The organism is Novosphingobium sp. RL4, from assembly GCF_035658495.1.
GTDB lineage: Bacteria > Pseudomonadota > Alphaproteobacteria > Sphingomonadales > Sphingomonadaceae > Novosphingobium.
The window spans coordinates 2,217,823-2,272,814 of the sequence record NZ_CP141944.1 but is presented as its reverse complement, the minus strand read 5'-3'; the positions used below and the strand labels follow the sequence as shown (position 1 = coordinate 2,272,814).

Genomic DNA, 54,992 nt, shown 5'->3' with positions numbered 1-54,992 from the left:
GAGCCGCCACCGCTGCCTGATAGGCGGCGCCGGCCACCGCCGCCGCTCCGCCCGATTGCTGGACGGCTTCCTGGGAGACGACATCCCGGAGTTGGCTGTGCCGCCGCGCCGTCGCCTGACGAACGAGCATATCCTGACGCTTGGCTTCGACGTCGGCCTCTGCCAACGCCACTGCGAGCTGGAGCCGCTCAGGGGCAATCACGTAGAGGATATCGCCCTGATGAACATACTGATTATCAACAACCGGTACGGCGCTGACGGTGCCGGAGACTTCCGGTGCGATCTGCACGACATCCGCGCTCACTCGCCCGTCGCGGGTCCACGGCGTCCGTTCGTAGCGGCTCCACGCCTCCAGCGCGATGAGAGTGGCGCAAGCAACGAGGCAAAGGGTCAGGGCATAGCGGCTGAGCAGGGATAGAACAGGCTTCAACGTAATAGTCCGATCGATGGCAGGTGCTGCACGAGCAGACCGTAAATGATGGCGAAGGTGGCGAGCTCGACGAGCGGCCGGTAAGCGAACGCGCGGTAAATGCCCGCGACGGACAGGAGGCGGATCACCGCGATGGTGGCGACAAGCGCGACGAACGCGAGCACCAGCAGACCGGGGATGAGGACGCCGCCAAGATTGAGATCAACGATCATGAGCGTTGTCCCCCGTCCGCGGTTTCACTGGAACCGAGCGCGAATCGAAGGTCGATGAGCAGGTCGAGCATCCGCAAGCGGTTCTTGATCGAGCTGCCCGCTATAATCTCGGTCAGCGTCTCGATGCGCTGATCAAAGTCGATGTAATCTACCGGTCTCGTTAGGCCACTGGCGCTGAAGCGCGCAGCGATCGCGGAAAGAAGTTCGCTCACTTTGTCGCCAACTTCGCCCTTGATCTGCGGGATCGACTTGCGAAGCTGACCAACGGCGTGACCGATACGAAGATGGTGCAGGGTATCATCGAGAACGTCCAAATAGTCTTTCCTGGACACTCGCAATCTTGGTAGGAGCAGCGCTGTCCGATCAATCATGAGGCTCGTCCAGTGCGCTTCGTTGGGCGCTCCACCGAGCGCTCGTCGGCTAACGTCCCTCCGACTTAAGTGAAGCAGCCGGTTGATTACCGCATCGACGGGTACGGTCTGGAACAGGGACATGCTCACCACCCCGAATCCGACTGCCATAAAGAGCGCGATGACGGAGTTGAGGGATGCGGCGAAGTCGCCGGTGTAGTTGGTGCCCAGACCCGAGAGGATCGGAATGGTGAGGGTGATGCCGAGCGCCATGAACGTCGTCGGGAGACGTGCTTGCAGGGAACCGGCGAACAGGAACGCCGGGGCGAGTACTGCGACAAGGACGGCGAAGTCCGTGACCTGGGGGAGGATGACGAAGCTGTAGACGAGGCTGATCACCACCCCATAGATCGAGCCGACCATATACTTGAGGACGTTAGGCGCTGGCGCGTCGACATTCCCGAACAGCGTGCAGCATACGCCGAGAATTGAAATGGCCGTCCCGCCCTCCGGCCAGGCCGACCAGATCCAGAAGGCGCAGCCGATGAGGATGCCAATGATGGCACCCATGGCGGCCCGACCCGCCATCCAGGGATCTCGGTGATAGACGTAGCCCTTCGCACGCAGCGGCCCATGGAGTGACGCCGTCTCGCGCGAGTGGTCGGCAGTCGCGATGTTCAGCCCAAGCTTATCGCAGTCCTGGACCAGGCCGATCATCTCGGCCAGGTGGCCGGTGAGATTGACGGCAAGCCTGTCGCCAGGCGTCGCGGCGTCCGCGCCGAGACGTTTCTGGATCAATCGCGCGCGGGCAATCAGATGGGTCGCGGCGCCCTCCCGTTCGGCCGCCTCGGCAGTTCCGATCCAGCTCTCGACATCACCGAGCAAGGCGATCAGTTCATCGGGCGCGTTGTCGTCGCTAGTGACAAGGGAGTGAATCCGGTCCTCGATCTCGGTCGCGAGCGGAAGCAGTCGGGCGAGCCGGTCATGGAGCAATTGGAGCTTCTTGGCGTCCGGCGTTACGGGGGCGGCGTCATACGGCAGGTGGATGCCGAGCCCCTGCAGCGCGAGGAGGTCGACTGCGAGCTGGTTGCGGTCGCGACGGTTTTCTCCCGGCGTTCCGTTCAGCGCGTCGCCCGCCAGCCGACGGGCATCCCGTAGGGTTGCCGACAGCTTGCCGATGAACTGGCCGGTCATCCGCTTGGGCAGGATGTAACGATGCACCAACACGGCGCAAAGAATCCCGATGGAAATCTCCTGGACTCGCACCGAGGCCGTATCGAAGACGGCGCCTGGATCAAGCACGCTGGGGAAGCCGATCAGGCTCGCGGTGTAGCCTGCAAGAACGAAGGCATAAGCGCGCGGCGTGCGATCAAGCAGCGAGAGAAAGAGGCAAAGACCGATCCAGCAGGCAAGAACTGCGCTGCATACGATCGGATCGTTCACGAAATTCGGAACAATCGCCACCGTCGCCACCGCGCCAGCAATTGTCCCGGCGAAGCGATAGACACCGCGGCTGAGCGACGCACCGACCGAGGTTTGCGAGACTATATAGACGGTGACGATGGCCCAGAAAGGCTTGGGCAACCCGATACGCAGCGCAATGTAATAGGCCAGCATCGCCGCGGCGAAACTCTTCACCGAGAACAGCACGGCATCCGCATCCACCTTCGTAGTGGAGGCTCGCAAGAAATGCGAAACCGCACCCGCCATTACAGTGCCGGCTCTCTCTATTGATCTGTTCGCAGACGGTACGATGCTCATGCGCGTCATTATCACTGAGTTGCCAAATCAAATAAATTCGGTATTCTGTCAAAAAATATCTAAAAGTTGCCAATCTATGGTTTTCTCACGATCAGCCGTCTCTGTTTTCGACCCCGACCTCACGGATCGGCTGGCAGTTGCGCGGCAACTCGACTTCGCGGATCACGAGGCGGAAGTGCCGATGCACGCGCATCGCAAAGGCCAGTTGATCATAGCGCTGCATGGGGCAGTCACCTGCTCTGCAGACAACGAGATATGGATCGTGCCGCCCAACTGCGGGGTCTGGATTCCGGGCGGGGTGCCGCACAGCGCCCGAGCGACAGCGAATGCCCGGCTCAACTACCTCTTTGTGGAGCCAGGGGCAGCGAAGCTACCCAAGGATTGTTGTACTCTGTCGATCTCCCCGATGATCCGGGAAATGGTCGATCGGCTGGCTCACGAGCCTGCCGACTATCCTCCGGGTGGCCATGCGGCCCGGCTTGCGAGGGTGGCCCTCGACGAACTGGTCGAAATGCCGCGTGAGCGCTTCAACTTACCTATCTCCAGTAATCCGAAGATCCGTGCGATAGCGGATGCCCTGACGATCGAACCTTCCGACCGCAGTACGTCAGCCGAATGGGCGAAACGCGTCGCGATGAGCGAGAGATCGCTGGCCCGTTTGATGATCCGGGAGACAGGCCTGACGTTCGGACGCTGGCGGCAACAGTTGCACCTTGTCGTTGCCCTTCGAGAACTGGCCAGCGGTGCGGCGGTGCAGACCGTGGCGGCCGAGCTGGGCTACGATTCGGTCAACGCCTTCATCACGATGTTCAAGAAGGCTCTAGGGAGCACGCCGGCACAATATTTCACGCAACGTAGGACGCTACTGCCTCCGGTCCCAAAACAAGTACCGCATGATTGATAATTTTCGGATTCTCGATCGATGTTCCTATAGTATCGTTTGCGCCGCACTTGGATATGAATTGAGGATTTCTTTCCAAGTTGCACTCAAGAAAGCTCGGCATTTACAGCCGCCAAGCATGTTGATTCCGTGATTTGCATTTTGCCAGCCGCAAAATTTAAAGACCCGATCCCCTCTGCCGCACCATCTGCCACGACACCGATCCGCCCTGCACGATATCCGTAACCTCCCCCCCCCAGGCTGACCGTCGATTACTGGCAGCCACGGAACCAGCGTGAACTCGCGGCTCTTCTCGACGATGGCGAACTTGCCGCTGGTGAGCTGGACGGTCCCGGTAAAGGTGCCATTGATCGTCTCGCCGTCCCCAGCCGCGCGAAACGGCATCCGCTTCGTGGTCGCGAGTTCGGCCCCGGCGCGGCGACCTCGCGCGCCTCGCGTTCGTCGATTTCCTTGCGGAGCAAGTGGTCCAAAGAGTTTACCGCCAAGGACGTGCGGCGAGAGGCCTACCTTTTGTCGGTCAGTGTCACTGTCCTGACCAGATTCCGGAAGCTAAGCATCAAACCGGGAGATTTGTTGCAAGATTTAAAACTGCGGGGACTAGCGACTGGTCTTCTTGGCGAGGTCGAGGAAATCGCGGAGTGCTGGGGCGCGGTTGTTTGGCGACCATACAGCCGAGAAGACGACAGAACCCGGCTTATCGAGAATGGGCCGGAACACCACGCCCGGAAACCGGATTTGCGACGTAGTCTCTGTGGCCAGCGTCAAACCGTAACTCTGCTCCACCATCGATATCAGCGTCAGCCGATCCACATTGAAGCGCTGAATCAATGGTCGCGGCCAACACTCGGCGAGGCGAAGCAAGATAAGGTCATGGAGCTGCGGACCTGTCCCATTGTGCCGGACCAGAAAGGTTTCGGCCGAAAGGTCGGCCCAGGTGACGCCTTCGCGATCGGCAAGCGGATGCGTTGCTGGCAAGGCGATCATCAGTTGCTCGGTCCAGATTGGCTTGGAATGACAATCGGGAATGTCCGGTGCGCCCAGCACGAAGGCGACGTCCAGATGCCCGTCACGCACCTGCTTCACCGCGTCGCCGGCCCTGCACTCGGCGATGTCGATATCGACGTCTGGGTGCATCTTCCGGTAGCGTGTCAGGAGACCGGCAAGGAAGCCGTTGGAGATCAGGGCATATGCGCTGATGCGGAGATGTCCCTGCTCGCCGCGCGCGAGCAAGCCGGCGGTCTTTACCGCATGATCGAGATGATCGATGCCGACCGCCACCTGTTCGACGAAATGACGGCCTGCCTCGGTCAGCCGCACGCCGCGCGGAAGGCGCTCGAACAGCAGGATACCAAGATCCTGCTCCAGCAATTTGACGCGCGTGCTGACGCTGGACTGGCTCACGCCGAGAGCATTGGCGGCGTGACGAAAGTTCAGGTACTCCGCCACGGCCAGCGTCTGCATCAGTGACGCCAGTGGAATGCGCGAACCCAGAGGCGAGCGTGCGCCATCTCGTCGTGACGGCCTCTCATCGTTGGCTTTAAGGGAGGATAGCCGCCGCATCGCCTATACTTTTCGCTCCGCTTCGCGATCCGGCGATATCCCCGTGCGCCCGCTCAATCGCGTCTGCCATTCCGCTGGAGGAGCAGCACCATAATCCCGACGATTGCGGCTACCGCCCCGAGGGGCGCTGTTGCCGTCAGCCCCAGACTTCCGATCATGCCACCGCCCAGGATCGAGCCGAGCGCGATGCCGGAATTGAACCCGGCAATGTTGAGGCCGGCAGCGGCGGCGAGCGCATGAGGGACGTGCCGTTCCGCGATGCCGATCACCCGCGCCTGCATGGCAGGAACCGCCGCATAGGTCAGCGCGCCAAGAGCCGCGATCAGCACCGCCATGATGGGAATGGAGCGAATGGCAGGCCACATTGCGCCGAGCACGAGAGCCAGGCCGATCAGGACGATCATCACCGCCTTGTCGGGTCCAAGCCGGTCGGTCATGCGCCCGCCCACGACATTGCCGATCGCTGCGGCAACGCCATAGACCAGCATCATCGCGGCGACGAGAGGCGCATTCATGCCCGTTACCTCGATCAGCAACGGCGAGATGTAGGAAAACAGGGTGAATGATCCCGTGTAGGCCAACACTGTGATCAAGGCAGCGCCAAGAAGCCTGCGATCGAATAGCGCGACCAGATTATGGAAGGCGTCCTTTGCCACACCGCCATCCCTGCCGTTTGGCATCAGAAAGGCCAGCCCGAGGAAGCCGATAGCCCCACAGGCGGCGACGCCCATGAAGATCGCCTGCCAGGTCCAGATGCCGCCGAGGAATGTCCCGATCGGCACGCCGAAGGCGAGCGCCAGCGTGAGGCCGCCAAAGACGACGGCAACGGCGCTTCCGGCGCGCTCCGGCGCCACCAGCCGGGTCGCGGCGCTGGAGGCGACAGCAAGGAAGACGCCATGCCCGAGGCCCGATCCGAACCGGGCTGCGAGCAGCGAGGTCAGATCGCCGGACAGACCCACAACGAAATTGCCGACGGTGAACACCGCCATGGCCGCCAGCAGCAGATGCTTGCGGCTCCAGGCGGCGGCCAATGCGGTAAGGATGGGTGCCCCGATGGTAGCGCCGAGCGCGTAGGCGGCGACGGCGCCGCCGACCTGATCGACGCCGACATGGAGATCGTTCGCGATGGCCGACACGAGGCCGATGGTGACGAACTCGGTAAATCCCAGCGCAAATGCCGAGAGCGCGAAGACATAGATGACGAGCGGAATGCTCCGCGCCTGCGGCGTGGTCATGGAGAGCGTCTTTCTTTGATTGGTTGCTGCGTCCCGGCTCAATCGGCTGAGGCAAGCGCCAGTGCTTCGAGGGTCAGTTTGGCGGTCAGCGCCGAGGATGCCGGGTTCTGGCCCGTCACGAGCCGGCCATCGGCAATGGCGAACGGCTGGAAATCAGCGATGCTCTCGTAGCGGCCGCCTAACGCGCGCAGGCGGGTTTCCAGCAGGAACGGGACGGCCTCGGCGAGCCCTACAGCTCGCTCCTCGCTGTCGGTGAAGCCGGTGACGCGCCGACCTTTCACCAGCGGCGCACCCGTTTCGTCTTTGACGTTCACAAGGCCAGCCGGACCGTGGCAGACGGCGGCGATCACCTTGCCCTGCGCCCATACCGCATCGAGAAGTGCAGCGAGCGCCGTGCTTTGCGGCAAGTCCCACATCGTTCCATGCCCTCCGGGCAGAAACACCGCGTCATAGGTGGATACGTCGATGTCCTCGACGGCCGTGGTCGCTGTGAGCGCGTCGGACGCCTCTCCGTCACCCAGGAAGCGATCCACGCTATCCTCGTTCTCGCCTCTGGCTTTTACCGATCGGGGATCGATCGGCGCCGGGCCACCTTTAATGGAGGCCAGCGTTATCGACGCGCCGGCATCGACGAAGGCGTAGTAAGGTGTCGCCAGTTCCTCGAACCACAGGCCGGTCGGTTTGTCGGGCTCGCCCATCGTGGCGCTGGAGGTGAGGATCATCAGAATCTTGAGCTTGGTCATCGGGGCACTCCGGTTGTTACCCGAAACATGCCGCACGTCAGAGCGCGACAAAAATCATTCCTTATGCTATCAGCCATAGAAATAACTATGGCTCGATGCTCATGAACTACCTCATCTATCTGCGCACCTTCCTCGACACCTACCGCGCTGGCTCGCTAACCCGCGCGGCCGGGCGTCTCGGCATTACCCAGCCGGCAGCGTCCGCGCACATCGCTTCGCTGGAGGAGATGCTGGGCAAGCCGCTCTTCATCCGGCAGGCACGCGGGGTTGCCCCGACGGCCGCTGCCGACGATCTGGCTCGCTCGATCGCCTCCCAGCTTGACGGGATCGAGGCGACCATGGGTGCGGTCCGGGCGCGCTCCAGCCATTTGAGCGGCACCGTCCATCTGGTCGGCCCGGCGGAATATCTTTCCGCACGCATCGGCCCCGCCCTGGCGCCGCTCGTCGGGGAAGGTCTGCGACTACGCATCCAGACCGGTAATCGCGAACGGATCTATGCAGCGCTCGACGAAGGCCATGCCGATCTTGCCGTTACCGCGTCGCCGCCCGACGGCAGCGTCCACGGTTTCGCCGAACTGGGTCGGGAACGCCTGGTGCTGGTTGCCGCACCGGCTATTGCAGAGCGGACCAAAGCGCGCACCGTCACCGCCGATTTCCTGTGCGGGCTGCCCTGCATCGCCTATGATGAGGCCCTGCCGTTGCTGCACCCGTTCTTTGAACACGTCTTCCGCAAGGCCCCCGACATGCAGGCCGTGGTGACGGCGCCCGACCTGCGCATCCTGATCGGCATGGCCCAGGCCGGAACGGGATGGACGGTGTTGCCGGACTATCTATGCGCCGAAGCGCTGGCGAGCGGGCAACTTGTGGAACTGCCGACGACGCGGCCGGGGCCGGATAACACGCTCTATCTCGTCTGGAACAAGACTGCACTCCGCCACCCTCGTGTCGTGCATGTCAGAGATTTTCTGCTGCGTGCGGTTTAAGCGCGTAAACGTGGATGAACGGCTGCCGCTTCCATCATAGCCCTCGACAGCAGCGCAGGGCCGAGGGCCAGCACGCCGCGGCGGATGCTCTGTGGTTTCGAACGTAGCTCGCGCCGACAGCGGCACTCGCTTATTCCTGATATGCGACACCGTAGGCCAACTTTTTTCTCTCAATCCGCGCGAAACCGGGTTGGCCGAGGTGCATGCCAGCGATCAGCAGCCGATCTGAAGCGACCGAATCCAGAAGCTTCGACCGCGTATCGGCGGCGAGATGCGCATCCTGATCGAACGCGATCGACACCTCCGGGCGCGGAATCTGAATTTGCGGGAAATGAACGATGTCGCCCCAGACCAGCAAGCTCTGGTCACCTGAATCGAGCCGATAGCCGGTGTGCCCGGCTGTATGCCCCGGCAGCGGAACCGCAGTCATGCCGGGAAGCACCTCACCGGCGTCGAAAGTGCGCAGTCTGTCGCGAAAGCCATCGAACGCCTGACGCGCGACGAGGAAGTTGCCACGGGCGCGCTCGGGCGCGCGGCTCAGATTGCCGTCATCCTGCCAGAACGCGACTTCCCGATGGTGAGCGACAAGCTCGGCGTTCGGGAAGACGGCTTCTCCTGAAGCGTCCATCAGCCCCCCGACATGATCGGGATGGGCGTGCGTCAACAGGATCGCATCGATCTGGGAAGGCTGGATGCCAGCGAGTAGCAGATTGGTTTTTAATCGACCGCCCCACTGCTTGAAACCACCTGCTCCTGCGTCGATCAGGACCGTGCGGCCGCCTCCGCGCACAAGATAGCAGTTGATATGGATCGAGGTGTGATCGTTTATCCCCGCATTTTCCTGCATACGGGAAGCATCGGCCGGGTCGATATTCGCGAGGAGGTCGAAACTGGCGTGGAGATAGCCATCGCTGACTGCGGTGATTGTCAAATCACCGACGTTTTTGGTAGGAAATGTAAGATTAGACATCGTTTTCTCCAGGTATCAGCTCAATTTCGCGCGTGAATGTTCGACGCTGCATAGCCAAAGCAACGGATGCGCGCGGTGAGGCCGATATTGGCCTTTATGGTGTCGTCCAGCCCTTCCATGAACCGTTCCATGACCGGCGGCGTCCGAAATTGTTCAAGGCGATATTGGATTTCTGCGAAAGCGGGGTGCCCCCGGCCATGCCGGACAGCGACATAGACAATATGCACGTTCGCCAATGCGGCCCGGAGAATGCCGATGCAAAGTTCTGTGCATTGCTCCGTGAGGTCTGCGAGCGCTTCGTCCGGCGGCATCCTGTCTGCGGGAATATAGATCGTGACATTAGGCATCGGTGCTACCGCGCCTTCCCGACAGCGGCGTTAACGTCATTCGTCAACTGCGCCGTCATCGGCACATAGACATGGACGCCTTCAGATAGATGCTCGATGTCAGGCATGTTGCCGGGCTCCACCTTGGCGAGCCAACGGTGTTCCGGGACCTTCTCCATAGCGACCGCTTGCATCGCATATGGGGTGAGGCCCAGCCGGATCAGAGGTTCGGGGCCTGTGGCGCTCAACGCCAGATATTCGCCCTCACCAATGGCCGGAGCGCAGTCGATCCCGCCATAGAGGTTCCGGTGCCAGTCGGTGATGTGCTGTTGCCAGCGTGCGAAATTGCCGCCGCCCTTCTGTCGGTATTCCTCACCCGTCAGAATATCGAGGCCATCAATCGAATGAAGGGCGAGATAGACGGGGCAGCCACGGCTCAACGCCTTGAAACGCTGGGAGGTGTGGAAGCCGCTCACCGAAATGAGGGCTGGCAGCTTGTCCAGGCTGTAAAAGTCGTTCCATTCCGCCTCGCTGCCGGGATCGGCAAAGCTGCATTCCACCGTATAGATCATTATTCCACCTTCGACCGGGAGATTGTCCTTCCAGCCTTGCCTGTTGTTGATATTTTCTCATGATAGACTGCCGATCGATGTCTATATATCGACATCGGATCATGCTTCAGTGATCTAATATCAAGGTGGTGGCAGATCGAAGGCCGAACCATCCTGTAAGGAACCCTCATGCGCCGCAAGATTCCCAGCAATTCCGCACTCATGGCGTTCGAGGCTTCGGCTCGTCATGGAAGCTTCGCTCGTGCGGCCGACGAACTGGCCCTGACCGAAGGGGCGATCAGTCGGCAGATAGGCCGGTTGGAAGCCTTCCTCGGCGTCACGCTGTTCGAGCGGATCGGTAATCGCGTGCGGCTTTTGCCGAATGGAGAGCGTTATGCGGCTCAGATCCGCGAGACACTCGACCGGCTGGAGCGTGACAGTCAATATTTGATGGGGCAGCCCAGCGACAGTGCGAGCCTCGACATCGCAATCCTGCCGACGTTCGCCACGCGTTGGCTCATCCCGCGTCTGAAGCCGTTCCAGGAGCGGCATCCGAATATCACCCTGCATCTTGCGGAACGGATGGAGCCATTCGTTCTCACCGGCAGCGGGTTCGACGCCGCCATCCATTTTGAGCATCCTGCCTGGACGGGAATGCGGACGCATCGCTTGCTGCATGAGGTGCTAGTTCCGGTCTGCCATCCGGCGCTGATCAGGGGCCGAGACCCTGCGACAGCCCTCGATGCGCTGCCGCGGCTCCATCGCCGCCAGAACCCGGAGGCCTGGCAACGTTATGCGCAGGAAACCGGGGTCGTGCTGACCAATCCTGCGATCGGTCCCCGCTATGATCTTCACTCCATGCAAATCGAAGCCGCGTTGGCCGGTCTCGGCGTTGCGCTCGTGCCGCGCCTCTATATCGAAAGCGAACTGGCTGAAGGTCGCTTGGTCGCGCCTTGGCCTGATGGGGAGTCGATTTCCAAGACCTTCTGCCTCATCCTGCCGGAGCCGATCCGACTGAGCGACGCTCCAATACAGGTTTTCGCGAATTGGCTTCTCAAGGAGGTGCAACCGTCAAATTCAACGCTTTGAAGGCGAGCTTTGAATCCGTCACAATCCAAGCCCCTTCTGCCGCCCCAATTGCCACGACACCGATCCGCCCTGAACGATGCCTGTCACCTCCCGCCCAAGCTGCCGGTCGATCACCGGTCGCCACGGGACCAATGTGAACTCGTGGCTCTTCTCGACGATAGCGAACTTGCCGCTGGTGAGTTGGACCGTCCCGGTGAAGGTGCCGCTGACGGTCTCGCCGTCGCCAGCCGCACGGAACGGCGTTGGCTTCGTCGCCGCCAGTTCCGCCCCGGCGCGGGCGACCTCGCGCGCCTCCAGCGTCGATAGAAGATCGCGCCGATATAGGACGCGGCCGTTCTGCTGGCGCGCGGCGTCGCCCTGCTCGATCAGACGCTCCCGACGACGATCCAGCGCCTGGTTGAACTCTTGTCCGAACCCCGCCGGTGCGATGTCGGACGGGCCGCGCCCGACCAGCCGCCCGTCCAGCCAGGTCGCGCCGTCCGCCGTGATCTGCTTTTCCAGATCGAAGGTCGAGAGAACGCGGATGTTGAGCTGGCGGCCTTGGCCCGCATCGTGTGCGGCAGCGCGGGCCTCGAAATCCTGCGGAATGCGCCAGTGGTCGGCGTCAATCCGCTCGACGATACCGGCGCGGCGCAGCGCCTCCAGGCGGCGCACATGGGCATCGACGAAGCCGCCATAGTCGCCGCCCCGCACGCGGCCGTCGAACCGGGCCTGCTCCAGATGACGGGTCGGCCGGTAGATGCCATCCTCGGCCATGCCGGCGATGGCACGGTCGGCCGGGCGCGGTCCGGCGTCGGTCGCGCCGATCTCGATGACGCTGCCGATCCGGGCGTCCGCGACCTTCGTCTGATCGACGCCGGAGATGTGATGCGTGCGGCCGTCGATGCCGTCGATCACCAGCGTCAGGTTCTCGCCCAGTTCGTCGGAAAGATGCTTATCAACTACGCGGCCGACGATCGGCGTCGCGGGCGCGGCGTCGTGAATCTGGAAGCTCATCGGATCACGGTCATGGCCCTCGGCCCGCATCGCCTTCTGCATGGTGCGCACGATGTCGCCCCGCTCGCCCATCTCGCGCAGTGTCGGCTCCAGCCGATCGCTCAGTTCCCAGACGCCGGATGACTGCTCGGTGGCGAGCCCCATCTTCTCCAGCTTGCCGAGACGACGCAGGCGAAGCGTTCGGTCCTCCTGGCCTCGCATATCATCCGGCGCATGTCTTAGGTCGAGCCTGCCGTCCTCCGCCTCGTTCGCCATAGCGCGGTCGATGCGGGTGAAACGGTCCTGGTCGATCTCGGCGGTCAGCTTGCGGCGCTGCTCGATCTCGGTGACGGGACCGAGTTCCAGCGTCGCCAGCTCGCTCGCCCGTTCGCGGATGCCATTGGCGAGATAGTCGCCATTGATGACGAGATCCTCGCCGAGATCGTCGCGGCCGTTGACGATGACATGGACATGGGGATGGCCGGTGTTGAAGTGGTTGACCGCGACCCAATCGAGCTTCGTGCCGAGGTCGGCTTCGAGCTGGCGCATCAGGTCGCGGGTATGGCCGGTCAGGTCTTCGATCTCGGCGCCATCCTCTGGCGAGACGATGAAGCGGAACTGATGACGATCGTCCTTGCCGCGATCGAGAAAGGCATCGCCATCGGCGCGGTCCTCGGTCGCCGAATAGAGCTGGCCGCGCTCGCCGTCGCGCGAGGTGCCGTCACGCTGGATGTAGCGCAGATGGGCGGCGGCCTTGCCGCTCTTGCCGGCGGCGCGGACGGAGCGCGATTTGACGATGACGCGACGGCTGCCGGGCTGGCGATGGCTCCAGCCGTTCGACAGGTTGCGCGAACGAACGAAGGCTGCGCCACGCCCACGCTTGACGCCCCGACCGGAGGCGACCGCGCCATTGCGGCCCGGCTTGCCGGATGCTCCGGCGCTGCCGCGCGAGACCCGACCGGAGGCCGCGCCATGCTGGCGGGCGATCTTCCTGACCTTGGTGAGGAAGCTCTTGGCCTGACCGGCCTTCGACGCATCGGAGCGGATGCGGCCGGGCTTCGGGCGGAAGCGGCTGTCGTCGTCGGTGCTCATTGGCGGCGATCCGCTCGAAAATGCCCATTTCGGGCGAGAGTGCCGCTGGAAACGCCGCGGATGCTGGGCTTGCGGCAACCGGCGGCACCATGCCGCCCTAACGGCGGTGCCGTCCCAAACAGTGTGCAGACAAGGGCTTGCCCCCCGGATCGGACCCATGGGGTGCCGTCCGCTTTAATCTTGCCCTCCCGCCTCTCTGTCCCTTCCGCCCCTACCGACCCTGCTTCCGCCTGACCCCGCCCATACCCGCTGCACACTGGAAGAGACCGCCAGCCGCACCCTCGGACCATGCTCATCGCGGACTTCCCGTTTCCGCTCGGGCAACAAACAGTCCGCCCGGCTGCGGTATGATCGCGGAGAGATCGCGCACCAGCGTTGCAGCCGGAGTGTCGCCCGATCGCTCACTAGGCTGCACGGAATCGGCAGACGATGTGCGCTCGGCCTGCGTGACGAACAGCGGCGCGCGAGTCCACGACAGCGGATCGGCCGCTGCGACCGCGACCGGGCCGGTGATCTCGCCGCCGCCGATCTGCGGTGCGAGCGTGGCGACATAGGCGCGGGTCTCAGTGGGCAACGGACGGCCGGCAAGATGCTCTTCGTAACGGCCAGGACCGGCATTGTAAGCAGCCAGAAAACCCGGCGATCCGTAGCGGTCGTGCAGTTCGTGTAAGTATGCCGCGCCCGCCAGAATGTTTTCGCGTGGATCGTAGGGATCGCTGCCGAGCCGATGGCGGGCGCGCAAATCCGCCCAGGTCGCGGGCATGATCTGCATCAGGCCCATTGCACCCTTGGGCGAGACTGCGCGCACGTCGTTGGCGCTTTCGACGCGCATGACGGCCCTGATCCATGCCGCCGGTATGCCGAACCGCTGCGCCGCCTCGGCGATAGCGGCGGCATAGGGATCGACCGCAGTCTGACGCTGCACCGGCTCCGACTGCGCCTTACAGGGAAGCGGCATCGCGACGGTGAGCGTAGCGGAAAGCAGAAGGACCGCCGATCGGACGGACATTCTGTCTCCGCACAGACGCCAGTCTGCCAGCGTGCTCGCTGCGGTCAAGGGTTCGCGCGAAGCGCCGATCTTCGATCGCCCTTGACCTTCGCTGCGCGCGCCGGCCGACCTGCGTTCGAGCGGGACGAAGGGATGAGACGGCTTGTTCGCGAACAAAGGGATGGGGCTTGTTCGTACGATCCCCCACGCGATCCTGATGATCGATCGCATGACCTCAGTCCTTCTCGCCGCGCTTGATCGGCCGCGTCCAGTGCAGCGACCAGGCGGCCCCGCCGTCATCGTCGCGGAACAGATTGGCGCGGATCGGCTGCGGCAAGGCGGGATCGTCGATCAGCAGCGAGATGTATTCGCCCGCGCGCTCGCCGGTGCGTTTCCAGCCCGCACCGATCTCTGGTCCTTCATCGGCGCCGTGGTGGATGCGATAGTCCGGAGCATTCTCGGCATCGGACGGCTCGGCCGGAACGATGGTGAGTTCGCGGTAGAGGGTGAGCGTGTGGACGCGCCCGACGAAGCCCGTCGTCTCGCGCGTGAACTGGCCGATCTGCGGCATGGAAGTCTCCTGTGCTGGGGTTGGGAAAGAGGTTCGGTGCGCCGTCAGCGTGTCGCGGCGCGCCAGACGAAGCGGCCATCGCCGTCCTCGTCGGTGTAGATCGGTGTCGCGCGGCCGATGATGGAGCTGACCGGGATCGGGCCGAAATAGCGGCCGTCCAGGCTGTCGCGGACAGCCGGGTTCATCAGGAAAATCTCATCACCGGCGATGCGGCGGCAGCCCTGCCAGATCGGCAGTTCGCGGCCCGTCCGGTCGCGGTTGAGCGCCGCGCCGAGTTCGATCCCATCAACCGTGATGGTGCGGCGGACGCGGCAGACCTCTTGCCCCGGCAGCGCCATGACGCGTTTCAGCAGCGGCACGCCGCGGCCGATATAGCCGCGCTGGACCATGAATTCGGCGAGCGGTTTTGGGGGGGCGACCGCGACGAGATCGGTGACGGCGAGATCGCCGGGAAGATGGCCGAACGAATCGATGACGTAGAGGCCGATCGGTGCGCTGGCGGAGACGTTCCACACCAGCCGGGTCGGCGTCGGAATGAAGGACGCGAGGGCGACGCCCATGATCGAAAAATACGTCACCATCACATAGCCGAAGCGGGTCATGGCTCGGCCCTCCGGCGCAGCAGGAACGCCCGGTGCTGGTCAGCGGTGTAGGCGCGGGGCTCGTGACCCACGGTCAGCCGGTTGTGGACGTGGCGCCAGTGATCGGGCGAAACATCCTCCGGATCGATGCCGATCGCCTGGATGGCGTCGATATGCCGGAGCACCTGTTCGACCTTCGGCCAGCCGTCGATCTTGAGCAGGATGTCGCCGCCGGGACGCACGAAGGGCAGCGTCTGATAGGGTTCGCTTGGGCGCACCGCACGCACGATGTCGATGCGCGAGATGATCGTGCCGAAGTCGTTCGAGGCCCAGCGGACGAAGGCAAAGATGGCGTCCGGCCGGAACGAAAAGATGCGCCGACGACGGTCGAGGATCTGTTCATGGGCTTCACGGCCGAACCTGATCCAGTGTTCGATCTTCTTCTCGACGAACGTCAACTCGACATGGGTCAGGCCGTCGGAGGGAAGCGCTGACGGCACGGGGCCGCCGAGCACGCGGGGAGCCGCGTTGCCGGTCATGATGGATCTCCTTCGGTGGGTGGAAATTGGTGAGCGAGCAGATCGCGCAGCATGACGGTGACGGTGACGCCGCGCTGGAAAGCGACGATCTTGATGCGGCCGCGCAGCTCCGGTGTGATGTCGATCGTCAGCCGGGCAGTGAACGCCGCGCCGTCGCCTGCGCGGGCCGATGGCGGTTCGGTGGCTTTGACCCAGCGTTCGGGATCGGCGGGACGCGCCGCGAAACCGCGTTTCGGAGGTCGTTCGCTCATGGCGCGATCCCTCCGATGCCGAGGCGGCCGATCTCGCTCACGAGCGCGGCGATCTCGCGGGCGGCCGGACTGTCGGCATCGATCTCCGAGGCGAGCCGCCCGGATTGCGCGGCGTCGGCGAAGACGACGCGCTGGCCGATGGTGGCGGCAAGCAAGGGCGGATCGTGATCGGCCAGCGTCTCGGCCGTCTCACGGGCGATGACGGTGCGCGCGCCACAGCGATTGAGCACGAAGCGGGCGGCAAGCTCGGGCCGGTAGATGCGCGCCTCGGTCAGCAGCTCTAGCATCTCGGCCGAGGCCCAGCCGTCGAACGGCGAAGGCTGCACCGGGATCAGCACCAGGTCGGCGGCGAGCAGCGCCGAGCGCATCAGCCCGGCGACGCGCGGCGGTCCGTCGATGATGATATGATCGACATCGCGCGCCAGCTCGGGCGCTTCCCGGTGCAACGTATCTCGCGCCAGGCCGACGACGCCGAACAGCCGTGGGCGGCCTTCACGCGCCCGCTGCTGCGACCAGTCGAGCGCCGAGCCTTGCGGATCGGCATCGATCAGCGTGACGCGGTGGCCGGTCCTCGCCCATTCGCCGGCGAGATGCAGGGCGAGCGTCGTCTTGCCGACGCCGCCCTTCTGATTGAGCAGGGCGACGATCATGGCGCCCGCCTCGATCGTCTGGCGGCACCGGCACCATGGGTCGCGCCCGCGCGCGTCAAAGAAGAAGAGTTAGATTCTTGGTTAGACTCTAAGTTAGCGGTCGGATTCCGCGTTTCGGGCCAAAGATTTAACTGCGGTCCGTGCGCCCGAAATCCCGATAGTCCTGCGCCCGAAGTCCCGATACCGTTTGCGCCCGAAGTCACGAGCGTTTCCACAGCCTCGTCCACAGGCACTGTGGACAACATGGTGGGCCGGATATGCAGCAGTTCGCGCCGCCCCTGGCGGGCGATCTTGAGTTGATAGCCGGGCAGCGGCTGGCGGGCGACGATACGTCGGATGTCGAGCGCGAAGTCGGACGGCCGTGCCAGGCTGCCAGACTTCTCGTGGAGATGCGCGACCTCGAACAGCCAGCCATGCGGCTGCCGGCCGGCGTGCTTGCGGGCGACGCGGTAAAGCCAGCGCTCGATCCCGCCGGTCAGCCGGAAATAGTCCGGGTCGATGGTCAGGACCAGCGAGCGGTCGATGACGCCGCGATAGAACCAGTCGGGCAGCACGAACTCCATGCCCTCGACGCGGCCGTCATGCGTGGTCAGTTCTTCCCATTCGTTGATCCAGGAGAACTGATGCCGACGCCAATGCTCGCCCTGGCGGATGGTCGTAGCGATGACGGTCGATTGCAGGCGGGCGAACGCGCCCTTGAGCAGCCTGTATTCACGCGCCCCGGTGCCCCGGCCGATGGCCATCAGGAGCTGGTACGGCGTGAAGCGCAGGAAGCGGGATGTCTTCAGGCCGTGGTTCTCGGCCTCGACGATTTGGCTAGCCGCCCAGATGAGCACGTCGGCGTCCCAGATCGTCGCCATGCCATGTTCGGGCATGGCGAAGACCTCGACGCGGACGCCGCCGGATTCGTAGAGGATCGGCGTCACCCGCTTGGCCTTGGCGAGCGAGAAGAACGGCCGCTCCATCAGGTCGCGCTGGTCGCGGGGCGACGCATCGCCCGTCGCGACGATGAAGGGGTCGAGCCTCGCCCGCTCGCTGCCGACAAGGCGTTGCGAGCGCCGCCCGGCATCCGGAGATGAACCGGCGCGCATTCAGCGTGCGCCCCGCTCGGCGGGCGTCAGGGGACGCGCCGGGAAAACACGGGTTGCGTCCTTGTCGGTAGTGGATTTGCGGGCGGCGACCGCCGTCCAGGCTTGCAGGTCGTCCAGCGCATAGACGACACGACCGCCGATCTTGCGATAGGTCGGGCCGGTGCCATAGGTGCGGTGCTTCTCCAGCGTCCGCAGCGAGATGCCGAGAAAACGCGCCGCATCGGGCGTGCGCAGGAATCGGGGCGGCAACCCCGTCTTCGGGTCGATCATGATCGGGTCTCCGGGTCAGTTCGGCGGCTGTCGGCGGCGACAGCGGGCTATGGCGAACCGTGGCGGAGGATCGGCGGCTTGCAGCGTGCCGGAATCAGGGGGGTATGAATCCGGCACCCGATGCCGGAATTAGAAGGGCAGGATTCGGCACCCCCGGCGGTGTCGGATCAAGCCCAGGCAACGCCGCCGTTCAGCGGCGGCGTGGCAGGCGGACCGGATAATGGAGCAGTTCGCGATAGCCGCCGCGCATGTAGAACAGGCCATCGGCGACGAGACGGCGCACCTTGTTCTTCAAAGGGCTGACTTCCCAATCGTTCTTCGATCGACCGCGAAAGCCGAGCAGCGCTTCAGCGATGACGCGATAGCTGGCCCCGGCCAGTTTCGCGTCGAGCGCGCGCAGGATCAGGATATGACGCTCTCGCGTCTGGGCCGGAAGGTCGTGCCGCCGGTCGCCGGGCGGTCGTCCGGCCAGCGCCAGCCAGAACCGCAGTGCCGCCTCGGCGCGCAGCTCGAACAGGGCGTCGAGCGGCAGAACGACGACGAAGTTCGCCCGGCCATCGGGCGGCGGGTCCGCGAGCCAGAAGCGATGCTCCCCGCCCGATCCGCGCCAAAGACCGTGCCAGGCGCTGTCGATCGCCGATCTTGCCGCGAGACCGGGAAGCTCCGGCAGTGCGATGGGCATGGCGAAGTCGCCGGGGGGATCGCCTGATGGACGAAGCTCGAAGGCGTCAGGCTGGAGTTCGGGCGTCCAGAAGAGCGCGGCGCGATCGGCGGGCTGGTCCGGGTCCGCAGCGAAATCGTAACCCCCAGCGGTTGGAGAACGCGGTCCGGGCCTCGGTGTCGTGACGGGATTTCCGTTTCATGCGATGGAAGTCGCGGCGATACTCGTCGTCGCGGCGGAGATATTCCCAAGCGAAGCCGGCGGCAGGAATGCTCTTGGCATGTCCATAAGCTGCCAGCGCGCGCCAGTCAGAACTCGGCATGGCGTCACCTCTTTCTTCCCATGCGCCGTCGGCGCCGGAAAGATGAAGTGTTCACAACTTGAGGTATATTTTGAACTTGCTGATATCGGATATGTAGATCGCGCAACGCGATCAATATTGGTGAATCATTACTTAACATCGCAAACGTGATTTGGCGAGCCGGGCGCAGCCCGGCGAGCGGCGGCCGTGTCATCGACATGGCCGCGCCCGCCGATCCGGCTCCACGGATCGGCGGAAAATCTGAGGATGTGCGGAACCGGAAAGACGCAAAGCCGTGCAACCGGAAATTCGGCTGCACGGCTCCACGATCATCCGCGCTTCAGGCGCTGCATCCCTTCCGCGAGCGTCCACAGCGCCCGGTTCAGTCCGACATTCTGGTCGATGCCGTTGATCGCACGGGTCTGGCTGCGACGGATACGGCCATCGGCATTGGTGCGGCGACCGTCCAGCCCGCCGCGTATCATGTTCTCCTGAATGACGTTGAATGTGTTCCACAGGCTTTGCCCGACATCCTCGCGGCGGCGGGGCGCGATGATCTGATCCGGGCGGACGGGGCTTTCGTCCTCGCCATAGCGGGCGACAAGGCTCGCCTCGGCCAGAACACGTTGTTCGTCCTGCGACAGGCGCGTTTCCTTCATCGTCTCCGTCGCGTCGATCAGGCGCGGGAAGTCTTCCGCGACCGTATAGACGCCCTCGATAATCTGATCCTGAATGCCGCCCTTGTGGGGGACGCGGACTTCCTCGAACCGCTCGCCCGCGATCATGCTGTTGGTGCAGACGAAACGGAGCACGCCTGCGAACATCTGATAGGCCGACGTTCCGTCATGGCTGTTGACGATGATAACTTCCGCCGCCTCGGGCTTGCCGATGCCGCCATCGCGGCGCAGGCGCAGCATATGCTTGGCGTGACCGTGGCGGCTCCCATCGCGTGGCACCGACTGCACGGCGAAGAACGGAAACCATCCTTCCTTTCGCAGCCCCTCCACGATCTCGATGGTGGGGACGTAAACATACCGATCCGACCGGCTGTCATGGGCCTCGCGGGCGAAGACGGACGGAACGTGGCGGTAGAGGGCTTCGTTGTCGAGGGCTTCGCGCCCGCTGATCTGGTGAGAATTCCGGCCGAACCGGGTGGCGAGTTGATGATACATTTCTGTCTCCGTGGGCTTGGGTTGGAGCGCAGCGCTGCGCTGCAACCCTGGCCGTCGCCGAGACCGGGGTAGCAAGGTGCAAGGGCGGCCGGGCCGGAGGGGGATCGCCCGGCCTGCACGGAACGGCGGAACGACGTGGAGGAAGGCCGGGGATACCGGCCCGGACGAGCCGCCAGCGATCCCTTGCGCCGCGCGGGGGCAGCGCCCCTAGCCAGCCCCCCCGCATGAGCGCCAGCGGGCGCCGGGCATCAGGATCTGATCGGGATGCGCGAAGCCGCAAATCCTGAAAACCGCACATCCTGATTGCCGTATTTCCTGACAAGCGGTGGTGGCCATGACCATGACGAAGCCCCGCACGGGCGAGCGGGGCTTCTGGAGGTATCCGATTTCAGTCGCCGTTGCGGCGCGACCAGATGAGATTGTGGCCTTCGCCGTCCTCGCCCTCGACCAGGCTGGCGTAGATCGGGGCGGGGAAGCTCGGATCGTCCAGCTTGACGGAGAGATATTCGCGCTGCGTCTCGCGGGCGGTCTTCTTCCAGGCCGCACCGAATTCCGTGGCCCCTGCGAAGATACGGAAGTCGGGACCGCGCTCGCTGTCGCCCTCGGTCGGGACGAATTTCACGGTCTTGACGTTGAGGGTCAGGGTCTTGACCGCGCCGGTGAAGCCAGCCGAGCCGTTGTCGTTCTTGGTGAAGGTGCCGATGGTCGCCATTGGTCGTGTTCCTTTTTCCTTCGGGCCGCGCCTATCGCGACCTCGATGGTGGTCGTGCGACCGGGGACGATCGCCCCGCACCCGTCAGGGCTGGAACGAAGTGGAAGGCGGCCGACGACGGCTTTTTTGCTTCGCGATGCAAAGCCGGATCGGGGTCCCCGCGCGACCTGTCGCGTGGGGTGGTCAAGGCGGCGGAAAAAAGCTGGCGACGGACGTTGCGGGAAGACGAGCGAGGCGCAGCCGGTCTTCGGTCAGACCCAGTCCATTCGAGGACGCCGTGGGCGTGGCTGACAGGGAAATCCGAGGAACACGACACTCGTGGCGGTCGGCGACCTCCCAGACACGAAAACGGTGGCGAACTCTGGTCGCTGCAAAATCCTCCCTGACTTTCGATGGCAAGGCCCGTCCATCGTCCACGGGCGGACACGGCTGCTTCCCGATCTTCAACTTCCTCGCCGTGCCGTCATGGCAGGCCGGAGACGATCGCCCACCAGCGCAACGTGACCGTTCTCACCAACCGGCGATTCAAACTTGCGCGCGCACTCCCGACCGAAAATGTCGATCCCGAGAACGGAGACCCGCCCTCATGGTCCTGCAGCAGGTGCGGTGAGCGGATATCTCCATGCCATCGTTCGCGCGAGCGGGGCTTGATCAGCGGAAGGGCTATCAACCGCAGCTCGCGCGTTAGCGATTGAAGCCGAATGGCGGAAACGCGCCCCTGGCGTGGTTCCGGCGCAGCCGAAAGCGCGGCCCGAAGGGCAACGCCCAGACCTTCACTATTCATCGGAAAACGCCCTTGACTTAGAGTGCGCTCTAACTCGTATCTGTTTCTGCGTCGTGACGAGAACAGGTGCTCATGAAGATTGGTGAACTGGCGAAGCGTTCGGGATTGTCGGCCCATACCATCCGTTACTATGAGCGGATCGGGCTGCTTCCCTATGCGGACAGGAATCAATCGAGCCAACGGGACTACGACGCATCAATCCTGATCTGGATCGAATTCCTCGGGCGTCTGCGAACGACCGGGATGCCGATCCGCGACATGCTACTCTATGCAGCTTTGCGGGAGCGCGGCGTCGGCACGGAGACGGAGCGACGCGACATGCTGGAACAGCATCGCGAGCGCGTCCGCACCCATGCAGCCGAACTGCAAGCCTCTCTTCTCGTCCTCGACACCAAGATCGCCGGTTACGCCGGCCAGGAACAGAGGATGAAGGACTATGACACACCACCACCAGAGCGTCGGCGAAAGCCGGCTGGAACGCGGGCGGCGCGCACTCGCTGAAATCGACGGCGAGGCCGGAGAGAAGGTCGTCGCCTCGCTCGCCGATATCGCGCCGGACTTCGCGACCTACCTGATCGAGTTTCCATTCGGCGACATCTACAGTCGCCCCGGTCTCGACCTGCGCGCCCGTGAGATTGCCACCATCGCCGCGCTGACGGCCATGGGCAACGCGGCCCCGCAATTGAAGGTGCATATCGAGGCGGGTCTGAATGTTGGGCTGTCGCGGGACGAAATCACCGAGGTCATCATGCAGATGGCCGTCTACGCCGGTTTTCCGGCCGCGCTCAACGGGCTGTTCGCCGCCAAGGAGGTGTTCGCACACAAGCCCGCTCGGGGAGGATGAGCACGCAACATGAAGCCGCGCCACGGTCGTAGTAGAGAGGGGACCATCGTTCAACTCTTTTGGGAAGAGGTCGGAGCGGCCAACCGCACCAATGCAGACGCGCCGACGAAACCGCCGCCCATAATGCAGAAGATCTGCCGCCAGACCTCGGACGGCACGGCCTCGCGCGTGACGCCGTGGACAAGGGCGTAGCCTGCGACGGCGGCGGGCGCGGCGAAGACCAGCGCCACCATCAGGCGCAGGATCGGCGAGCGTAGTGAAGCGAAGGCGAATAACAGCAGGCCATAGGCTGCGGCGCCGGCGACGAGACCGACAAGGCCCGCGCCGATCAGGCCGGAGCCGGTGGCGTAGGCGAAGCGCGCGGCTTCGACGGCGAGCATAAAGGGCAGTGCATAGACGGCGAGCGTGTAGGCCAGGACGCACAGTCCCGCGATCACGGCCACGCTCATCAACATCACGGCGATCATGATGGTTCTCCATAGCGCCGACGACGGTCGCCGTCATCGGACAGTCGAGGTCAGCCGGTCGCGCGGTGAACACCGCGCGACCGCATTTTTGGGGGTATCGGAAGGAAGGCCGGGACCGCTGATGCGATCCCGGCCCGATCCTCACTCGGCGGCGATCTGGAAGGCATCACCGTCCTGTGGCTGGTCCAGCCAAGCGGGCCGCGTCGTCCGAATGACGGCGGGAAGCCAGCCTGTCCCGGCCAGAAGCTGCTCGGCAGCGTCTGCCATCTCCGTTTTCTTCAAGCCCGCGATCCGCTCCGCCGCCTCGTCGCTGACGGCTTCGCGCACGGCGGCGAGGATATGCGCTTTGGTGACGCGACCGAGATAGGCCCGCACGGTCGGCGTCCAGTGCGCCGTCATGTCCAGCACCACCGCCGTCGCCAGCTTGTCGGCCGTCGCATGGGCGTGAGGCTTCTTCTCCCAAGGCTGCTTCACCGCGTTGACGGTAAGCGACGCGCAATGGGCGAACAACGCCATGACGCTGGCATGGTCAAGACCGGCAACGAAGCTCCACAGGTCGGCCACATCGCGCGGCATGTCTTCCGCCCATCCGGCATGACGATCCGCCAGCGCCTTACCCGCCGCCGTGTCCTCGATGCCGTCCGCGTGGGAAGCGAGGTAGCTGCTGGTCGGGCGGATTTCGAGGCAAGCAGCGTCCACCCCGCGATAGAAGGTCTGCGCCGCTAGCGCGTGGGTAACGGCGATCAGCGCCATGTCCGGCTGCTCGCCCAAAGCAAGGCGAAGGCCCAGCGTCCGGTGCGAAGTCAGGTCACGGATGAGCAGGTCCGACAGCGGCTTGCCTGCATCCCCGGCATCCTCGTCCTCCGTCTCGAGTGCGGAAGCCGGGTTACCGTCCTCGTCCCGCTCGCCATCCCCGATGATCTCGCCATCGCTGTTGACGCGAACGCCATCGATCACGCTTCCGCCTTCACCGTCCGCATCTTCCACGGTTTCAGGCTTTTCGTCCTCGGCGCGGATAAAGCCGCGCTCGATGCGGGCTTCCCCATCATGGGAGAGGATGACGAACACGCCGCCGCGCGCGATCTCTTGCGTCTCATAGGCGTGACGCAAAGCGTCGATGCGCTCGATCTCTGCTTCAAGCTCCCCGAACCGCTGATCCACGTCGTCGGGTAGTTCGTCGGCGCTGTCATACTGCTCGGTCAGCGCATCATATTCTCCTTGCGCGGCGGCATAGGCTGCCTCGTCTTCCTCCGACAATTCCACCGGATGCGGATAGGTGCGGCGCAGGCCGTTGCCGTGTGGGTAGTCGATATGGACCTCCGCCCATTTCCAGCCTTCCCCGGCCTTCACACCCTCCGCGATTTCGTGGAGGTTCTCGATGACCAGCCGGTCGAGCAATGCGGCATCCTCACAAAAGCCGCCGCGATCCTCGGTGAACAGATCGCGCAGGATCACGCCACCCGCTTCGGTGTAGGCTTCCGCCCCGACGAAGACCGCCCGCCGATCCGTCGCCGCGATGTGCATCCGGGTCAGATCACGGCGGATGGTCGAGGGGTCCTTGTTCCACGACAGGTTTTCATAGACCTGCTCCTGCCGGGCCGGATCGTCCACGATGGCGAAAGCCATCAACTGCTCAAGCGTCAGTCCGCCGTCACGATAGACCTGCATCAGCTTGGGGCTGACAGCGCCGAGACGCATCCGCTGACGCACGACATGGGCCGTCACGCCGAACCGGGCGGCGATTTCCTCCGCACCCCAACCGCGCGTTTCGGATAGCTCGCGAAAGCGCTCGAACTGATCAGCGGGCGAAAGGTCTTCGCGGGTGACGTTCTCGTCCAGACTGATTTCGCTCGCGTCGTTCACGGTGTCGATGACGCAGCGGATCGGCTCGGTCTTCTTGATCTGCTTGCGCTTCACGCGCAGCAACTGCGCCAGCCTGCGACCTTCACCGATGCTAACGAGATAGAAGCCGGTTGCGGCTCCCTCGGCGTCAAGCTCCGGCTCCACCACGAGGTTCTGCAGGATGCCCTTGGCGTGGATGCTCGCGGCCTTCGCTTCGATAGACGCCTCGCTATGCGGGGTCTTCCGGGCGTTGTCGGGATGCTTCTTGAGCTTGTTGAGCGGGATGAACACCTCCGTGCCGTTCTCGGCGGCGGGCGCGGCGGTGGTTTCGATTGCAATGGTCGTCATGGTCTTTGCTCCTAATGGGCTTGGGTTGAAGCGCAGCGCTGCGCTGCAACCCTGCCCGTCGGCGAGACCGGGGGGTGCAAGGGCAAGGGCGGCCGGGGTGGAGGGGGATCACCCGGCCTGCACAAGCGGATTTCCATAATTACGGATATGCTGAAAATCGTGTCCGCGCGGAAGGTCGGGGAGACCACCCCGGACGGCGCGGCTTGCCGCGCTTCACCCTTGCCCCGCGCCAGGGGGCAGCGCCCCCAAGCAACCCGCCCGGCGTGAGCGCCAGCGGGAGCCGGGCACAAAGAACGGATCAGGATGCGCAAAGCCGACAAACCGGAAAGCCGTGCATCCTGATCGCCGCGGTCTATCCCTCTGGTGGAGCGTGTCCCAGTTCAACAGCCTTGCGACGTTGCGCCGTCGTCAACGCGCTGCGCTCCAGAAACGGTGGACGCGCGAGGTCTGCATCTGTCGAAAATCCTCGACGTGCTGAGCGCGACGAAGCTCAACCTGAAAGAACGACGGGTGATGATCGTCTTTGAAGTCTGGAGTTTCCAGAAAACGACGGTGGCATATTTGGGGGTGAGCTTCTTGTTATTTCGGTAGCAATCAAGCGCTCCGGATAGGATCGCGATATAGCACGATCCTCGCCGCCTCGGTTCAGCTTGAGCGCATGCTACGTCGGGGCTGTCGAATGCGCAGACGTTTGTGCGGGCGTCGCCGTCCTCAGACAGATTGCGCGGCTAGATATCAAATCGGCGTTTTGTTGAAGGCTCAGACGTGCGGGGTTAACGACTGGCCTTCTTGGCGAGACCGAGGAAATCGCGGAGTGCTGGGGCGCGGTTGTTTGGCGACCACACAGCGGAGAAGACAACGGGTCCCGGCTCGTCAAGAACGGGCAGGAACACCACGCCCGGAAATCGGATTTGCGAAGTTGCTTTTGTGGCGAGCGTCACACCGTAACCCTGCTCCACCATCGATATCAGCGTCAGCCGATCCACATCGAAGCGCTGAATGAACGGTCGTGGCCAATGCTCAGTGAGCCGCAGTAAGATAAGGTCATGGAGCTGTGGACCTGTCCCATTGTGTCGAACTAGAAAGGTCTCGGTCGAAAGGTCGGCCCAAGCGACACGCTCACCATCGGCAAGCGGATGCGTCGCTGGCAAGGCGATCATAAGTTGCTCGGTCCATATCGGCTTGGAATGACAATCCGGAATATCCGGCGTTCCCAGGACGAAGGCGACGTCCAGATATCCGTCACGCACCTGCTTCACCGCGTCGCCGGCCCTGCACTCCGTGATCTTGATATCGACGCCGGGGTGCAGTTCACGGTAGCGGTTTAAGAGGTCGGCTAGGAAGCCATTGGAGATCAGGGCATATGCACTGACGCGGAGATGTCCGTGTTCGCCGCGCGCCCGTAAGCCGGCGGTCTTTAATGCATGGTTGAGATGATCGATGCCGATCGCCACCTCTTCGACGAAATGACGGCCCGCCTCGGTCAGCCGCACGCCGCGCGGCAGGCGCTCGAACAGCAGGATGCCAAGGTCCTGCTCTAGCAGCTTGATGCGGGTACTGACGCTTGACTGCGCGACGCCAAGCGCATTCGCCGCGTGGCGGAAGTTCAGATGTTCGGCCACCGCTAATGTCTGGATTAGAGCGGCCATCGGAATGCGGCCGCGTAGCAGCAACGGGGTCGATGAGGTTTCAAACTCCTGTTTCGATTTTCGACGACGCATTGACTATCCATCTCCGAAAACTGGAGGAGACGTCTGCTCGGCAGTCTGTCGCTCGCCTCGCCTTGGCTGCGCGCCAAGGGCAACGAACGGCGTCATGTGAGCAGCACCTCAGTTGCGACGAGGAGGACAGGCGGCTTGCGCGCCCACTTTGCGATTTGCCGCATGCGCCACTTCAGTCAAAATAGCCAGTTTTGAGAACGACTTACCGCGTGCTCAATGACATAAGGGTCCGCTGACATTCACCTACGAAATAGCTTGCTCGCATTTTCGAATGCAATCTTCTGCGCCGTGAGCGGCTCCAGGCTGCCGAGAACCTTCCGCGTAAACACATCCGTCGCCCAGGGAAAATCCGTGCCCGTAAGGAGATGGTCGATGCCGACCATGGATGCAGCATGTAGAATGTCGGCCTTCTCGGCATTATTGCAGTCGTAGTAGATCCGCTTCAAATAGGAGCTGACGGGCTCTCGAAGCTCGCTCCTATGTCCCTCAGCGTCCATGTACCAGTGTTCATCCGGAAAACGATTGGCGAGTTGGTCGAAGCGCCCAAGGCTTGTGAGAATTCCGCCACCCAGATGGGTAGCGATGATCGTCAGATCGGGATGCCTTTCCAGGATACCCGCCTTGACGATGTCTAGCAGCGCCGTCCGCTGGTCATTCAGATACCCACTATCGATAGGAATGAGCTTGCGAGGCACCAAGGCTGTCTCGGCGGACGTAACCGCCGGGTGGATAATGAACGGAGCGCGCAATTCCTCTGCCAATCCAAAGAATGGCTCAAACATGGACGCGCCCAGGAACGTGCCGTCATAGTGGGAAGAAGCCATGATGCCACGCAATCCCTGCTCTTCGATCGCAATACGAAGAGACAGGAGCGCCTTCTCGAGCCAGGTGTTTCCATCAGGCGCCGATCCGGCGGCCGCCAGCGCCGGCACAGGCGGAAGGACGGCCGTTCCGATCAGATGGCGCTGACCGGCCACCTTTTCTGCCATCCATTTATTCGTGGCCTCGAAGATATCGATTAATTGCTCGGGCGGCAGTTCGGGAAACGCCATGTTAACAGTCACAACCTGAATGCCCTCGGTCCCGGCCGCCTCTCGGCGGAAGTCGCTCTGCAAGTCGTCAGCCGCTTTCGCGAAGATATCTTCAATGATGATCCGTTTGGTGTCCTCCGAGAGAAAAGAGCCGCTGCGAATTGCAGCCGACATCATCGCGACCGACTTGGGCATCACAGCGTGGGCCTGCACGTCGAAGAGCGGGCCGCTGTACGGGGCAGTCATCGTAGCTTCAGACATAGATCTTGCATCCTATTTACTCAACGGGCAGGCATCTATGGTACGCAGACCTAAAATGGCAGACAATCTTGCCAGGTACATACCTGTTCCACGACATCGATCCGCAACGGCGGTCGTCTCGCCCAGGAGCTGCCGAGGAAGCCTACCCGGCCGGTGTCGGGCCATCAGTATCCGGTAAACACCTCAGCACGAATGTTCCCGGACCTGACACCAGCCTCCAGAAGCAAGGCTTCCATGGCTGCGACCATGGCCGGTGGGCCGGCGAGATAAAAGACCGGGGCGGTGATGTCGCCTGCATGCCGCTCGATCATTGGGCGGTCGATGAAGCCGCGCTCGCCCTGCCAGTCGGCCGCGTCGGTCATCGTTGCCACCAGCTTGAAGCGGGGGTTGCTACTCGCAAGCTGCTCCAGCTCGGGCAGGTAAGCGGCGTCCGCCGCGCTGCGGTTGCTGTAGAATAGGGTTACGTCGCGGCTCAGCCCGCGCCCTACCGCATCGAGGATCATGCTGCGGAACGGTGTGATGCCGATGCCTCCCGCGAGGAACACCACCGGGGTGGTGCCACCATCAAGCGTCAGATCACCATAAGGCCCCTCGATCCCGACAGGCGAACCGGCAGGCAAGTCAGCCAGACAGCGTTTGAATGCGGTATCGGTCATGCGGGTCGCGATCACCAGTTCCGGTTCCTGCGGTGCGCTGGCAAGCGAGAAGGTGCGGACGCGGCCCTTGCTGTCAGCTTCCTTCTGGCCAGGCAGCGTCACATAGACGGCCTGACCGGCAGCGTGGGTGAAGCCGGCGGGCTTTTTCAGGCGGAAGGCGACGGTGCCGCGCGCGACCTCTTCCTTGCCGGCAAGGGTTGTCTTGTAACCTGCCGCTGGCCGAAGGAAGTTCCCGCGCCGCCACTGCGTGAGCTTCATGCCATCGCGCATACCAAGCCCGAGAAGCGTGATGTTGGTCGCTCCCGCGATCAACTCGACGGCCTGCACCACATAGAAAACCGTATCGAATTCTCCGGCGCGCGCCTTGGAAGCGAGGAACAACGCTGCCGGGATCAGGATGAGCAGGCCGTTCGCGGCGATGAAGGGCATGCGTTTCAACTTCGCGCCGACCAACCCCGTGCGCTGTCCGTGCGACAGGAAGAAGCCCGAACCGCCGGCCGCGGCGAGCGCCGGTACGAGCAGCAGGAAGCCCCAGGGGAGCGTGGTCTTCACCGCGACCACGGCTGCTTCCGACAGGAACAGTTCGGAGATGACGGTCGAGAGCCAGAAGGTCGCGATCGTCAGGAGGGCGATCAGGCCGGCAACGGGGTGGATGATCCTCGGCATGGTGCTTTTTCTTTCTCAGCGGCTGATGGCCCAAACGCCGAGCGCAGAAGCGGCGAAGGCGAGTGCGATGCGGACATTGTGGACGAGCAGCCAAGTATCGAGTTTCCCCGACACCTGATCGAGCGGAATCGCTTTGGATGCGAAGGCGGTGTTGCTCGGCACGAACCAGGCCATTGTCAGGACGAGGACGGCGACGATGCAGCCAGCGGCGCCAAGCCAGAGGTTGCGACTGACAACGTTGCTCCAGTCGGTCCAGAGCATGCCGCCAAGCCCGATCAACGTTGGAAGCACGACCAGCGGGATTGCGTTCTGGACACGCCCCCCATGCTGAGCGAACCAGTCGAGGAATTCCTCTGGCGGCAGGCTTTTCCAGTAACCGCCGAGGATGACGCCGATGGCGAGCATGACGCCGGCGAACATCGCCGGTCCGGTGATCGCAAGGATTCTGAACAGAAGCGTCATGTGCCTTCTCCTTCATGCAGCTGTGTGAGGCGCCGTCAGGCCGTGCAGATACCGGCGACGCCGACCTTCTGGAACAGATGCGGTCTGGCAATCGCAGACGAGGGATAGGCTCCGAGCTTCGAGCGGAACTCGGGATGGGTGAACGCCGCGCGAAACGCCTCGGTCGAGTCCCACACTGCATAGTTCAGGTAGGTCGGGCTCTCGCCGATGGCGCGATGGAGCTGGGTCGAGATGAAGCCCGGCTGACGCTTCATGAACGCGGCGTCGTCCTTCCACACGTCGAGGAAGCGCGCTTCGTCAGCGGCATCGAGTGTGAAGAGATTGATGAGCACGACTGGCGCTGCTTCGACGGCAAGCTGGCGTTCAATGGGGAAATTCTCGTCCAACGGCTGCATGTGGGACATATCAGGCTCCTTCCGCGTTGTATGCATGTTGTCAATTCGTTACATTCAACCATATAGCAACTTGACATGATGATGTCAATTAGAGTAGATGATGGCAAATGAACAAAGTGAGCCGCAGCCTGAAAGCCCAGTCCTTGAGCGATCTGATCTTGACCATGTTCAGAGCGAACAACCTGACTCTGATCTGGGGTGACAGGCTCGTCGCACCTTCCGGGCTAACCAGCGCCCGCTGGCAGATACTCGGGGCGATTGTACATGCCGACCGGCCGCAGCCTGTGGCGTGGATCGCCCGTGATCTCGGAGCCAACAGGCAGAACGTGCAGCGCATCGTCAATGATCTGCATCAAGACGGGATCGTGGTGTTCGAGCCCAATCCGCACCACCGGCGGGCGCATCTCGTCGTTCTCACCCAAAAAGGACGCGAGGCTTATGACGCGGCGATCAACGCCTACAATCCGAGAGTCGAGGCGCTGGCCGAAAGTTTCTCGGTTGAAGACATCCAGACCGCCCATCGCGTGGTGGCGGCGCTACGAGACAAACTCGAAGGAGAGATAGATGCTGAAAAGCAACCCTAGCCGCTATGGTGCGGTGCCCGTCACGATCCACTGGCTGACCGCCATCCTGATCCTGATGGCGGTTATCACCGGCTTCCGTGCCGGTGGCAGCATGGACCCCGCCACCAAGGCCGCATTGCTTCGCGTTCATATTCCCGCCGCGATCGTTATTCTTCTGCTGACCCTGGGTCGCATCGTCTGGTGGTTCTTCCTCGACAAGAAGCCGCTGCCTGTACAGGGATCGCCGGCTTGGCAGGAATGGCTCGCCCGCGCCGTGCATCTGCTCTTTTATGGCGTGATCCTCGGAATGGTCGCCAGCGGCATCGGCATGATCGTGTTGAGCGGTGCGGGTCCTGCCATCTTCGGCGGAACGGGCGCCGAGCTACCGAACTTCCTTCAGTATCCGCCGCGTATTCCGCATGGCCTTGGAGCCAACCTCCTGATCGCTCTGCTCCTCGCCCATGTCGGTGCTGCGCTCTATCACCACTTCATTCGCCACGACGGGTTGCTCTGGCGCATGTGGTACGGGCGCTGATCGCTCGAAATCAATCCGGTTACGTACCGGAGATAGGTTCGTTGCATCTTTCGGGCTAACCAGCGCCCACTGGCAGATTCTCGGAGTGATCGTTCTCTCGGAATGCGGAAGGACCGCAGCCGGTGGCTTGGATCGCCCGAGATCTCGGAGCCAATCGGCAGAACGTCCAGCGCATCATCACCGTATCGCGTCGCAAGCTGGCCCGGTTTCTCGAAATCAGGACGTGCCTTGCAGGAAGCTGTGAACGAAAATCATGGAGAGCGGTCTGATCGTGGCCATCGAGGTGATCGATGCGGGCAACGACATCCACCATCTGGTGCCGATGGTGGAGGCGACGCAGAAAAACACGGGCGCCCTGCCGCAGATGTCTTTGGCCGACAGAATCTATGATATTGATTTTACTCTGCAAAATAATCGATGGAGCATGCCGGAGGATTGAGTTGTCCACTCATCCAAGAACCAAATATTGGTTCAATTTTAATGCACGGCTGTTTTTCTAAAGGTAGATACTTAGTAAAGTCATAGCCTACCTTCTCTCTACTAGAGTTGATAGCAAGTTGTTTTTCTAAATTATCACCTATAATGGTAGCTTTACCCATAAATTGAAATGACCAAGTTTCATTTCGCTGTTCATAGCTTACGGCATGGCATATAGAAATACCCACACGATTATCATTTAGGATGTTCTCAATTTTTCTAACATTTTCATGCGTAAATATATAAAATATTGGCTTTTTATTATTCCCTTTTATAGTTGTAAAATGGATGCAATCAACTATCGGCCATCCGTCAGGCGATATTGTAGATAAATACATAAGTTCAGCAGAGTAAAGTTTCTGTAATATTGCCTCCCTAATTTCGTCTTCACGTTCTTTAGGGCAGATAGAAGGCATTTTGTCCTTTTGTTTTAGATAAGTGGCATTATTTTGCGTAGTCATTATGATTTCCTCTTTCTAAAATAAACTAAAAGATCTGGTATCCCGCCTTTGGAGCCCCCCCCGACTTCAGCCTTGGTTATCGTCGAGATTGATGCTCGATCCCGAACTGTAATCAAAAGGTGGCTCTAGAGTGATATATAGTGCTCATCATCTTCGAGCGCGGCCCGCCATCCCCGCCGATTCTACTCTATGGCGCGACATTCCGCGCGATGGCTACTCATTCACCGCCGATTGCCGCATGAACCACCATCCGGAATTCGATTAACACGAGGGCCCGCACGTAAGGTAGGAATCGCCGGTGGGTTCAACGGGTGGTGGCAACACTTTAATCTTTTGAGGAAGATGGAGTGTCGCGATGAAGCAGCGTCGTCGGATATATTACACGGCCAGCCAGCGAGCGGAGATATGGGATCGTTGGCAGCGCGGGGAATCGATGAGTTCGATCGGGCGAAGGTTTGATCGAGAGTCATCGTCGGTATTTTCGGTGATTTCGCCGACCGGCGGTATCAGGCCCGCCGATCGCAAGCGTGGCCGCCTTGCGCTGAGCCTTGCCGAACGGGAGGAGATATCGCGGGGCCTGAGCGTCAGTGAACCCTTGCGTGCGATAGCACGGCGACTGGGCCGCGCGCCTTCGACGATCAGTCGCGAAGTCAGGCGTAACGGCGGCCTTGCACGGTATCGGGCGACCGTGTCCGATCAGGCGGCCTGGGACCGAGCCTTGCGGCCCAAGCCCTGCAAGTTGGCTTGCTCGCCGCCATTGGCCCGGGCAGTATCGGCCAAGCTGTGCCGCAAATGGTCACCAGAGCAGATTGCGGGGTGGCTCAGGCGCAGCTTTCCCGAGGAGCCGCATAGGCAAGTGTCGCACGAGACTATCTACAGAAGCCTGTACATACAGGCGCGGGGAGTTCTTAAGAAGGAATTGCTGGAGCATCTGCGCGCCCGGCGCACCATCCGCAGGTCGCGGCACGCCAGCCTCAAGCGCAACGGGCTGGGACAGATCAAGGATGCCGTGTCGATCAGCGAGCGTCCCGCGTCGGTCGAGGACCGCGCCATTCCCGGCCACTGGGAAGGCGATCTGATCGGAGGCACAAAGAACAGCTACATCGCGACGCTGGTCGAACGGCATTCGCGCTACGTGATGCTGGTCAAGGTCGCCAACAAGGAAACAAGGAGCGTGGTGTCGGCGCTGATCAGGCAGACGCAGCGCCTACCGCGCGAACTCTACAAGTCGCTCACCTGGGATCGCGGCAAGGAACTGGCCGATCATCCGCGCCTCTCACTGGCTACCGATGTCGAAGTCTATTTCTGCGATCCGCAATCGCCTTGGCAGCGCGGCTCCAACGAAAACACCAATCGTCTGCTACGACAATACTTTCCCAGAGGAACCGATCTATCGCTATACAGCCAGGCCAAACTGAGTGCCGTTGCCCGGCAACTCAACGAACGGCCAAGGAAAACGCTCGAATACCAAACACCCGCAGAGCGCTTTCAAGCCTGTGTTGCCGCCACCCGTTGAACCCACCCCCACTGTCAGTCGTTCAATCGATCCGCACGACACGCCGGAACCACATCGCTCGCCGCATTCCTGTTTCTCCATGTCCGCTTGGCAATTTAAGAAACTCAAATCGGGAACAGGTTTTGGGAAAGCGTGACCCGGCCGGAACGCGCGGCGTATCTCGCAACGGCGGTGTCCCGTTGGACCTTCGCAATTGAGACAGAGGTTGCGACCTTCTATGCTTCACTGCGGACATCGAACTCGGATCGAGCACGCTCAATCCGGTGTAGGTTGGCCATGACCCAATTTCCGAGCATTCGGACCGGCACGACCAGTTCATGCCCAAGGTCCGTCAGCGCGTACTCGACGCTCGGCGGTTTGGTGGGGTGGACGGTGCGTGAGACATAACCGTCTCGCTCCAGCCCGCGCAGCGTGAGCGCCAGCATCTTCTGTGAGATGCCACTGATGGTCCGGCGCAGCGCGCTGAAGCGCTTTGGCCCGGTCTCCAACTGCATCACGATCAGGATCGTCCACTTGTCACCCGTGCGCGCCAACGCATCGGTAACGGGGCGGCAATCGACGGTTCCAGTGATGTTACTTCGTTCCAAAATAGTGCCTCCTTGGCAGGTAGTGGCGCTCGCCATTATATAGCAGGTATCAAAAAGAGATCACCTCCTTGAGGCTGGATACCGGAGCGCATTATGAAACAGGTTGTTCTCATCACGGGCGGCACCATGGGGATCGGCCTTGCTTTGGCAAAGGCGTTCATGGCGCAAGGCGCTGCCGTGGCGGTCTGCGGTCGATCCGCCGATGCGCTCGACAGTTTTTCCCATGCGCACCCGGAAGCGCTGGCGATCCGGGCCGACGTAACCAGCGCCGAGGACAGGGCTGCCATGCTTGATGCGGTAGCCGACCGGTTCGGCCGTCTCGACGTGCTGGTGAACAACGCCGGCACGTTTGTGGAACGCGACTTCCTTGACGGCAGTCGCGCGACCGAGGGCCTTGAACAGGAGGTGGCGCTCAACCTGACCGCCCCGATCCAGTTGACGGGCGAGGTTTTGGCACGCTGGCCTTCCATTGCCGCGTTGGTGTTCGTCACCTCGGGTTTCGCGCTCGTTTCTCCCACGCGCGCACCGACCTACGGTGCCGTGAAAGCCGGCTTGCACGCCTTTGCCGAGGGGTTGCGGCGTCAGCTTGCAGCGGATGGAACCCATGTTCTCGAACTGCTGCCCCCCACGGTGGATACGCAGATGAACGCCAAGCTCAACCGCAAAAAGATGGCGCCGGCGGATGTGGCGGATGCGACCTTGAAGGCGCTGGCACAGCATCGCTCAATGGTACTGCCGGGTGATACCAGGCTCCTTCCGACGCTGCTGCGTATCGCACCGAAAACGATCGAGAGGATGATCGCGAAACTCTGAGCCAGCCGGCGAGGGAATGGGCTTGGCGGCGCTGACGGTCCCGATTCACCATCCCAATCGGGAAAGCCGCTCACCCAGCAACGGCAGCTATCGCCTCCGCATTCCCAAAACCTGCCGGTCGGCAGTCCATCAGACCTTGCCATTCATAGAGTGCCTAAGGGCGTTGATAAAACGGTGTCAGGTCGTGCTGGACAGACGCCGTGCGGCGTTAGAGTGCTATAGCGTAGACATAGTGCTCATCTTCGTCGGGCGTGGCCCGCCAACGGTCCTTCCCAAGACATCCCAAAACAACGGGTATTGATCCACTCGGATCAAGGCTCGCAGTTCACCAGCATGGACTGGGCGGCCTTCATCCGGGCTCACAATCTTGAGCATTCGATGAGCCGGCGCGGCAACTACCATGACAATGCGGTGGCAGAGAGCTTCTTCTCGTCGCTCAAGCGAGAACGCATCCGGCGCCGAACCTACAAAACGCGCGACGAAGCCCGGCAGGACGTGTTCGATTACATCGAGATGTTCTACAATCCGCTCCGCAAGCAGGTCAGGAACGGGATGCTGTCACCCGCACAGTTCGAGCGGCTGCAGATTTTGAAAGCGGAAGGCGTCTAGAAAACTAGGGGCTACTCAGCCCTCCACAAGGCCGCGCTGACCTGTTGCAGGTGTTTTTCCTCGTACCGTTCTGCGTTTTGAGTGGTGAACTTTAGACGCTTCTCTGCGAAATCTCAGCCAATGCCATCCACCCGTCGACAATGAAATGAGTCAAAAGCCCGACTAAGTGGGCTGCTTCGTCGGGGTGCAATTGTCCGTCCGCAGTCGGCCGATCTCGCTCGATCACTATCCGCAGCGCTGCCAGGATCATTTCAAAGCCGGCGTCTTGTGACGTCGCATCCATCTCAGGGAAAAGTCGAGCAAGCTCGAGGCGGAATCTGTTGCCGTTTGGATAGATGAATTCTTCCAGCAAACCGCGAGAGGCACTGGCAGGGTCATGTGCCTCCTTGACCATGATCGCGACGAAGTGCCTGCCGCGCGGATCACTAAGCATCCGGGCGGGGCCATCAAAAAAAGCCCGCACTACGGCCCGAAGTTGCTCCTTTTGCGGCGCATCAGAAGCAGGCTGCTTCTCCAAGAGTAAAGTGCCTGCATCCACTTGGCTGATCCAATTCTCCCAAATTTCACGGTAGAGCGTCTCTTTCGTACCGAAGTGATACGGCAGTTGTCCCAGGTGAACACCTGCGGCTCCAGCAATTGCTCGCATTGATACGCCCGCAAATCCCAGTTTTGCGAACAGGGGTTCTGCAGCTTGGAGGATCCGCTGCCGGGTCGAAAGTTCGGGATTTGCCATCAGTCCTCCCATGGCTGCTGGCGCCCCTGCCATCAATGCCACCACTCGAATTATGATTTGTACGGCCGTACAAATGTCAATATGCAGACCCTGTCAACGAGAGATCAACGGGTCGTGATTCGTCACATCACCGAACAAATCCTTGCTGTTTGGGAGAGATTTTATGGGGCATCGCGAGGACTGCGTGTCTCGGCTGATCGGGCCGCAAGCTATCGTCGGCGCGGCTACCTACAGCCCCCGCAGGTGACGACCCACAAGAAAAGACTGGCGCTTGGGTCGGAAGCCCGCCGGCCCATTCGCGAATGGTACGAATGCTTTGTCGATTACCCGAGCGTGCACCGACAAGGTCAAATTACCGATCAGTTCCGCCGCTCCGAAACCGAGGGAAGCCGATGTACATTCACATCTTTTTGTTTCGCTGGAAGCCTGATGCGACAGCCGATGACTGCTCGCGTGCGACCCACGCAATCGAAGGTTTCCGCGGCGAGATTCCCGGGCTGCTCGAAGTTGCAGTTGGACCGAACGTTGCAGTCAACCACGGGGGCTACGGTTTTGGCGGATATATGAAGTTTGCGAACGCAGCGGCTTGCGCAGCGTATGCAGACCATCCTCTCCACGTAGCGCTTCTCGAATGGCTGTTGCCGCTGATCGAGGCTGTGGAACTCGACCTCAATCCCAGCAAGTTCGAAGGAACACCTTGAGATGAGCACCAGATTGGCGGTCGCGATGGCCGGACTAAGCGTTGCCGCGGCAGGAGTGACCCAGACCATCCTGGCTGCTCCCCCGCCGGCCGCTGATCTTCCACCGATTCAGATTATTCCAGGCACTCCGCCATTCAAAATCCAAAAGCTGGCGCTGGCCGAAGTTCCGCGACCGAGCGGAAAAGCGGAATCGCTCTTTAACGGCCGCGATCTCAGCGCATTCACGCCGTGGCTCGGCAAGCCAGGGGGCGGCATGATCTTTCCCGGTGCCCCGGAGCAACCGCTGGGAAGGACCGGTATCGGCGACATATTCCGTGTTGTCCGGGTAGACGGGGCTCCCGCGATCTATGTCTCCGGTCGTACATGGGGGGCACTCAATACGCGGCGAGCCTACTCGAAGTACCATCTCAGCCTGTCTTATAAATTCGGCAGGCAATGGTCGCCCGAGACACCGCCGAACAGCGGCGTGTTGTATCATAGCTTTGGCAAGGAGGGCGCCATACTGGGTGCTTTGGCTAGCTCGGTTGAGTTCGAGATTTCCCCACCCAGGACAGGCATGGTCATGCCGGTCGGGCTAGGTGTCCGCATGGATGTGACAATCGGTGAAGGTTCTGAAAAAGGGTCGATGGGCGGACCCGACTATCGTTTCCTAGCCGGGGGCAGGCTTGCCACCATCCGTATGCCGACCCAGGTCCGGCAGGCAACCGATGCCGAGCATCCACTCGGGCAGTGGAACCGGCTCGATCTATATGTCGCCGGCGAGAACTCTGTCCACGTCATCAACGGCGAACCGGTGATGGCATTGTCCAATCTCAAGGCCATCGGAGACGACGGTAAAGCGCGGCCGCTCACCAGCGGAATGATCCAGCTCCAGTCCGAAGGCACCGAAATCTATTTCCGCGACATTCGGATCGAACCGATCACGACCGTTCCGCAGATTGTTGTTAGGAATTGAACATGAAGGTAACGCAAGCCGCGCCTCGGTTCGATGTAACCCGCAGAGGACTTCTCAAATCTACTTCGACGCTGGCCGTCATTAGTTTGATGCCGGGCCAACTGGCCGCCGCGGGCATAGGCCGTGGAACTTCCACTCCAGCGATGTGGCAAGGGCGCTGGCCGATCCGTCCTTTGCTCAAGGCGGACCTGTCAAAGCTTCTGGACGAGAAAGGTCGCGCCAAGCCTGTCCATGAGCGCAGGCTGATCGATGACATGGAGTCTGACAATGGCTGGGTAGCATCTGCGGCGGTCTCGCTAAGCTACACCAGCGAACGGGCGCGATCCGGTAGCCGTTCGCTTCGGTTCAGCACGTTGCTACGTAACGAGGACTACATTCGGGCGGCGCGCCGTCCCAACGGCACGTTCCATGGTGAGGGTGTGCTCTTTGAAGGGCAGCCATTCGCAGCTTTCGCACGACGCACCTTCAAGGAGCCACAGGACTGGAGCGCGTTCAATCGCATTTCCATGTGGGCTTACGTCCACCCGACTACTAATCCGGTCAATGTGATATCGCTGCAGTTCACCTGTGAAGGCGCCCCAGCAGGCCCACTCGATCCGGTTGCAGTGCACTATATTGGCGACCTGAAACCGGGTGAGTGGAATCATTTGGTGTGGGAAATTCCCGAGCAGCACCGCGATCGCGTTTCCGAGTTTATGATTTTCCAAACGCTTTCCGGTGTCAGCATCGGCGGAGCAGACACGCGTATCACTTATGATTTTGATGAGCTGGCAGTCGAGAGGATCGATGCTGAGCTGACCGGCCCCCACCGAGTGGTCCGGGTTGTTTGTTAGTGTAAGATTGCCTCCGGCGCCATGGCTGGCCGTAGGTGCAGCGTAGCGGAACCGGAGGGCAGCCATGGCGCCGTCGCCGTCTCCGGGGCCGGCGGTCGATACCCCAGCGAACTATGAGGCCTGACGGTGTTGTAGTGCCGCCGCCAGGCCTCGATCAGGATCTTCGCCTCGGCCAAGGTGTAGAAGATCTCCCCGTTCAAGAGCTCATCACGCATCGAGCCGTTGAAGGACTCACAGTAGCCATTTTCCCATGGGCTGCCGGGTGTAATGTAGAGCGTTTTCACGCCGATCTTCGCCAGCCATTGCTGCACGGCATTGGCGATAAATTCAGGGCCATTGTCTGACCGTATGTGCGCCGGCGGCCCCCGTGTGACGAACAACTCGGCGAGAGCCGCCAGCACGTCCTCGCTGCGCAGCCGTCGCGCGATGGGTAAGGCGAGGCACTCGCGGCTGGCCTCGTCGATGATCGACAGGATGCGGAACTTGCGGCCATCATGTGTGCGTCCCTCGACGAAGTCGTAAGACCACACATGGCCCGGATATTCCGGTCGCAGGCGGATACATGATCCGTCGTTGAGCCAGAGCCTTCCACGCTTCGGTTGCTTCTGCGGCACCTTGAGCCCTTCACGGCGCCAGATGCGCTCCACCCGTTTGCGGTTCACATGCCAACCGGCATCGCGCAGCAAGGCCGTCACCCGGCGATAGCCATAGCGGCCATACTGCCGGGCAAGCGCGATGATATCCTCGGTCAGGGCTGCTTCGTCATCCGCCCCACGCGGCGTTTTGCGCTGCGTCGATCGATGTTGCCCGAGCACGCGGCAGACCCGCCGCTCGGACACCGGCATCATGCCCCGGATATGATCGATACAGCGCCTGCGGCGCGCGGGGCTCAGAAGTTTCCCCGCGAGGCCTCCTGTAGGATCAACTTGTCCAGCGTCAGATCTGACACCGCCCGCCGCAACCGGGCGTTTTCCTTCTCAAGCTCTTTCATGCGCCGAGCCTGGTCCATCTTCAGGCCGCCATACTCCTTGCGCCAGCGGTAGTAGCTCTGCTCGGTGACGCCGATCCGGCGACACGCATCCGCCACCGTTCCGCCCTGCGCCAGCACGATCTCCGCTTCACGCAGCTTGCCGATGATCTCTTCCGGCTTGTGCTTCCTCGCCATTCAAGTCCTCCTTCGTGGCCAAATCTAAAACAGATTTTGGGCCACTCAGAAGGGGGCAGATCAGAGCAGCCTAAGGGCTGGGCCATTGCCCCTGGAACCATCGCCTTCAGCCACGTCGGCTATCAACCTGCCGGACCAAAGATCGCCATCGCACACGAGGGCTCCCACTCGTTTCAGATTGTTGAAGCTGATAGCAACCAGGTAGTGGCGACCTTGGACGCCGCCCCGGTCATTAACTCGCGCGGCTCCTATCGTAAGCTGGACTTCACCTCATTCAGTAAGCCTGGGCGTTATCGGCTGCGGCATGGCTCGACCAACAGCGATCCCTTCCTGATTTCCGACGACGCCTGGGAGCCAGTGATCGAAGCCACGCTCAACGCCTTTTACGGGTTGAGGTGCGGCTTCCCTGTGCCAGGTGTCCAGGATGCGTGCCATCGGGACGTCTTTGCGCTCTACAAAGGAGAAAAGCGCAGCGTCGAAGGCGGATGGCATGATGCCGCAAACCTGACCCAGAGCCCCTATCGAACCCACCTCTCGATCTACGCGCTGCTTGATTTGCACGATGCGTTGAAACTGCGCGGGAAGTCGGCGCTGGCCGAGCGCGCATTGGAAGAAGCTCTCTGGGGCTTGGACTGGTCGGTTCGTACCCGCTTCGCTCCGGCTCAGCGCGCGCTCTACAACCATGTGTCCTACTGGACCGACAGCAAGGTCGGCACCGCAGACGATGTCATTCAGGACGACGAGCGCAGTTCAGTTGGCCGGGATGATTTCCAGAACATCCTCGGTGTTCTTGCTGGTGCACGCTCTGTGCGAACTTTGCGGACGCGGGATGCCAAGCTTGCATCGAATGTGCTCAAGGCTGCGCGCGAGGACTTCGCTCTCGTTGCGGCGGCAATCCAACCTCCGAAGGATGCTCCTCCGCTCGAGATCAACCAGCCGAGTTGGCGGGACTTTATCGGCTATGCGACGCTGGCTGCCGTCGAAATGTACCGCGCAACGGGCGAGCGGCAATATGCAACCGAAGCGGCTCGCTTTGCCAAATGGCTCGTGGCCATCCAGGAACGCACCTTTATCGACGGCATTGGCATAACCGGCTATTTTTACGAAGACGCTGGAAGGACACGCATAGTCCACGAATACCACAACAGCTTCGAGGATTGCGGTCTTCTCGCGTTCTCGGCGCTGTGTGATGCGCTGCCCGATCACCCTGACTGGATGGACTGGTACGCGGGGTTGGCAATCTACGCCGATCATTTCTGTGTGACCGGCTCAGAGGCATCGGGTCCATTCAACATCATTCCAGCGGCGGTCTGGCGCAAGTCTGACCTAGACGCTCCGCAACCTCTTGATCGGACGGGCATGATGCTAGCGCAAAAGCCCAGCGCTGTGTTCCCCACACCGCCCATGCCGGACGTGATCCGCCGCCAAATGCAACAGCAGTACGATGCTGGAACCTCGCTCGGACCCAATCATACCTTGCGCATCTTCCCGCTCTGGTACGATCACGTTCGTAAGGGATCGAGTACGGTTCATATGAGCAAGACCATCGGTCTCGGTGCAGCGGCCGCGACGCTCCAACGAGCCGACCTCTCCGACTTGGCAGCGCGTCAGGTTCAGTGGGTCCTCGGCGCAAACCCATTTTCCCGCTCGCTTCTGTACGGCGTAGGCAACGCGTTTTGGCAGAATTTCACAGTGGCACTGCCAAACTTCGTTGGTGGCATGTCGCTCGGGTTCAATTCCTATGAGGAAGACGCGCCCGCCTGGGGTAACAATGCGGTGTTCCCGTACAAGGAGATGTGGGTTTACTCGAGCTGTCGCATGGCGATGAATTTTTCCCGCGTGGGAATTGGCGCTCGGCTGAAGGGAACAGCACCACAGGGAGCCGAGTTCCGGAACTCGCGAACAAAGAAGACGACTCGGGTGCGTCCGGGCAAGTTTGATCTGCAACTCGATGCCGGTCGTTACGATGTCCGATATGGCTCCATCGAAAGGCAACTTGCCGTCGCCGACGCCTCTTCTGTGGTTCTGTCGCTCGATCCACTGCGCACTGCAATCCTTTCGGCAACTTCGCGCCTAACTGAGGGCGGACGGCACCAAATCGATCTGACAGTTTCCGGTGCGGGTACACATGAACTGACGGTCCGGACGTGGAACGCTGCAGTGAGCGGTCCCAAGCAGGTCATCGCAACACAAACGGCAAAAACCTATCCGATTTCACTTGAAATCACTGATCCGTCAAAACCGTGGATCGTCGCGTTTGGTACAGCGAATGAACCCCACAATATTATGACGATCAGCGGTAATTAAACTTGGAATATTATACCAATTCCTGTTTCTGGATACAATTACTTGTTACGCCAACGTTGCGCAAGATCGATGCGCAACGTTGGCGGGGCTGGCCTGCCTTATCTGGCAAAAGCCGGCAGCACGAAAAGGCTGAAAAGAACCAGGACGATCGTGGCTGCAGAGAGAATGCCGATCAACGAATGGGCTGATACTTTACCGCGCGGCGGTTGCCGTTGAAGAGGCCCCCGTAACGGCTGAAGCCGATGGGACGAAGGCGTCCGTGCATCGGGCAGCAGGCCCATAGAAAGCTGGTCCGTCCAATGAGAAACGCCCGAAAACGTCCGGAGAGTTGTTGAAGACAACGATCCAGCGGGCTGCTAGAGGGCAGCCATGGCTTCAATTTTTTCCTTGAAAAAGCCGGAAATCGCGATTGATTTCGGCACTGCGAATGTTCGCGTGGTTCATCGCTCCGATGGCATTTTGTTCGATGAACCTTCGCTTTGCTGCTTCACTGGTCCTTCGGGTGCCGAGCGACTTCTTGCAGCCGGACAAAGCGCGCGGGCGATGGTGGATCGCACGCCAAGCCACATGCGGATCAAGCGTCCGCTTCGTCGCGGAGTCCTGCAGGACATCGATGCGGCCACGCACATGCTCAGCTATGCGCTGCGCAGCGCGATGGGACGCACGCGGCTGGGCCGGACGCGCGTCCTGATCGGGGTGCCTTCGGATGCCACTCAGGCGGAGCGGGCAGCGCTTCTTACCGCGGCAAGCGACGCTGGCCTGGCCTCGGTCCGGCTTGTCCCCGAACCGCTGGCCGCCGCGATCGGTGCCGAATTGCCCATCGAGCGTCCCTCCGGAACCATGATCGTCGAATGCGGCGCCGGTACCAGCGAAGTGGCGATAATATCGCTTGGCGGCATCTGCGGGACGCGATCGGTACGTGTCGGCGGTGCATCACTGGCCCGTGCCATCGCCGACGATCTGCACCTGCGGCACAAGTTGCTCGTCGGCGATCTCACCGCGGAACGCGTGATGGAGGAGTACAGCAACCACGCGCAAAACGGCGATCGTTCCGTACCGATCGAGGTCAAGGGACGCAGCCTTCGCACTCAGATGCCGGCTATCCTGTCGCTCTCCTGCGCAGAACTCGATCTTGTCGCGGAGAAGCATTTCCGCGTGATTATCGAAGCCGTACGTCAACTGCTCAGCGAAACTCCGCCGGAACTCAGCCATGACATTCTGGCGGACGGCATCGTGCTGACCGGCGGAGGCGCGCTTTCGCCCTTGCTCGGCTCGCTCATGTCAAAGGAAACCGGCCTTTCGGTGCGGACGGCAGCCGATGCGTGCGGATGCGTGGTGCGAGGACTGCAGGCGATGCTGTTGCATTGAGCCTCGAAGAGAGAGGCCACGGTACGGAAGGCAAGCCATTGATTAGCAGCGCTTACTACTACATGCGCATTTAGCCATCTAATCATGGAATTTTCCTGGCGCTACCTTCTCCCGGAAAACAGGAGAAAACGCCATGTCGCGACGCGCGATCACATCTGCAGCGATGCCGCTCCTGTTGGCGTTGTTCGCCGTGTCCACGCAGGCCGCGCCCTCCCCCCTCGTCATCAGCGAACAAGGCAGTTTCGCGGTCGGTGGAACGATACACACCGAACCCGGCACCTTCGCCAACAACGCTCCGACGGCAGCGGGCCAAAGTCTCCACGCAGACCATCTCTATGCGTTCTATCAGGTGCCTGAAAAGCCGAGGCGGCTGCCTGTCGTGATGCTTCACGGTGCCTATCAGTCGGGGCGGAGCTGGGAAACCACGCCGGATGGCCGCGAAGGTTTCCAGACGATTTTCCTGCGCCGCCACTTCACGACATATGTCGTGGACCAGCCGCGCAGGGGGCGAGCCGGCAACAGCAGCGTGGCGGCGGCGATAGAGCCCGCGCCCAACGACCAGCTCTTTTTCGATCAGTTCCGCCTGGGGGCCTGGCCGGAATTCTTCGGCGGCGTGCAGTTCGATCGCCGGCCGGAGACGCTGGAGCAGTTCTTCCGTTCCGTCACGCCGAACACCGGCCCTTACGATGCCAGGGTCATTTCGAGCGCCATGACCGCGCTGCTCGAAAAGACCGGGCCTGCAATCCTCTTCACGCATTCGCAGGGCGGCGAGCCCGGGTGGCTGACCGCCATGGCAAGCCCGAATGTAAAGGCCGTGGTGGCATTCGAGCCGGGCAGCGGGTTCGTCTTTCCGAAGGGGGAGGCGCCGCCGGAAATGCCCAGTGCCGCCGGGACATTGAAACCGGTGGAAATAGCGCCTGCGGACTTCGCCCTGCTCACCCGCATTCCCATCGCGATCTTCTACGGCGACAATATCCCCGCCGATCCGACCGCGGAGCGCGGAAAGGATAACTGGCGGGTCCGATTGGCCATGGCGAGACTGTGGGTGGACTGCGTCAACCGGCATGGCGGCGATGCCCGTCTCATCCATCTGCCCGACCTCGGCATTCGCGGGAACACGCACTTCATGATGTCCGACCTGAACAACCTCCAGATCGCGGACGAGGTATCGAAGTTCCTTGCCGAAAAGGGGCTCGATCAGTCGGAGCACCCGGAATGACCGGTTCCATCCTCCATCGCAGCCCACCGCTCGTCCTCACCTCCACGAAGCTGCATTGGCACAACTTGCCCCGCTCTTTTCCCGCAGCGCTGAGCGGCTGAGCCGAGCGCTGACGCCGCGATCCCCGACACTGAAAAAGGAGCCGCCCGAGTGAGCAAGAAGACCCGAAACCTGTTTTTCGCCGCGATGGTGCTGCTTGCCGGAAGCGCTTCGACGATGGCCGGGGCCCAGACCGCTCCCGAACCGGACGACAAGCCGCCATCGCGGGCGCAGCAATTGATGGGCGATGTTGCCCCCAAGCTCGCCGAACTCACCGACGAAGTGCTGCTGGGCGACGTGTGGGAACGTCCCGGCCTCGCCAAACGCGATCGCAGCCTCATCACCGTCGCCGCGCTGATCGCGCTCAACCGGCCTGAGCAGCTTCGCTCCCACATGCGGCTTGCCCGGCAGAACGGCGTGACCGAAGCCGAACTGGTGGAAACGATTACGCAGCTTGCGTTCTACGCGGGCTGGCCAAACGCCATCGCCGCCGTCGGCATCGCTCGCGAGGTCTTTCATTCAAAATGAGGTATCTTGGGATGAGCAATCGGGCGGGCCGCACGATCGCGGCACTGGGAATGGCCTGCCTGTCCGTCACCGCTCTGGCGCAAGAACCCGAAAAAGCCGAACGGCGGGGCGTTTCGGTCATCCGGGCGGGAACTGGTCCTGCGGCAAAAGGGCCGGCACAGAACTTCACGGGGACGGTCCGCGTGGAAGGTCGCTTTCAGCGTGAAGCGCCGGCGCGGGTGGGCGGAGCAACCGTGACCTTCGAACCGGGCGCGCACACGGCGTGGCATAGGCATCCGCTGGGACAGACGCTGGTCGTCACGCGCGGCCGTGGCCTCGTCCAGGAATGGGGGAGCCCCGCGCAGGCGTTCGTGCCCGGGGACGTCGTCTGGATACCGCCCCAGACCAAGCACTGGCACGGCGCGGCCCCGGATGACGGCATGACCCATGTCGCCATTGCCGAAGTTCAGGATGGCAGCTCCGTCACGTGGATGGAGCCGGTCAGCGAAGAACAATACCGCGAAGCGGCGGCCGTCATTCCGCGCGGACCGTCTTGATATCCTGATCGGCGGCCCAGCCGTTTATGTCCTCCCGGCGCAGCGCGGCCGCCATGAGGCCGGGAAACTGGTCGGGCGTACATGCAAAGACCGGGATGCCAAGCGCCGCCACCCGTGCGGACAGGGCGGGATCGTAGGACGGGCGGCCACTGTCGGTCAGCGCGAGCAGGACGATGACATTGACGCCCGACAGCACCAGTGCGGCCAGACGGTCAACCAGCGCTTCCGCGTTCCCGCCTTCGTAAAGGTCGGTAATCAGGATCAGGTGAGACTTGGAGGGACGTTCGATCCGGTCCTCGCAATAGGCCACGGCGCGGTTGATGTCGGTGCCGCCGCCGAGCTGGATTCCGAACAGCACTTCCACCGGATCGGCCAGTTCCCCGGTCAGGTCGACGATTGCCGTGTCGAAGCAGACCAGCCGGGTGGTCACCACCGGCAGCGAGGCCATCACCGCCGCGAAGATCGAGGCATAGACCACCGAACTTGCCATCGAGCCGGACTGGTCGACGCAGAGCACGACCTCATCCAGATCCACGATCCGTCGCTGCTGGCGCATGAAGCCGATCAGCCGTTCCGGAACGACGGTCCGATGCTCCGGCTGATAATGGCTGAGGTTTGCGCGAATGGTGCGCGGCCAGTCGATATCCGAGAAGCGCGGGCGGCTGGTGCGGCGAGACCGGTCCAGCGCGCCGCGAATGGCCTCTGCAGTGCGCCGCTCCAGCCGTTCCATCAGTTCCGCAACGACCTTGCCGATGACGACACGGGCGGTTTCCCTGGTCTTTTCCGGCATCACGCCGCGCAGCGCCACCAGATCGGCGACGAGGTTCACGTCCGCCTCGACCGTGGCGAGAAATTCGGGTTCGAGCAGCATCTGGCGCAGGCCCTTGCGCTCGAACGCGTCCTTCTGGATCACCTGCACGACGGAGCCGGGAAAGAACTCGCGGATGTCGCCCAGCCATTTGGCGACGCGCGGAGCCGATCCGCCAAGCCCGCCGCGTCCCTTCATCTCAGTGCCATCGCCATAGAGCGCGGACAGCGCCCGGGACATCCGCCGGTCGCCGTCGGACAGCGCCGCAGTACCCTCCTCGGCTTCGGTTCCCAGCGCCAGCGTCCATCGGCGGTCGCGCTCCATGTCGCTCATCGCGGTGCTCCTGCGTTCATGAGGCCCAGGACGCGGGCTTCATGCGCGGGCCAGATCGCGTCGGCGCCGGGCAGCAGCCGATAGCCGCGCGCATTCGATGCGCCGCGGCCCAGCGCCGCATCCATGAGCCGCCGCCGCGCGCTGCGGTCAAGGCTGGAAAAGACGCGGCGAAACAGTGGCAGGTTGGTGATGAACGTCTCTTCGTCAAGCCCGGTAAGCCAACCGTCTACGGCATCGCGCAGGGGCGCATCATGGACCAGTCGCTCACCCATGCCCGCAAGGAAACCTTCGAAGAAACCCGCCGCCTGCGGAACCGGTGTCCCCGGCGACAGCATCCGGCCTAGCAGCGTGGCCGCTTCTTCCGCGGTGAGCAGATCGGCCTCGTAGAGCAGGCGCGCGGCGGCACCGGCAATGAGGCGCGTCGCCCGGTCATCGCCGATCAACCTGCGAAGCGCATCGTGCCAGGTTCCGGCGATCGCGCCGCCGAGCTGGGCAAGCTGGATGGCCGCTTCGGCCGCGAGGATGGCATCGCGCAGGGCGGCCGCCGGCTCGGCATCGAGATCGCGCGCCGCGTAGGGCAGCGCCAGGGCCGCCTGGACGACCATGCGCGGCATGAGATCGGCAAGATGCCCAGCCATGCCGCTGCGCGCTTCGCCGTAGCGCAAAATGTCGGCCATGGCGGGCAGCGCGGCCAGCAAGGCAAGACAGTCGCTGGTGAGCGCCGCCTTCGTTTCGAGCAGCCCGGTGCCGAACTCCGCTGCAGCGGGCAGACCGGCGATCATCGCGCTGCGAACCAGCCCGGCTAGCGCGGCGAGATCGGGTTCGGCGCGCATCGCATCGGTCAGACGCCCGGTCGCCGCCTCCGCGATCGTCGAGCCGTGGACGAGGTTCTCCACCAGCCGCACGGCAAATTCCGGTTCCCAGCACAGCAGCCAGTTCTCCCGGAAGGTGCCCCTGCTCCGCCCGGCATCGGCCGCCCTGCCCCACGGCACGTCCAGCGCCGCCAGCCGGTGAAGCAGGGTCGAGCGGGCAAGCCCGCTCTCGCTGCGCAGGTCCAGCGTCAGCGCGCGCTCCAGCGCTTCGGGCTTGAGCCGCGCCGCCTTCTGCTGGCGCTGCAGATCTTCCAGCAGGGGAGCCAGCGGGGTGTCGGCCGGGATCGTGCCCACACCTGACCCCACCAGCAGTTCCGCCGCGATATCGTCCCACACCGCCCGCTCGCCGTTGCACAGGCAGGCGACGGCTGCATCGCGCAATTCCTCGAAGCCGGGATGCGGCCGCGCCCGCATTGCCGCAAGCGCATGGCCCAGCCGCTGCGCCTCGATCACCGAGGCGGTGGAGACGAAATGGCCGCGTTCGCGCATGATGCGGGCGATGCGGGCCAGCCAGATCGCATCCCGGTCGGAGGCATCGCGGGTGTTCCAGAGATGCGCGCACCAGCCCGGCGCCACCACACCGGCGCCATAACCGCTCGCCCGGGCGAGACGCGGTTCCGTCCACGGTGCCCAGGTTGCCCGCATCCTGACTTTCGCACGCCCCTTCAGCAAGGCACGGTCAGCGGTGAGGCTGTGCCGCGCGGCGAGTGCGGGCACGTGCCAGGCCCCGCATATGACCGCAACCGGTCCCTCGCTCTCCTTTGCGGCCCGCGCGATCTCGATCCGCATGTGCGCCTCCCGTGCCGCTTCACGCGCGGGGATAGCGCCCGCTTCGCTGCGCAGCGCGGTCATCGCGTCGGCCACCGCATCGAACACTGGCCCCGATGAAGGCGTTTCCTCGATCACGTCCGACCACCAGCTTTCGCCGTCATAGTAACCCGCCGCGGCGGCCAGCACGCCGATGGGATCGTGGCTGATCGGATCGTCACCCGCACAGGCGGCCGCTTCCTGCCCGGCGCTGCCAGCGTGTTCGCCGAGACGGTCAGACGCGGGCAGGTCGATGAAACGCAGCCCCGCGCCCCGCGCCATTGCCCAGCGCGCCGCCTGATACTCCGGCGAATAATCCGCGAAGGGGAAGAAGCTGGCCTCCGAGGGATTGTCCTCGGCATACGTCAGCAGCGCGACCGGCGTTTCCATTGCCGGGTCGGCCAGCATCGGCAGCAGGTGGGAGGCATCGGACGGTCCCTCGATCAGCACGGTAGCCGGCTGGAGCAGGTCGAGCGCCTCCACCAGCCGGCGCGCGGAGCCGGGGCCATGGTGGCGGATGCCGAACAGCGATACCTCTGCCGCCATGGGCTCAGATCATCTCGGTGAGTGAGGCGTAATAGCTCTCGAAGCCGCGCCGCTTCTTGAGCACCGTTTCCAGGTATTCGCCCAGCACCGCCCTGTCCTGCACCGGGTCCTTCACCACGGCGCCGATCATGTTGGCCGCCAGCGTTTCCGGCGTCAGCCTGCCGTCGTTGAAGAAGGTCGCCTGACTGATCCCGCCGACCATCACGCCGATGGCCTCTGCCGTGGAGAGCCCGCCCGACGGCGATTTGAGCGCGACCTTGCCGTCCTCCGTCGATCCGGAGCGCAGTTCGCGGAAGATCGAAACGACCCGCGCCACTTCCTCGGCAACGTTCCGGGGGGCGGGCAGATCGAGGCTCTGCGCCATTTCGCCCACGCGCTTGACGATGATCGCCACTTCCTCGTCCGCACTGTCCGGCAGCGGCAGGACCACGACGTTGAATCGCCGCTTCAGCGCGGAAGACAGCTCGTTCACGCCCTTGTCCCGGTTGTTGGCCGTGGCAATGATATTGAACCCCCGCTGCGCATAGACGGCGCTGTTGAGTTCGGGGATCGGCATCATCTTTTCCGAGAGCACGGTGATGAGCGTGTCCTGCACGTCGCTGCCCATGCGGGTCAGTTCCTCCAGACGGCAGAGCTTGCCCGCTTCCATGGCCCGCATCATCGGCGTGGGTACCAGGGCTTCGCGGCTCGGCCCGTGCGCGAGCAACTGGGCGTAGTTCCAGCCATAGCGCACCTGGTTCTCGTCCGTCCCGGCAGTGCACTGGATCACCATCGTGGAATCGCCGGTGATCGCGGCGGCGAGATGTTCCGAGACCCAGCTCTTGGCCGTACCCGGCACACCCAGCAGCAGCAGCGCACGGTCGGTGGCGAGCGTGGCCACGGCCGTCTCGATCAGCCGCCGGTTGCCGACGTACTTGGGGGTGATGACGGTTCCGTCCGCCGTGGTTCCCCCCATGAGGTAAGTGACCACGCGCTGCGGGGATAGTGCCCAGCCGGGAGGGCGACGATCGCTGTCGCCCGCCGCCAGTGCGGCGAGTTCGCCGGCATGGATGGTCTCCGCCGGGAGACGCAGAATCTCGCTCATGGTATCGCTCCTCTATCGTCCAGTGCGGCGTTCAATCTCAGCATGTCGAGACGCGGATCGGATGCGAGCATCCCCGCCGCCGCCAGATGTTCCAGTGCCTGCGCGGCTGCCGCGCGCGAGGCCACAAGGCCCAGCGCGAGCAGTTCGGCCGCGTGATCGCCGGGCCGCGCGCCATCCTCGCCGAGCTTTTTCCGCAAGGCGGCGCCGGCAGGCGTGGCGATGACATTCTCCATGCTGCCATCGCCGCCCATGATGCCGAGCGCCTGCGCGAAGCTGGCGCCCGCACCGCGCAGCGCCTGCATCGCGGCGGCGCGGCGCTGCCCGGGCGCGAGACGCGGGACCAGCGGGCCGAACCGGAACGGATCAAGGGCATCGCTGCCCGTAAGCGCCTCGGCAAGCAGCGCGACGATGCTATCGGAAGCAGAGCGCGCAGCCATCTCCGCCAGGGCACGGTCGGCCATGGCATCGCCGTTCCACGGCCAGGCAGCGATCAACCGTTCCGGTTCAAGGTCCAGAGCCTGAGCGAAAGCGGCGAAGGAGAGCGCCTCCATCAAGGTGTTTCGGCGATTGCGCTGGGCGGGCGTCTTGAGCGCTTGCGGCACGACAACGCGCCCACGCCGGAGCAGGCCCCTGGCCTGCACGGAAAAGAAACCGGCAAGCTCCGCCGCATCCTCGCCGCCCCGGACCCCATGGCCGAGCCGCGCCAGCAGCGAAGCGGCAAGAGCCTTGACGCGGGGCGCTCGATCCCCGCCCAGCCCTTCGAGAAACGGGATATCGGCCTCCGACAGGCCGCAGTCGAGCAGTTCCAGCAGCCTCACACGCAGGTCTGCGGTTTCGCCGCCGATCTTCGCGGACAGCAGGGCCACCGCGCGCTCCGGCTCTTTCCCTCGCAGCACGGCGAATGCCGCCCGCCGCACGGCGGGCTGCCACAGGCTCCAGTTCTCGGCCGTCAGGCCCTCGCCGTCCGCTTCCGCCCGATGGGACGATGTAGCCCGCTCCGCCGAGGCGGCCCAGTCCTGCCACGGTGCGTAGATGTCCGGCACATCGTCATTCGCGCCGGGCAGCCAGTCTCCGGGATGGAGCGTCCAGCCGCGAGAGTTCAGGAATGCAAGAAAGGCCCGGAGATAGCCCGGCTCGCGAACCTGCTGCAGCAGGCGGCGTGCGCGTGGACGCAGGTTCTCCGCAAGCGGCGGGTCCGTCAGCCGGGGCAGATCGGCCAGCATGCGGACTTCACCTGTCGGTTCGGCAAGCGTGAGCACGCCGAGAAACTGGCCGGACAGCGCCAGCAGCCGCAGTTCCGCCTCCTGCGCTTCATCTCCCATCGGTCCGCGCCACGCGGCAGGAGCAGCGTCAACCGCGCTGCCGCCCATCGTCCAGCGCGTCAGCACCGACCCCAGTGCGCCGGGAATCCCGTCAACCATGGCCGATGCGCCCCCACGGCGTGTGCGCGGCGAGCAGTTCGATCCGCCCGCCCGACCAGAGCACGGCGGCCTGCGTCAGCTCGGTTCCGGCGATGACCCCGCTGACCTCGCCGGCCAGCGGAAGCGCCGCGCCCCCGTCGCTCGGCTGCCACCATGGCAGGTCGGCACTGTCGAAACCGATGCGCCCCCGGCCAAGCAAGATCGGCCGCTCGATCGCCCAGGGTTCCTCCAGGAAGGGCGCCGTCAACACGTCTTCCAGCGCCGCCGAGGTCACCGGCCATCGGAGGGGCGGGTCATCGGTGGGCGCAGTGCCCCGCTGCACCAGCACGGCGCGCAAGGGATGACGCGCCGGATAGAACGCCAGTTCGCCCTCGAACTGTTCGCCCGGCGTGAAAACCGATCCGCGGCGCCCGGTGCCGGCGGGGAAGAAATCGAGCAGCATCGCAAAGCGCGGTCCGCTCTCGCCAAGGTTCAACAGCCAGCCGGTTTGGGACACCAGCCCGTCGCGCCGCGTGCGCACACGCTCGCCCAGCACTTCCCAGGTGGAAGAGACGCGAAGGGCCGCGCCGTCCGCCAGCAGCGCCTCGCGGGCTTCGGCGGCGGCAACGGCGCGGCGGATCTCGGGATCGGTGGGCGAGGCGCGGTAGGCGCGGTAGGCGCGGGACAGCATGACGAGCCGCGCCAGCTCCACCGTGGCTCCGCGAATGCGGTCTCCCGCCGGCAAGGCAAGGACACGGGCCGGAAGTTCATCGACATGACCGGCAAGTGCCGCTGCCTTGCCGTCTACAAGGCGGGCGCCGATGCGGCGGCACCGCGAGGTCGCATCCTCGATGAAACCGCCGAGGCCGAGGCGAAGCTGGTCGCTCACCCATTGCTCCAGCGCGCCGAGTGCATCGAGGATCGCCTGGTGCGTATCCTCGGCGCGTTTCGCCGAAGCGGCCTCGCGCCGGGCCGCTGCCTTGGGGTCTTCAGCCGCCGCAGGTTCCGCGCGGCGCGCCGCCGCAAGATCCTTTTCCGCAGCGGGCGCGCTTTCGGCAGGCGGGCGGGCGGAAGTGCCGGAAGGCCGGCGACGTCCCAGCCAGTCGCTCACCCAATCCGGCGTTTCGCCGCCGGGGAAAGGAACCACTGCCTCTGCCCGGAGCCAGAGCAGCGCGAGCACATGCTTGCAGGGAAACTTGCGCGAGGGACAGGTACATTTGTTCCCGAGATCGCGCAGATCGGCCATGACGCGGTAGGGATTGGCGCCCGAGCCCGCGCACTCGCCCCAGATCAGGGCTGCATCGTGACTGGCGCCCACGCCCGACCATTTTCCCGGCCGGGCCAGCCCGGCGGCCGCCTTGAGCGATGCCTGGTCGGCGGCGAGCTTTTCCACCGCCTGCAACTCGATCGCCACGCTACCCCCGAATCTACCCCATCAGGATGATAGGCCGCGGCGATGAAACCTCAACGACATTGATAGGGAACGGTAAAAGGCAATGCCCGGCCCCGGCCCGACCCCATCAGGCCAAGCCGGGGGCACGGCTGTTTCAGTCCGCCTTCCTGGCCTTGTGCTCAGCGAGGAGCTTGTCGAGTTCGTCGATCCGGAGCCGCTCGGGCGTGCCCTTGGCAAGGCCCTTCAGGCGGCATTCGGCCCACAGGCTCCGGCGCTCGGATTCGAGGGCCTTGAGGTAGAGATCTGCCATTGTTTCATTTCCTCTTTCGGGGATTTTTCGGACCCGACCGGCGTCCCGCCGTCCTGGCGGTGCCTTCGGTGTCCTCGATGATGAGCTTGCGCCAGCGTTCAAGCCGTTCGGGCGTCAGCGATCCCTGCCGCAGCGCGGCCTGCACCGCACATCCCGGCTCCGAACCGTGGCTGCAATTGGTAAAGCGGCATTCCAGCGTGAGGGCGACGATATCGTCGAACACTTCGGCAATGCCGAAAGCGGCATCAGGCAACTGGAACTCCCGCATGCCGGGAGTGTCCACCAGGCAGCCGCCCTTGATCGGGCCGTCCAGCCGGTGCAACTGCCGCACGGTGGTGGTGTGCCGGCCCTTGCCGTCGATCTCGCGGATGGACTGGGTGGCGATGCTCTTCGACCCGCGCAGGGTATTGACCATGGTGGACTTGCCCACGCCCGACGATCCGAGCAAGGCAACGGTCTTGCCCTTGCCGCAGTACGGCGCGAGGTTCGACACGCTCTGCGGATCGCGGCCGTTGACCATCTCGACCTCCAGCCCCGGCTGCAAGGCGCGCGCGGCTTCGAGGAAGCGTTCCGGATCTTCCGCAAGATCGATCTTCGTCAGCACGATCACCGGCTTCACGCCCACGTCCCGCGCAAGCACGAGATAGCGTTCGAGGCGCGCGATATTGAAATCCTGGTTGCACGACGTGACGATGAACAGCGTATCGACATTGGCTGCAATGAGCTGAATCCGCCGCTGGTCCAGCGGAGCCTTGCGCTTGAACAGGTTCATCCGTTCAAGCAGGCGCAGCGGCTCTCGCGTTTCGCGGTTTACCATCAGCCAGTCGCCAACGGTGGGGCGATCCTCCGGCCCCTTCGAATGCGGAAGAGTGGAAGAGATCATTCCTTCCTGGCCGACCCCCGCGATCTCGATCATGCCCCGGTGCACCGCCATCACCCGCACGACGCACGCTTCGCCCTGTTCTTCACCGGGGACAAGCTGGCTGCTGAAGAAGGCATTCCAGCCGAGGTCTTCGAGAATGGCGTCAGAGGCTTCCATGAACTCGGCAGGG

At 63.0% G+C, this 54,992-nt stretch carries 58 protein-coding genes and 2 pseudogenes (1 of these 60 running past the window's edge); 19 read left to right on the top strand and 41 right to left on the bottom strand.

Going from position 1 to position 54,992, the window contains the following annotated elements; translation table 11 throughout:
- The 3 genes in view from U9J33_RS11055 to U9J33_RS11045 are tightly spaced (each overlapping or abutting the next) and all read right to left on the bottom strand, a layout consistent with a single transcriptional unit that may run on beyond the window.
- Positions 1 to 430, bottom strand: partial view of a biotin/lipoyl-binding protein gene (locus U9J33_RS11055; protein WP_324695222.1) — the start only. It extends 467 nt beyond the left edge of the window; only the first 430 of its 897 coding nucleotides appear in the window; it begins with the start codon at positions 428 to 430; its stop codon lies off the left edge, out of view.
- Positions 427 to 642 carry a DUF1656 domain-containing protein gene (locus U9J33_RS11050; RefSeq protein WP_324695220.1) on the bottom strand — a complete coding sequence of 72 codons (216 nt, stop codon included), beginning with the start codon at positions 640 to 642 and terminating at the stop codon, positions 427 to 429. The genes U9J33_RS11055 and U9J33_RS11050 overlap by 4 nt, the downstream gene beginning before the upstream one ends.
- Complete coding sequence (locus U9J33_RS11045; RefSeq protein WP_324695218.1) at positions 639 to 2,657, bottom strand: FUSC family protein; 2,019 nt, start codon at positions 2,655 to 2,657, stop codon at positions 639 to 641. The genes U9J33_RS11050 and U9J33_RS11045 overlap by 4 nt, the downstream gene beginning before the upstream one ends.
- A gap of 7 nt (positions 2,658 to 2,664) precedes the next feature.
- On the opposite strand from U9J33_RS11045, the gene U9J33_RS11040 reads away from it, so the two are divergent.
- Positions 2,665 to 3,654, top strand: coding sequence for a helix-turn-helix transcriptional regulator (locus tag U9J33_RS11040; protein WP_324695216.1), 990 nt, complete (start codon positions 2,665 to 2,667; stop codon positions 3,652 to 3,654).
- 157 nt (positions 3,655 to 3,811) lie between these two features.
- Here U9J33_RS11040 and U9J33_RS11035 read toward each other — a convergent pair.
- The 4 genes and pseudogenes from U9J33_RS11035 to U9J33_RS11020 all read right to left on the bottom strand — a co-directional run.
- Positions 3,812 to 4,071: pseudogene (locus U9J33_RS11035) on the bottom strand (DUF3363 domain-containing protein); the annotation flags it as partial.
- A gap of 180 nt (positions 4,072 to 4,251) precedes the next feature.
- A complete protein-coding gene (locus tag U9J33_RS11030; protein WP_324695214.1) occupies positions 4,252 to 5,115 on the bottom strand; it encodes a LysR family transcriptional regulator in 864 nt (287 codons plus the stop codon).
- A 152-nt stretch (positions 5,116 to 5,267) separates the two neighbouring features.
- On the bottom strand, positions 5,268 to 6,449 hold the full coding sequence (locus tag U9J33_RS11025; RefSeq protein WP_324695212.1) for an MFS transporter: 1,182 nt from the start codon (positions 6,447 to 6,449) through the stop codon (positions 5,268 to 5,270).
- A 38-nt stretch (positions 6,450 to 6,487) separates the two neighbouring features.
- Entirely contained in the window at positions 6,488 to 7,192 is a 705-nt protein-coding gene (locus tag U9J33_RS11020) for a type 1 glutamine amidotransferase domain-containing protein (protein WP_324695210.1), read from the bottom strand.
- A 101-nt stretch (positions 7,193 to 7,293) separates the two neighbouring features.
- Here U9J33_RS11020 and U9J33_RS11015 point away from each other — a divergent pair, with 101 nt between their 5' ends.
- A complete protein-coding gene (locus U9J33_RS11015) occupies positions 7,294 to 8,175 on the top strand; it encodes a LysR family transcriptional regulator (RefSeq protein ID WP_324695208.1) in 882 nt (293 codons plus the stop codon).
- 130 nt (positions 8,176 to 8,305) lie between these two features.
- Here U9J33_RS11015 and U9J33_RS11010 read toward each other — a convergent pair whose 3' ends face one another.
- Genes U9J33_RS11010 through U9J33_RS11000 form a run of 3 tightly spaced genes read right to left on the bottom strand, consistent with a single transcriptional unit; the run spans position 8,306 to position 10,043 of the window.
- Positions 8,306 to 9,145 carry an MBL fold metallo-hydrolase gene (locus tag U9J33_RS11010; protein WP_324695206.1) on the bottom strand — a complete coding sequence of 280 codons (840 nt, stop codon included), beginning with the start codon at positions 9,143 to 9,145 and terminating at the stop codon, positions 8,306 to 8,308.
- Positions 9,146 to 9,165: 20 nt separating this feature from the next.
- Positions 9,166 to 9,492 (bottom strand): hypothetical protein, encoded by a 327-nt coding sequence (locus U9J33_RS11005; RefSeq protein WP_324695204.1) that lies wholly within the window; start codon positions 9,490 to 9,492, stop codon positions 9,166 to 9,168.
- 5 nt (positions 9,493 to 9,497) lie between these two features.
- Positions 9,498 to 10,043: a hypothetical protein gene (locus U9J33_RS11000; RefSeq protein ID WP_324695202.1), complete on the bottom strand. Its 546-nt coding sequence runs from the start codon at positions 10,041 to 10,043 to the stop codon at positions 9,498 to 9,500.
- Positions 10,044 to 10,211: 168 nt separating this feature from the next.
- On the opposite strand from U9J33_RS11000, the gene U9J33_RS10995 reads away from it, so the two are divergent.
- Positions 10,212 to 11,111, top strand: coding sequence for a LysR substrate-binding domain-containing protein (locus U9J33_RS10995; protein WP_324695200.1), 900 nt, complete (start codon positions 10,212 to 10,214; stop codon positions 11,109 to 11,111).
- An 18-nt stretch (positions 11,112 to 11,129) separates the two neighbouring features.
- On the opposite strand, the gene U9J33_RS24875 is transcribed toward U9J33_RS10995, so the two are convergent.
- From U9J33_RS24875 to U9J33_RS10935, 13 genes are all read right to left on the bottom strand, one after another.
- Positions 11,130 to 12,308, bottom strand: a complete 1,179-nt coding sequence (locus U9J33_RS24875; RefSeq protein ID WP_420719881.1) for a DUF3363 domain-containing protein — start codon at positions 12,306 to 12,308, stop codon at positions 11,130 to 11,132.
- A gap of 1,162 nt (positions 12,309 to 13,470) precedes the next feature.
- Positions 13,471 to 14,187 (bottom strand): lytic transglycosylase domain-containing protein, encoded by a 717-nt coding sequence (locus U9J33_RS10985; protein WP_420719841.1) that lies wholly within the window; start codon positions 14,185 to 14,187, stop codon positions 13,471 to 13,473.
- 214 nt (positions 14,188 to 14,401) lie between these two features.
- On the bottom strand, positions 14,402 to 14,737 hold the full coding sequence (locus tag U9J33_RS10980; protein ID WP_324695196.1) for a DUF736 domain-containing protein: 336 nt from the start codon (positions 14,735 to 14,737) through the stop codon (positions 14,402 to 14,404).
- A gap of 44 nt (positions 14,738 to 14,781) precedes the next feature.
- Positions 14,782 to 15,339 (bottom strand): S26 family signal peptidase, encoded by a 558-nt coding sequence (locus U9J33_RS10975; protein ID WP_324695194.1) that lies wholly within the window; start codon positions 15,337 to 15,339, stop codon positions 14,782 to 14,784.
- The gene (locus U9J33_RS10970) at positions 15,336 to 15,857 is read right to left on the bottom strand and encodes a DUF2840 domain-containing protein (protein WP_324695192.1); all 522 of its coding nucleotides are present in this window, start codon (positions 15,855 to 15,857) and stop codon (positions 15,336 to 15,338) included. The genes U9J33_RS10975 and U9J33_RS10970 overlap by 4 nt, the downstream gene beginning before the upstream one ends.
- Positions 15,854 to 16,108 carry a hypothetical protein gene (locus tag U9J33_RS10965; protein WP_324695190.1) on the bottom strand — a complete coding sequence of 85 codons (255 nt, stop codon included), beginning with the start codon at positions 16,106 to 16,108 and terminating at the stop codon, positions 15,854 to 15,856. Before U9J33_RS10965 ends, U9J33_RS10970 begins: the two co-directional genes overlap by 4 nt.
- Positions 16,105 to 16,758 carry a ParA family partition ATPase gene (gene parA / locus U9J33_RS10960; RefSeq protein WP_324695188.1) on the bottom strand — a complete coding sequence of 218 codons (654 nt, stop codon included), beginning with the start codon at positions 16,756 to 16,758 and terminating at the stop codon, positions 16,105 to 16,107. Before parA ends, U9J33_RS10965 begins: the two co-directional genes overlap by 4 nt.
- Complete coding sequence (locus U9J33_RS10955) at positions 16,755 to 17,849, bottom strand: replication initiator protein A (RefSeq protein WP_324695186.1); 1,095 nt, start codon at positions 17,847 to 17,849, stop codon at positions 16,755 to 16,757. Before U9J33_RS10955 ends, parA begins: the two co-directional genes overlap by 4 nt.
- The gene (locus tag U9J33_RS10950; protein WP_018390177.1) at positions 17,850 to 18,119 is read right to left on the bottom strand and encodes a helix-turn-helix transcriptional regulator; all 270 of its coding nucleotides are present in this window, start codon (positions 18,117 to 18,119) and stop codon (positions 17,850 to 17,852) included.
- Positions 18,120 to 18,309: 190 nt separating this feature from the next.
- On the bottom strand, positions 18,310 to 18,801 hold the full coding sequence (locus U9J33_RS10945) for a DUF2285 domain-containing protein (RefSeq protein ID WP_324695183.1): 492 nt from the start codon (positions 18,799 to 18,801) through the stop codon (positions 18,310 to 18,312).
- A gap of 46 nt (positions 18,802 to 18,847) precedes the next feature.
- On the bottom strand, positions 18,848 to 19,102 hold the full coding sequence (locus U9J33_RS24870; RefSeq protein ID WP_420719840.1) for a transcriptional regulator domain-containing protein: 255 nt from the start codon (positions 19,100 to 19,102) through the stop codon (positions 18,848 to 18,850).
- A gap of 308 nt (positions 19,103 to 19,410) precedes the next feature.
- Positions 19,411 to 20,253, bottom strand: a complete 843-nt coding sequence (locus U9J33_RS10940) for a DUF932 domain-containing protein (protein WP_324695181.1) — start codon at positions 20,251 to 20,253, stop codon at positions 19,411 to 19,413.
- Between the two features lie 388 nt (positions 20,254 to 20,641).
- Complete coding sequence (locus tag U9J33_RS10935) at positions 20,642 to 20,965, bottom strand: DUF736 domain-containing protein (RefSeq protein WP_113866498.1); 324 nt, start codon at positions 20,963 to 20,965, stop codon at positions 20,642 to 20,644.
- Positions 20,966 to 21,821: 856 nt separating this feature from the next.
- Between U9J33_RS10935 and U9J33_RS10930 the strand changes: the two genes are divergently transcribed.
- Complete coding sequence (locus U9J33_RS10930) at positions 21,822 to 22,250, top strand: MerR family transcriptional regulator (protein WP_324695178.1); 429 nt, start codon at positions 21,822 to 21,824, stop codon at positions 22,248 to 22,250.
- On the top strand, positions 22,186 to 22,593 hold the full coding sequence (locus tag U9J33_RS10925; RefSeq protein WP_324695176.1) for a carboxymuconolactone decarboxylase family protein: 408 nt from the start codon (positions 22,186 to 22,188) through the stop codon (positions 22,591 to 22,593). Before U9J33_RS10930 ends, U9J33_RS10925 begins: the two co-directional genes overlap by 65 nt.
- Before the next feature lie 50 nt (positions 22,594 to 22,643).
- On the opposite strand, the gene U9J33_RS10920 is transcribed toward U9J33_RS10925, so the two are convergent.
- The 7 genes from U9J33_RS10920 to U9J33_RS10890 all read right to left on the bottom strand — a co-directional run bounded on the left by U9J33_RS10920 (position 22,644) and on the right by U9J33_RS10890 (position 30,451).
- Positions 22,644 to 23,060, bottom strand: coding sequence for a hypothetical protein (locus U9J33_RS10920; RefSeq protein ID WP_324695174.1), 417 nt, complete (start codon positions 23,058 to 23,060; stop codon positions 22,644 to 22,646).
- Positions 23,061 to 23,201: 141 nt separating this feature from the next.
- A complete protein-coding gene (locus U9J33_RS10915) occupies positions 23,202 to 25,250 on the bottom strand; it encodes a ParB/RepB/Spo0J family partition protein (protein WP_324695172.1) in 2,049 nt (682 codons plus the stop codon).
- A 773-nt stretch (positions 25,251 to 26,023) separates the two neighbouring features.
- Entirely contained in the window at positions 26,024 to 26,971 is a 948-nt protein-coding gene (locus U9J33_RS10910) for a LysR family transcriptional regulator (protein ID WP_324695170.1), read from the bottom strand.
- A gap of 239 nt (positions 26,972 to 27,210) precedes the next feature.
- Positions 27,211 to 28,263 (bottom strand): amidohydrolase family protein, encoded by a 1,053-nt coding sequence (locus U9J33_RS10905; RefSeq protein WP_324695167.1) that lies wholly within the window; start codon positions 28,261 to 28,263, stop codon positions 27,211 to 27,213.
- Between the two features lie 164 nt (positions 28,264 to 28,427).
- The gene (locus U9J33_RS10900) at positions 28,428 to 29,585 is read right to left on the bottom strand and encodes an FAD-dependent oxidoreductase (protein ID WP_324695165.1); all 1,158 of its coding nucleotides are present in this window, start codon (positions 29,583 to 29,585) and stop codon (positions 28,428 to 28,430) included.
- A gap of 15 nt (positions 29,586 to 29,600) precedes the next feature.
- Positions 29,601 to 30,047, bottom strand: coding sequence for a DUF1772 domain-containing protein (locus U9J33_RS10895; RefSeq protein ID WP_324695163.1), 447 nt, complete (start codon positions 30,045 to 30,047; stop codon positions 29,601 to 29,603).
- Between the two features lie 35 nt (positions 30,048 to 30,082).
- The gene (locus U9J33_RS10890) at positions 30,083 to 30,451 is read right to left on the bottom strand and encodes an antibiotic biosynthesis monooxygenase family protein (protein WP_324695161.1); all 369 of its coding nucleotides are present in this window, start codon (positions 30,449 to 30,451) and stop codon (positions 30,083 to 30,085) included.
- Positions 30,452 to 30,549: 98 nt separating this feature from the next.
- Here U9J33_RS10890 and U9J33_RS10885 point away from each other — a divergent pair, with 98 nt between their 5' ends.
- The 3 genes from U9J33_RS10885 (at position 30,550) to U9J33_RS10875 (ending at position 31,979) form a co-directional block, all read left to right on the top strand.
- Complete coding sequence (locus tag U9J33_RS10885; RefSeq protein ID WP_324695159.1) at positions 30,550 to 31,026, top strand: MarR family winged helix-turn-helix transcriptional regulator; 477 nt, start codon at positions 30,550 to 30,552, stop codon at positions 31,024 to 31,026.
- On the top strand, positions 31,007 to 31,540 hold the full coding sequence (locus tag U9J33_RS10880) for a cytochrome b (protein WP_324695157.1): 534 nt from the start codon (positions 31,007 to 31,009) through the stop codon (positions 31,538 to 31,540). The genes U9J33_RS10885 and U9J33_RS10880 overlap by 20 nt, the downstream gene beginning before the upstream one ends.
- 253 nt (positions 31,541 to 31,793) lie before the next feature.
- Positions 31,794 to 31,979: a hypothetical protein gene (locus tag U9J33_RS10875; RefSeq protein WP_324695155.1), complete on the top strand. Its 186-nt coding sequence runs from the start codon at positions 31,794 to 31,796 to the stop codon at positions 31,977 to 31,979.
- Here the strand turns inward: U9J33_RS10875 and U9J33_RS10870 are convergent.
- A complete protein-coding gene (locus U9J33_RS10870) occupies positions 31,939 to 32,478 on the bottom strand; it encodes a pyridoxamine 5'-phosphate oxidase family protein (protein ID WP_324695153.1) in 540 nt (179 codons plus the stop codon). The two genes, U9J33_RS10875 and U9J33_RS10870, sit on opposite strands and share 41 nt — an antisense overlap.
- 355 nt (positions 32,479 to 32,833) lie before the next feature.
- Here U9J33_RS10870 and U9J33_RS10865 point away from each other — a divergent pair, with 355 nt between their 5' ends.
- Positions 32,834 to 33,994, top strand: coding sequence for an IS30 family transposase (locus U9J33_RS10865; RefSeq protein WP_324695151.1), 1,161 nt, complete (start codon positions 32,834 to 32,836; stop codon positions 33,992 to 33,994).
- Positions 33,995 to 34,209: 215 nt separating this feature from the next.
- On the opposite strand, the gene U9J33_RS10860 is transcribed toward U9J33_RS10865, so the two are convergent.
- On the bottom strand, positions 34,210 to 34,581 hold the full coding sequence (locus tag U9J33_RS10860) for a helix-turn-helix domain-containing protein (RefSeq protein ID WP_324695148.1): 372 nt from the start codon (positions 34,579 to 34,581) through the stop codon (positions 34,210 to 34,212).
- Positions 34,582 to 34,674: 93 nt separating this feature from the next.
- Here U9J33_RS10860 and U9J33_RS10855 point away from each other — a divergent pair, with 93 nt between their 5' ends.
- Positions 34,675 to 35,394, top strand: a complete 720-nt coding sequence (locus U9J33_RS10855) for an SDR family NAD(P)-dependent oxidoreductase (protein WP_324695146.1) — start codon at positions 34,675 to 34,677, stop codon at positions 35,392 to 35,394.
- Between the two features lie 282 nt (positions 35,395 to 35,676).
- Positions 35,677 to 36,003, top strand: a pseudogene (locus U9J33_RS10850) (IS3 family transposase); the annotation flags it as partial.
- 91 nt (positions 36,004 to 36,094) lie between these two features.
- On the opposite strand, the gene U9J33_RS10845 reads toward U9J33_RS10850, so the two are convergent.
- Entirely contained in the window at positions 36,095 to 36,736 is a 642-nt protein-coding gene (locus tag U9J33_RS10845) for a TetR/AcrR family transcriptional regulator (RefSeq protein ID WP_165913198.1), read from the bottom strand.
- A 392-nt stretch (positions 36,737 to 37,128) separates the two neighbouring features.
- On the opposite strand from U9J33_RS10845, the gene U9J33_RS10840 reads away from it, so the two are divergent.
- From U9J33_RS10840 to U9J33_RS10830, 3 genes are read left to right on the top strand one after another with little or no spacing between them, the layout of a single operon-like run.
- The gene (locus U9J33_RS10840; RefSeq protein WP_185997398.1) at positions 37,129 to 37,437 is read left to right on the top strand and encodes a Dabb family protein; all 309 of its coding nucleotides are present in this window, start codon (positions 37,129 to 37,131) and stop codon (positions 37,435 to 37,437) included.
- Position 37,438: 1 nt separating this feature from the next.
- Positions 37,439 to 38,392, top strand: coding sequence for a DUF1080 domain-containing protein (locus tag U9J33_RS10835; RefSeq protein WP_324695143.1), 954 nt, complete (start codon positions 37,439 to 37,441; stop codon positions 38,390 to 38,392).
- Positions 38,393 to 38,394: 2 nt separating this feature from the next.
- Positions 38,395 to 39,225, top strand: coding sequence for a hypothetical protein (locus U9J33_RS10830; protein WP_324695141.1), 831 nt, complete (start codon positions 38,395 to 38,397; stop codon positions 39,223 to 39,225).
- On the opposite strand, the gene U9J33_RS10825 is transcribed toward U9J33_RS10830, so the two are convergent.
- Positions 39,222 to 40,390 (bottom strand): IS3 family transposase gene (locus U9J33_RS10825; protein ID WP_292637164.1). Its coding sequence is split into 2 segments (ribosomal slippage): positions 39,222 to 40,129 and positions 40,129 to 40,390, totalling 1,170 coding nucleotides; the frame shifts between segments, so codons are not numbered across the junction. The genes U9J33_RS10830 and U9J33_RS10825 overlap by 4 nt on opposite strands.
- A gap of 36 nt (positions 40,391 to 40,426) precedes the next feature.
- Between U9J33_RS10825 and U9J33_RS10820 the strand changes: the two genes are divergently transcribed.
- From U9J33_RS10820 to U9J33_RS10800, 5 genes are all read left to right on the top strand, one after another.
- On the top strand, positions 40,427 to 42,697 hold the full coding sequence (locus tag U9J33_RS10820) for a glycoside hydrolase family 9 protein (protein WP_324695137.1): 2,271 nt from the start codon (positions 40,427 to 40,429) through the stop codon (positions 42,695 to 42,697).
- Between the two features lie 369 nt (positions 42,698 to 43,066).
- Positions 43,067 to 44,065, top strand: coding sequence for a rod shape-determining protein (locus tag U9J33_RS10815; RefSeq protein WP_185997400.1), 999 nt, complete (start codon positions 43,067 to 43,069; stop codon positions 44,063 to 44,065).
- A 133-nt stretch (positions 44,066 to 44,198) separates the two neighbouring features.
- The gene (locus U9J33_RS10810) at positions 44,199 to 45,284 is read left to right on the top strand and encodes an alpha/beta fold hydrolase (protein ID WP_324695134.1); all 1,086 of its coding nucleotides are present in this window, start codon (positions 44,199 to 44,201) and stop codon (positions 45,282 to 45,284) included.
- A 150-nt stretch (positions 45,285 to 45,434) separates the two neighbouring features.
- Entirely contained in the window at positions 45,435 to 45,851 is a 417-nt protein-coding gene (locus tag U9J33_RS10805; RefSeq protein WP_324695132.1) for a carboxymuconolactone decarboxylase family protein, read from the top strand.
- A gap of 11 nt (positions 45,852 to 45,862) precedes the next feature.
- Positions 45,863 to 46,387, top strand: coding sequence for a cupin domain-containing protein (locus tag U9J33_RS10800; protein WP_324695130.1), 525 nt, complete (start codon positions 45,863 to 45,865; stop codon positions 46,385 to 46,387).
- Here the strand turns inward: U9J33_RS10800 and U9J33_RS10795 are convergent.
- From U9J33_RS10795 to rsgA, 7 genes are all read right to left on the bottom strand, one after another.
- Entirely contained in the window at positions 46,365 to 47,528 is a 1,164-nt protein-coding gene (locus U9J33_RS10795) for a VWA domain-containing protein (RefSeq protein ID WP_324695128.1), read from the bottom strand. The genes U9J33_RS10800 and U9J33_RS10795 overlap by 23 nt on opposite strands.
- A complete protein-coding gene (locus U9J33_RS10790; RefSeq protein ID WP_324695126.1) occupies positions 47,525 to 49,753 on the bottom strand; it encodes a DUF5682 family protein in 2,229 nt (742 codons plus the stop codon). Before U9J33_RS10790 ends, U9J33_RS10795 begins: the two co-directional genes overlap by 4 nt.
- Positions 49,754 to 49,757: 4 nt before the next feature.
- Positions 49,758 to 50,837 (bottom strand): AAA family ATPase, encoded by a 1,080-nt coding sequence (locus U9J33_RS10785; RefSeq protein WP_324695124.1) that lies wholly within the window; start codon positions 50,835 to 50,837, stop codon positions 49,758 to 49,760.
- Positions 50,834 to 52,258 (bottom strand): DUF5691 domain-containing protein, encoded by a 1,425-nt coding sequence (locus U9J33_RS10780; protein ID WP_324695123.1) that lies wholly within the window; start codon positions 52,256 to 52,258, stop codon positions 50,834 to 50,836. The genes U9J33_RS10785 and U9J33_RS10780 overlap by 4 nt, the downstream gene beginning before the upstream one ends.
- A complete protein-coding gene (locus U9J33_RS10775) occupies positions 52,251 to 53,651 on the bottom strand; it encodes an SWIM zinc finger family protein (RefSeq protein ID WP_324695121.1) in 1,401 nt (466 codons plus the stop codon). Before U9J33_RS10775 ends, U9J33_RS10780 begins: the two co-directional genes overlap by 8 nt.
- Positions 53,652 to 53,784: 133 nt before the next feature.
- Positions 53,785 to 53,940, bottom strand: coding sequence for a hypothetical protein (locus U9J33_RS10770; protein WP_165913197.1), 156 nt, complete (start codon positions 53,938 to 53,940; stop codon positions 53,785 to 53,787).
- 4 nt (positions 53,941 to 53,944) lie between these two features.
- Positions 53,945 to 54,979, bottom strand: a complete 1,035-nt coding sequence (gene rsgA, locus U9J33_RS10765) for a ribosome small subunit-dependent GTPase A (protein WP_185997408.1) — start codon at positions 54,977 to 54,979, stop codon at positions 53,945 to 53,947.
- Positions 54,980 to 54,992 lie beyond the last annotated feature (13 nt).

Bases quoted from the DNA above. Each gene is read 5' to 3' on its own strand.
- parA (WP_324695188.1), bottom strand. From the start codon at position 16,758: ATGATCGTCGCCCTGCTCAATCAGAAGGGCGGCGTCGGCAAGACGACG.
- U9J33_RS11050 (WP_324695220.1), bottom strand. From the start codon at position 642: ATGATCGTTGATCTCAATCTTGGCGGCGTCCTCATCCCCGGTCTGCTG.
- U9J33_RS10995 (WP_324695200.1), top strand. From the start codon at position 10,212: ATGCGCCGCAAGATTCCCAGCAATTCCGCACTCATGGCGTTCGAGGCT.
- U9J33_RS24870 (WP_420719840.1), bottom strand. From the start codon at position 19,102: ATGCCGAGTTCTGACTGGCGCGCGCTGGCAGCTTATGGACATGCCAAG.
- U9J33_RS10800 (WP_324695130.1), top strand. From the start codon at position 45,863: ATGAGCAATCGGGCGGGCCGCACGATCGCGGCACTGGGAATGGCCTGC.
- U9J33_RS10840 (WP_185997398.1), top strand. From the start codon at position 37,129: ATGTACATTCACATCTTTTTGTTTCGCTGGAAGCCTGATGCGACAGCC.
- U9J33_RS10980 (WP_324695196.1), bottom strand. From the start codon at position 14,737: ATGCCGCAGATCGGCCAGTTCACGCGCGAGACGACGGGCTTCGTCGGG.
- U9J33_RS10900 (WP_324695165.1), bottom strand. From the start codon at position 29,585: ATGCCGAGGATCATCCACCCCGTTGCCGGCCTGATCGCCCTCCTGACG.
- U9J33_RS10795 (WP_324695128.1), bottom strand. From the start codon at position 47,528: ATGAGCGACATGGAGCGCGACCGCCGATGGACGCTGGCGCTGGGAACC.
- U9J33_RS10835 (WP_324695143.1), top strand. From the start codon at position 37,439: ATGAGCACCAGATTGGCGGTCGCGATGGCCGGACTAAGCGTTGCCGCG.
- U9J33_RS10880 (WP_324695157.1), top strand. From the start codon at position 31,007: ATGCTGAAAAGCAACCCTAGCCGCTATGGTGCGGTGCCCGTCACGATC.
- U9J33_RS10915 (WP_324695172.1), bottom strand. From the start codon at position 25,250: ATGACGACCATTGCAATCGAAACCACCGCCGCGCCCGCCGCCGAGAAC.
- U9J33_RS11010 (WP_324695206.1), bottom strand. From the start codon at position 9,145: ATGTCTAATCTTACATTTCCTACCAAAAACGTCGGTGATTTGACAATC.
- U9J33_RS10940 (WP_324695181.1), bottom strand. From the start codon at position 20,253: ATGTATCATCAACTCGCCACCCGGTTCGGCCGGAATTCTCACCAGATC.
- U9J33_RS11000 (WP_324695202.1), bottom strand. From the start codon at position 10,043: ATGATCTATACGGTGGAATGCAGCTTTGCCGATCCCGGCAGCGAGGCG.
- U9J33_RS10950 (WP_018390177.1), bottom strand. From the start codon at position 18,119: ATGATCGACCCGAAGACGGGGTTGCCGCCCCGATTCCTGCGCACGCCC.
- U9J33_RS24875 (WP_420719881.1), bottom strand. From the start codon at position 12,308: ATGCGAGGCCAGGAGGACCGAACGCTTCGCCTGCGTCGTCTCGGCAAG.
- U9J33_RS11030 (WP_324695214.1), bottom strand. From the start codon at position 5,115: ATGCAGACGCTGGCCGTGGCGGAGTACCTGAACTTTCGTCACGCCGCC.
- U9J33_RS10970 (WP_324695192.1), bottom strand. From the start codon at position 15,857: ATGACCGGCAACGCGGCTCCCCGCGTGCTCGGCGGCCCCGTGCCGTCA.
- U9J33_RS10780 (WP_324695123.1), bottom strand. From the start codon at position 52,258: ATGGTTGACGGGATTCCCGGCGCACTGGGGTCGGTGCTGACGCGCTGG.
- U9J33_RS10945 (WP_324695183.1), bottom strand. From the start codon at position 18,801: ATGCCCATCGCACTGCCGGAGCTTCCCGGTCTCGCGGCAAGATCGGCG.
- U9J33_RS11015 (WP_324695208.1), top strand. From the start codon at position 7,294: ATGAACTACCTCATCTATCTGCGCACCTTCCTCGACACCTACCGCGCT.
- U9J33_RS11005 (WP_324695204.1), bottom strand. From the start codon at position 9,492: ATGCCTAATGTCACGATCTATATTCCCGCAGACAGGATGCCGCCGGAC.
- U9J33_RS10815 (WP_185997400.1), top strand. From the start codon at position 43,067: ATGGCTTCAATTTTTTCCTTGAAAAAGCCGGAAATCGCGATTGATTTC.
- U9J33_RS10785 (WP_324695124.1), bottom strand. From the start codon at position 50,837: ATGAGCGAGATTCTGCGTCTCCCGGCGGAGACCATCCATGCCGGCGAA.
- U9J33_RS10985 (WP_420719841.1), bottom strand. From the start codon at position 14,187: ATGTCCGTCCGATCGGCGGTCCTTCTGCTTTCCGCTACGCTCACCGTC.
- U9J33_RS10925 (WP_324695176.1), top strand. From the start codon at position 22,186: ATGACACACCACCACCAGAGCGTCGGCGAAAGCCGGCTGGAACGCGGG.
- U9J33_RS11025 (WP_324695212.1), bottom strand. From the start codon at position 6,449: ATGACCACGCCGCAGGCGCGGAGCATTCCGCTCGTCATCTATGTCTTC.
- U9J33_RS10875 (WP_324695155.1), top strand. From the start codon at position 31,794: ATGGAGAGCGGTCTGATCGTGGCCATCGAGGTGATCGATGCGGGCAAC.
- U9J33_RS10965 (WP_324695190.1), bottom strand. From the start codon at position 16,108: ATGAGCGAACGACCTCCGAAACGCGGTTTCGCGGCGCGTCCCGCCGAT.
- U9J33_RS10905 (WP_324695167.1), bottom strand. From the start codon at position 28,263: ATGTCTGAAGCTACGATGACTGCCCCGTACAGCGGCCCGCTCTTCGAC.
- U9J33_RS10910 (WP_324695170.1), bottom strand. From the start codon at position 26,971: ATGCGTCGTCGAAAATCGAAACAGGAGTTTGAAACCTCATCGACCCCG.
- U9J33_RS10885 (WP_324695159.1), top strand. From the start codon at position 30,550: ATGAACAAAGTGAGCCGCAGCCTGAAAGCCCAGTCCTTGAGCGATCTG.
- U9J33_RS10870 (WP_324695153.1), bottom strand. From the start codon at position 32,478: ATGACTACGCAAAATAATGCCACTTATCTAAAACAAAAGGACAAAATG.
- U9J33_RS10790 (WP_324695126.1), bottom strand. From the start codon at position 49,753: ATGGCGGCAGAGGTATCGCTGTTCGGCATCCGCCACCATGGCCCCGGC.
- U9J33_RS10935 (WP_113866498.1), bottom strand. From the start codon at position 20,965: ATGGCGACCATCGGCACCTTCACCAAGAACGACAACGGCTCGGCTGGC.
- U9J33_RS10845 (WP_165913198.1), bottom strand. From the start codon at position 36,736: ATGGCAAATCCCGAACTTTCGACCCGGCAGCGGATCCTCCAAGCTGCA.
- U9J33_RS11020 (WP_324695210.1), bottom strand. From the start codon at position 7,192: ATGACCAAGCTCAAGATTCTGATGATCCTCACCTCCAGCGCCACGATG.
- U9J33_RS10770 (WP_165913197.1), bottom strand. From the start codon at position 53,940: ATGGCAGATCTCTACCTCAAGGCCCTCGAATCCGAGCGCCGGAGCCTG.
- U9J33_RS10975 (WP_324695194.1), bottom strand. From the start codon at position 15,339: ATGACCCGCTTCGGCTATGTGATGGTGACGTATTTTTCGATCATGGGC.
- U9J33_RS10920 (WP_324695174.1), bottom strand. From the start codon at position 23,060: ATGATCGCCGTGATGTTGATGAGCGTGGCCGTGATCGCGGGACTGTGC.
- U9J33_RS10890 (WP_324695161.1), bottom strand. From the start codon at position 30,451: ATGTCCCACATGCAGCCGTTGGACGAGAATTTCCCCATTGAACGCCAG.
- rsgA (WP_185997408.1), bottom strand. From the start codon at position 54,979: ATGGAAGCCTCTGACGCCATTCTCGAAGACCTCGGCTGGAATGCCTTC.
- U9J33_RS10930 (WP_324695178.1), top strand. From the start codon at position 21,822: ATGAAGATTGGTGAACTGGCGAAGCGTTCGGGATTGTCGGCCCATACC.
- U9J33_RS10810 (WP_324695134.1), top strand. From the start codon at position 44,199: ATGTCGCGACGCGCGATCACATCTGCAGCGATGCCGCTCCTGTTGGCG.
- U9J33_RS10895 (WP_324695163.1), bottom strand. From the start codon at position 30,047: ATGACGCTTCTGTTCAGAATCCTTGCGATCACCGGACCGGCGATGTTC.
- U9J33_RS10955 (WP_324695186.1), bottom strand. From the start codon at position 17,849: ATGCGCGCCGGTTCATCTCCGGATGCCGGGCGGCGCTCGCAACGCCTT.
- U9J33_RS10855 (WP_324695146.1), top strand. From the start codon at position 34,675: ATGAAACAGGTTGTTCTCATCACGGGCGGCACCATGGGGATCGGCCTT.
- U9J33_RS10865 (WP_324695151.1), top strand. From the start codon at position 32,834: ATGAAGCAGCGTCGTCGGATATATTACACGGCCAGCCAGCGAGCGGAG.
- U9J33_RS10830 (WP_324695141.1), top strand. From the start codon at position 38,395: ATGAAGGTAACGCAAGCCGCGCCTCGGTTCGATGTAACCCGCAGAGGA.